The sequence below is a fragment of the Flavobacterium sp. genome (genome assembly GCF_032153895.1).
Taxonomy (GTDB): Bacteria; Bacteroidota; Bacteroidia; order Flavobacteriales; family Flavobacteriaceae; genus Flavobacterium.
Genome location: NZ_JALDYN010000001.1, coordinates 57672 through 115116, shown reverse-complemented (window position 1 = coordinate 115116; position 57445 = coordinate 57672). Strand labels below are relative to the sequence as shown.

The following is a 57445-nucleotide window of genomic DNA, read 5'->3' as shown; positions in this document are numbered from 1 at the left end:
CCATTAAACAAGGCATTCTGATAGGCCAAATCACGCTTTTTAATCTCTAAGGCAGACTTTAACCTGTCCATACTGGACTTAATGTTCATGCGTAATGACTCAATCTTCTTGTCAATCGTTAAAATTACAGCGTTTTTAGAAGTTCCGTTTTTAAGCAAACGGTTGCGCTCCAAAACAAGTTGGTTATATTGATCAATTAACCCTGAAGCACTTGCATCTGCTGTTAAAACATTAGCCGGTATCAACTCATAGTGATTACTATTGTTTACATAATCACTCATGGTTGCAATTACCTTAAGCTGAGTTTCAGTTTCAATTTCTTTCTTCTCAAACTCACTGGCATTATTTAGATACAAACCAGCTTCCGAAGCTATGTCCGTTACATGATGTTTAATCTTAAAATCTTCGGTGCTACGTTCTACATCATCCAATTCATCTGCAATAATTTTCAATCGCTCGTTGATAAAACGTGACGTATTTTCAAACACTAGATTTTTATCGTTGACTACATCTTGATTATAAACTCTGACTAACGCATCGAGAAAGTTTTCTGCTTTTTCACGAACCGGATCCACTATAGACAACTCTACAACACTGGTTCTGTCTCCAACTTTCCTTACCCCTAACCTACCTTTAAAACTGCTGGTAACCGCATCAACTGGACGAACCACAACTGATGTGGTACCGTTTAAACCATTACGTTTGAGTCCTATTGGCGTTAAGAGTACTACTGCACTTCCTTCACGCAACTTTACAGATTGTCCATACTGAAAATCCCCCACCTTACTTTCGGAACGGTCATAAAGCGAAAAAGTGGTTTTGCTTTCACTAACAATCTTATAACCAACAGTCTTATCTTCAAATCCTTCATTCAATCGGGAAAAATAAAACTGTATAGGTGTCTTTTTATATAATTCTTCAGATTTTACTCGCCCTTCATTAATATAGGCTACATTTAACCCTAAATCTTTTACGGTACTTTTAATTAATGTTCTTGATTTAATTACCTCCAGTTCATTATCAATATTATTTTTCACACTGGAAAGTACCCCTAAATCAGAAAAAGCAGTTAACTCAGAATCGACACCACCTTTTTTATCATCCTTAAGCATTAAAATAGTACTGGCACTATATTGCGGAACGGTATAACGCAAGTACACATAGCCTCCAATCAGGAAAATAAAAACACTGATAAGTACCCAATACCAATTTCCCAGATAATAAGCTACCTGCTCGCGAAAGTTAAAAGAGTTCTCAAAAGGATTTTGCTGAATATTATTTTCGGATTCCATACAATTACTTATTGATTAACAATATGATACCGATTGCAAATGACAGCACCGAAAGACCAACCGTGATGTTAGGCCCAATAATTGACGCATTACGACGTGCTCCATTAGGTTCTACATAAACCACGTCATTTTGCTTTAAATAGTAGTATTCCGAATTTAAAAAATCAGCGTTGGTAATATCAACTTTAGCTACCGTTTTAGCTCCTTCTTGCTCACGAATAACCATTACATTTTGGCGTTTCCCGAAAATGGTTAAATCACCGGACAAGCTCAATGCCTCCAAAAGAGTGATCCTTTCACTCGAAATAGTATGCATTCCCGGATTACTCACTTCTCCGATAACCGAAATCTTGAAATTGACAATTCGCATATGAACCGTAGGATTGGTGATATATTCTGATAAAATCTCTTTCAATTTCTCAACAGCTTCATTTCGTGTTAATCCCTCCAATTTAATTTTTCCAATTTGCGGAAATTCAATCTCTCCGTTTTTATCAATGATATAATTTTCAAGATTACCGGCATGAGTAGCTGTTGTACCCGTTGTGTTACTAATAGAAACTGCTTTTAAATTATAAGGTGCTGCAACTTCAGGATTTTCAGCTGAAATGATAATAGAAAGCACGTCATCTCTTTGTAAAACTGACTCATACTCTATTTTTGCAGCTTCTTTTCCTTCTTCCTTTTTAGTGGCTTGATTAGTATTATATAAGTATACCATCTCCCTTCTGGAAACACAGGACATTAAAGTAAAAACAACTAAAAAAGGAAGTATTTTTTTAAAGCTAAACTGTTGCTGCATAAATTGTTTTTTGCAAAGATAAAATTAATCCCCAATTATTCTAAAATCGGTTTTTTGAAGACATCAAGGGTTTCAAATTCAGAATTCATGCTTTTATATTCTGGCACTATGACTTTCATTTTGGCAACAATTGCATCAGAATTCAAGTTTTGTGATAAGATTAAAAGCTCTTCTATTTGAAGATTAACAGTTTCAAAATTATCAATCAGCTCCTGAGCAATCATTATCTTTTCGTGGTGCGTTGGTAATGTTTTGGAGCCGTCATTTAATAGTTCTTCATATAATTTTTCTCCCGGTCGCAAACCAACAATCTGAATTTTGATATCTTTTTCAGGTCGCAAGCCTGCCAAACGTATCATTTTATAGGCCAGATCAATAATCTTGACCGGTTTACCCATATCAAAAATAAAAATTTCACCACCGCTACCCATGGCACCAGCCTCTAGGACTAACTGACAAGCCTCAGGTATTGTCATAAAATAACGAATAATCTCCGGATGGGTAATCGTAAGCGGTCCTCCATTGGCAATTTGTTGCGTAAACAAAGGCACTACAGAACCGTTAGAACCTAAAACATTCCCAAAACGAGTGGTAATAAACTTAGTTTTAGCGGACTTGTTTTTAGCTGAGAAATACAATGACTGTACATACTTTTCCGCAATTCGTTTACTGGCACCCATTACATTACTCGGATTCACGGCTTTATCAGTAGACACCATTACAAAACTTTCCACCTTATATTCTAATGCCAAATCTGCTAAATTTTTAGTCCCGGAAATATTAGTAAATACCGCTTGCGATGGATTTTCTTCCATTAACGGCACATGTTTATAAGCTGCTGCATGGTACACTACATCGGGTTGCCATTTGTCAAAAACAGCTTTCATCATACTCATGTTACGGATGTCTGCAATAATGGTTTCAACCGCTACTTCAACTTCCTGTTTTCCGATTTCTAACGATAAATGGTGTAATGGTGTTTCTGCCTGATCAACCAAAATAACACGCTTGGGCTGAAAAGCGCAAACCTGCCAGACTATTTCACTTCCGATAGAACCTGCCGCTCCGGTAATCAGAATCGTTTTCCCTTTAATCTGATTGGAAATTGATTTGTTATCCAACTGAATTGGGCTTCGTTCCAACAAATCCTGAATCTGGAAATTTTTAATTTTTTTGGAGATGTCTTCTTGTTTTTCCCAATCTCTGATGTCAGGAACAGAAAGTACCTTAAAATTGTATTCTAAACATTCATCAACTAACGATAGTTTTTCATCTTTAGTCAGGGTTCGGTCTGCAATAATCAAGGCTTGTGCACCTTGCGATTTCAATAAAACAGGAATTCTTCTTTCGTGATTTAAAATTGGTAAATCCAGCAAGCGCTTCGAAGTATTCTTTCCGTGTTTATCAACAAAACCTATAATTTTAAAACGGGATTGCGCCTCAAATCTTAAGGCATTCGCTGCCGATATTGCATTAGAATCTGTACCGTAAATCAGTGCTTTGGTTACTCCCTTTTGTTTTGACGAATCTATATAATGTTCAAACACCTGCTTTACAATGATGCGATATAGCAACAACAACATGAAAGACAGGACAATACTTATAAACAGTCTCGTATTCAAGAATAGCTTTCCTCCTTTGATTACTTCAAAAAAAGTATTGACAAAAAGTAAAAACAAAAAGGTGGAAGACTGTGCCATGAAAAGTTTCACCGCATCAATAAAACTGGAGTGTCTGATAATTCCGGAGTAGGTTCTGAAAACCCAAAAGAAAAAAACAGTAACCGAAAGATATAGTGTTAAAAGCAGAAACAGATTTCGGTTTAATTCAAAGTTTAACCCGATTCCTTTCAACAATAAATGTCCAAGGAAACCGGAAATCAAAACCATAAAAATATCTAGAGACAATATAATCCAGCGGGGCAAATAACTTAAATTTTTAATAGCAAAATTAAAGCTGCTGCCTCTTAGCACCATATTGAATGCTGACTTTATTGTAAAACCCGATTTCTTTCTCACCACCATAACACTACAAGGCTTTATGAAAAAATAGCTTTAGCACCGTAAATATACGTTTAATTTCTTCGTCAGACAGATTAGATCCTGAAGGCAAGCATAATCCATCTTCAAAAAGCTTTTCAGAAACTCCATTTCCGTAAAAAGGAGCGTCAGAAAAAACAGGTTGCAAGTGCATAGGTTTCCATAACGGACGGCTTTCAATATTTGCTTCTTCCAAAGCCAAACGCAAATCTTCTCTTGATTTCCCCACAACTTTCTCATCAATGGTAATCACTGTTAACCAATGGTTTGAAAAAAAACGCTGATCTGGTTCGTGCAAAACTTTCACTCCTGAAATAGTTGCAAAAAAATCATAATAACGCTGATGCATTGCTCTTCGCAGGGTCACATGTTTATTCAGAACTTCCATCTGACCACGCCCGATTCCTGCACATATATTACTCAGTCGGTAATTATACCCAATTTCAGAATGCTGGTAGTGTGGCGCATTATCGCGAGCCTGAGTTGCTAAAAAAACCGTTTTATCTTTTACTTCTTTTTGGCGACAAACTAAAGCACCACCTCCTGAAGTCGTAATAATTTTATTTCCGTTGAAAGACAGAATTCCCAATTTTCCAAAAGTTCCGCAACTTTGATTGTTGTACAAACTACCTAATGATTCGGCACTGTCTTCCAGAATCGGGATTTCGTATTTTGAAGCAACCGAAAGAATTTCATCCATTTTACATGGCATTCCATATAAATGAACCGGAATGATTGCCTTTGGTTTTACCCCTTTATTGATTCGGTCTTTAATAGCTTCTTCTAATGCAACCGGACACATATTCCAGGTCTCTATTTCACTATCAACAAAAACTGGTTTGGCTCCTAAATATGTAATTGGATTTGCTGAAGCAGAAAAAGTCATGCTTTGGCACAAGACTTCATCACCAGCTTTAACACCTAACAATATCAATCCTAAATGGAGTGCTGCTGTACCCGAACTTAAGGCTGCCACATATGAATTTTGCTGAAGATAAATCTCAAGATCTTGTTCAAATCCTGTAACATTAGGTCCTAATGGGGCGACCCAATTCGTATCGAAGGCTTCTTTTACGAACTTTTGTTCGCTTCCTCCCATATGAGGTGAAGACAACCATATTTTTTCTTTATTCATTTTCAATAAGTTAGGCATAGTTTTGGGGAACTATCGCGCAAATTTACAGAAAGTTTTGAAAGTTAAGAGGTTATCAAAATATTTTTTGAAATAAAGTAGCTAAGACAATTTTCACATCTCCCCAAAATGTACGGGTGTGATAATACTGTAGATTCATCCGAACTTTATCCGGAAAAATTACTGTATCGTTGAAATGTAATGGGTTTTCCTGCTTTTCCAACAGGTATTCTTCATTGAAATATTTAAGTGATGCTAGGCTGGTTAATCCGGGTTTCAATTCCAAAATTTTCCGGGATTCTCCTTCAAGTAAATCATAATAGCCCGGAATATCTGGACGTGGCCCTACAACACTCATATCCCCAATTAGAACATTAATAAATTGTGGCAACTCATCCAGTTTCGTTTTTCTAAAAAAAGCACCTAACCAAGTTACTTTACCATCTTTCATGGTACGAATTTTTAAAATTGTAAAATACCTAGCATGTTGTCCTACTCTTTTTTGAAGAAAAAAACCGTTTTCACGAGTATCTATCGTCGCGACAAGCCAACATAAAAAAATTATCCAGCCAACAAAGACTAATGCAGTTGCAGAAAAAACAATATCAAATAGTCTTTTTAACAGCATTATTTTTGGTCTTGATATTTTATAATTTTACCTGGATTACCCACAACAACCGCATAATCGGGAACATCATTTAAAACTACGGCTCCTGCTCCGATTACGGCCCATTTTCCAATCTTAACTTTTGGCAAAACAACCGCACCAATTCCAATATGCGCCCCTTCATCAACAAAAACACCACCTGCCAATGATGCATTCGGGGAAAGGTGTGCGAAATCTTTTAATATACAATCATGCTCAACCACAGCACCTGAATTTACAATACAATGTTTTCCAATTACGGATTCGGCGTTAACTATTGCCAATGGCATGACTACCGTTCCAACTCCAAGAGTTGCACTTTTACTTACTATTGCTGATGGATGGATTACCGTAAAATATTTTGCCTGCAAACTTTCAACTATTTCCATGCGGGCTGCATTATCTCCTACAGCAACGACGAAATCTTTGTCATGAAAGCTGGTAATTTCAGACGTTCGTATAATCGGCACCTCCAAAACAATATTAGAAACAGGATCATCAACTACAAATCTTAAATCTTGATTTTCATCGACAATTTGCAAAGCAGTAGCAATCACTTTCCCATGTCCACCGGCTCCAAAAATATATTTCATAATTCGTTTCCTTTAAAGGGTTCGGCAGTTGCAACGGCTTCGCCACTTATGCCCTCACTTTTTACAACTTTCTGTATCGTTTTAAACAAAATGATAACATCCAATTTTAACGAAATATTTTCGGTGTACCAAACATCATACTCAAATTTTTGCGACCAACTGATAGCATTTCTTCCATTAACCTGAGCCCAACCTGTAATTCCTGGGCGAACATTGTGACGTTTTTTCTGATGTTCATTATATAACGGAAGGTACTGCACTAATAAAGGCCTTGGTCCAATTAAACTCATATCGCCTTTGATTACATTAAAGAGTTGCGGCAGTTCGTCTAACGATGTTTTTCGGACAAAATTTCCGACAACAGTCAATCGTTCGGCATCTGACAACAAATTTCCTGCATCATCTTTTTTATCGTTCATGGTTTTAAACTTGGCGATTGTGAAGATTTTACCATCTTTCCCCGGTCGCTGCTGAAAAAAGAAAGGATTTCCCTGATTTGCAAAAAACAAAGCACCAATCACCAATACCAAAATTGGTAAAAACAGCAGTAACAGCATTATTGCCGAAAACAAATCGATACATCTTTTAAAAAAGCTACGATACATGTTCCAAACTTTGATATTCGTTTAAAAGGGCTTTCCAAATCACTTGTTGCTCAAATCGAGAGGTGATGGCGTTTCTGGCGTTTAGCTGAAGATGTTTATACAATTGCTTGTCATTCAACATTCTTCGCATCGCTTCACATACTGCTACTTCTGACTTTACCGCTACAATCAGTCCGTTTTCTTCGTGTGAAATAATCTCATTACAACCGTTAATATCGGAAACAATTGCCGGTAATCCCATGGCGCCGGCCTGCATCACAACATTAGGAAACCCTTCTCTGTAACTAGGAAAAACCAAACTATTGCTAATTGCCAAAAAAGGTCGAACATCCTGCTGATAACCAACGGCAATGATTTGCTTATGTTCTGATAGTATCTTTTTCGTTTCTGAATTCAACGGATCTAAATCATCTTCAAATGGCCCTACCAAAAGTAATTTAGTCGCTACATTTTCTTTCGCAATAGCATAGAAACTATTGATTAACTCATTAATTCCTTTATCGCCAACCAATCGCCCTACAAACACAAAAACGAAATCATTTTTCTCAATCCCTAACTTTTCCCTATGTTCTGAAAGCATTTCATTTGAAAAGTGATTAACATTGAAATACGTTGTATTGATACCATTGGAACTTCCGTTTCCGAGTACTTTAATTTTAGTTGCAGAACAGAATTTTTCTTCTAAAATAATAGTTTTCAACCCTTTGGAGTTGGGGTAAATTTTCGTAGCACAAGCATAGGTTAATTGTTCCACTTTCTCTAAAATAGTCCTCTTAAAGCCTTTTGCTTCCAGCAATGGCAATCCAGCAACCGTATGCAAACGATGTGGAACTCCTGCCAATTTTGCCGCCAACATCCCTACAATGCCTGCTTTTGGCGTATGAGAATGCACAATAAACGGCTGCTCCTTTTTCAAAAATCGGTACAGCTTCCAAACGGCTTTAATATCTTGCCACGGCGTTATTTTTCGAGTTAATCCGAGTTCAAAAGTTTTCACTCCTTCCTGAATACCGAATTTATGCAACCGCTCCCCTTCAGATGAAACTGCGGTTACTTGATAAAAATTATTCATAAACTGTAACTGATGCTCTAAAAGCTTTTCCAGAGACAACGGAACAGTTGTAATGCGAACAATTTTCTTCATATTGTTTTTCTACTTGATGATTCCACAAAAATCCACAATAAAACTACACCAACAAAAGGCTGCATCATGATTTTTGTTCTTGCAAAAATACCAAACCCGGAATAACGTTCCACAATTATCAGAGTAGAAATTAAGGCAAAAATCAGAATTACCTTGAACACAGCCGGAAAATGCAACTTTTTGTAGTTTTTCAGTAACAAATAAACGGCAACCGAATGAAGCAGAAGCCATATCAGATTTTCCATTCCCAAAACCCAACCGTAAAGCGTGTTCACTTCGCCTGGAAATGGTCGGAACCAAAATGTAAATAGTCTAAATGGATACGAATACTCAACCATCGGAACGTAGGTATTTGAATGTTGAAATGACAATAAAGAATATTCGTTATAGCGCTGAATTCGTTTCCAATCAAAGTAATTAATTTCCGAAAGTTGTAAAACCATGTAAAAAAACACAACAAACACAACGATAAAAAGAAAGGTTAACCCTAATTTATATTTAACCGGAATAGTTTTTTTAAAAAAGAGCACAAGAAAAATAGCTGAAATCAAAAAAATCGCCACATGAGGACGAATGCATGCTAAAACCACAAAACTAAGCAACATCATTAAACGATATCTCTCATGTGCTAATTCATAAAAAAAAGTGGCTAAACACAAAAAACATAGCGATTCCTTTCCTAATCCGGCTGTCCAAAAATGCAAATTAGGAAGTAACAACATCAAATAAAACAATGCTTTTTTTAAAAACGTAGATTCACAAAAACCAAGTAACTTTCCAAGTCTGTAATATTGCCAAATACCCAAAAAACCAATAAAACTGTAGATAACAAAACCCCATTCGATACCCAAATGCAATAGTTTTGCGAAAAAGAAATTTACCCTCAGCACAAAATCTGAACCATAAAACTGTAATTCTGAAAAAACAGTATTCTTTGAGGCTTCTGAAGAAAACCAATAAAATGAAGCATCTCCACCGTTTTTCTTAAAATATTCAAAAGCAAAAAAGGCAAAAAGAAAGTGGTAGCACAACAACGCACTTAAAAATATATTTTCTGCTTTTTTTCCAGAAATACTTATCATTTTACTTCTTTAGTGACGCCTTTCGATATGAAAAAGACCATAGAATAAAAATTAACAATCCTGGCAAAAACATATTCCGCATACGAATCATAATTCCAAGATTTCCTAATGATTGTGAGAAAGCCAAAGTTCCTACGATTAAAAAAATCACCAATCCTTTTATTACAAATGGTGCAGATTTGAACGTTTGTACCGGATTATTTCTAAAAATTGAAACCGTTATGATGAGCAAAAGTAAATTCTCTACAGATGCTATGGCTGCAGGTATACCATTAATATCAAAAAAGAGTGGTCGGAATAAAAACGTAAACACCTTAAGCGGAAAAGGATAAGACGAGATGTCAATTCTAGAACCTGAACTGGCTCTACTCAACAGTCCTGCTTTTTTCTCCGAAAATTGTTCAAAACTATCAATCGTCGTTTCTTCAATTTTTGCAAACTCCATAACTGACGGTAAAATTGCAATACCAATACCAATCAAAACCATTGATAGTACAACACGTTTTGCTCCCGAAACTTTTGAACTAAAAACATACGACAAGCCAAATGCTACCAAAAGAAAAAGCGTGATATGTGGTCTGATATAATAAGAAATTCCTAATGCAACCAACAACAAACCAATCCTTTTTACGGGTTGTAATAATCCGTATGCAAACATTCCGATACTAAAAAAAAGCAAGGTGTCTTTTCCCACTCCACAACTCCAAAAATGCAAGTTGGGCATAAAAAACACCCAAGGGAACAAATCGTAGTTTTTAAATTTTGAATTGTAAGGAACGGTTTGATAGGCAATAACATAAAAATAACACAACCCCATAAAACCAAGAAGCGAATAAAGCAACGTCCCAGAAAGATAGGATAAACCAAGAATTTTTGCAGGAAAGTAATTTAATGCAAATAAAAAATAAGTTCCCTTTTGTTCGTTAATGAAGGTATAAAAATCTTCTGAAGTCATAGCACCGGCAACCCGCCAATACCCTACCGCATCACCTTGAACGAAAAAACAATAATAGAGCCCGAAAACGATATGAAAAAACCACAGCTGTTTTAGACGCTTTAAATCCTCAGATTTTACGTCATTCTTGAAAAGATTGGTAAATCCTAAGCCAGTTACAACAATAAGTAATATTGCAATTATGTCCAACTTTTATCATTTTTCCTTTTATCCTCAATCCACTTTTTAACTGTGTTCATAACTTTTTGTTCGAATATCTGAGAATAGATATAACCGGCTGTACAACTTACTATAAACACTAAAAGCAAAGCAAATATAAGACTATTTCCTATTGAAACTGTTGGAAATAAACGTATTATCATCATTTGCAAAGGATTATGCAACAAATAAATTGAAAAAGTAGCATTACCAATAATCATAAATAAATTTTTCCTGTCTATCTTAAATTTCAATTTTGTTACTGAAATATAAAGCATAGAAAAAATAAAAACTGTAAACACCATATTAGGCACAAATCGAGTAGTAATGAACTTTAGTTTGAAGTTTGCCAAGAAAATCATCAGTGCAACCGCAGAAATATAAAATACATACTCGGTCTTCATTCTTGCTCTCCCTAAGTAGAGCACCGCCAAAAGATATCCTGCTATAAATTCAAGATTGTACAATGACATAAAAACGCGCAAAAAAGGATGCGAATCGTGTAAAATAGGTTTTAACGCAGTATAATTAACCACAAGAAGCACTACTGCCCAACCTGTAATGAAATAATGCCAGACTTTTTTTGAAAAGAAAGTTATTCCAAAAATAAAATAAAACATAACCTCAAAAAGCAATGTCCAAGCGACAGACAACGCCGGCTTTCCAAAAGGAATCAAGGTTACAGAAGTAAAAACACTAATTTGTCGGTCTACATTTGAAAAATCAGGAAAAAGTGTATACAAAAAAACCATAGCGATCCCAATCGGAAGATATGGAATATAAACCCTCAATATCCTGTTAGTTATATATTCCTTAAAGGCTCCAGGGTTTTCATAACGAAAGGAAGCTGAATAAGAAATAATAAATCCTGAAAGAATAAAGAAAAAGTCAACCCCGTATTTACCTAAATTTCCTAAATAATTAAGCGAGTGAATATTAACATGATGGTAATATCGTAATGAACCGACAGTGTGATGTACAACTACCATGAGTGCCGCAATTCCACGGTATATTTGGAGAATATCAAGATAGTTTGATTTTGAGTTCTGAGGCATTCTAATTTTGGGACTTATTACTTCTTTTCGTCACGATATTCTAAAATTGCAACTAATTCCGCTATTCTATTTTGTATCGTAAACTTTTCATCGACCAGTTGCTTTCCGGCGAGGCCAAAGGTACAACTTTTTGATTTGTCCGAAATTAAAATTTCCAAATCCTTAGCCCATTGCTCTGGAGTTTCAGGCAAATATCCGTTAATACCACTTTTAACAACCTCGACATTCATACCTACTGGTGATGCCACAACCGGAATTCCGCATCCCATATACTGAATCAGCTTATAAGCACATTTACCCTTTTCCCAATTAGAATCCTCAAGAGGCATAATACCAACATCAAAATTTTTAATAGATTCAACTTCTGTAGCTTCACTCCAAGGAATATAAACAATTGGAAACGTTACTTCTTCTGAATAGTTAGCACCAATAATATGCAATTCAAAATCTATTTTTTTGTAAAGTTCCTCAAACATCGGGAACAGAGCTTTTACATACTTAAAAGTTGATGGAGAACCAATCCAGCCAATTATTGATCTTCCTGACCTCACTTTTTTCACAACTGTATAACGCTCAACATCAATAACCGTTGGCAAAACAACTATATGTTTAGCACCAGATTTACGTGCTCTTTCTGCCAGATAATCGTTTCCTGCCAGTACTGATTTAGCAGATTTCATAACCTTATCAATTTTATCACCCAAATACTGTCGGATAAATTTATTAGGATGATTGTCGTAATTATGAAAAACCGCATCATCATAATCAGCTATATAAGAAACACCAAACCAACTGAAAATTTGCTCAAACCAAGCTGGAAAATACGGAAATAGTTCTTTTTCAATAACAATTTTCTGAAAACGAAAAACCGAAAACAACACAAAAAACCTTCGGATATAACATCGAATCGCCTCAAAAAAAGTTGATTCTCCTGCATAAAGCCGATCAAGGTATGCATCCGAAAATAACGGTCGTACCACAATCTCAAAACCTTTTTCTTCAAGGAAAGGAAAATACTGATAACTCCGCAATCTGCTACTGGCTCCTTTTCGAGTGTATTTTGTCAGATAAAGAACTTTCATAATTGTTTTAAGGCTTTTATATAAGTTACTGCGCTCTCCTGTAGTGAAAAATAGGTAATTCCGACTTGTCGAAGATTTTCAGAAGAATATGACTTATAATTTTCAACAAAAGAAACCGCTTTAGAAGCCGCATCATCTTCATCGTGGTCAAACAAAAAACAACCTTCAACTTTGTCCAATAGCTGTTCGGTATCGCCAATTCCTTTAGAAGCAATAGTTGGCAATCCCATCAAAAGATATTCGCCTAACTTAATAGGTGCAACGCCTTGCATACTGAATGTAGGTTTACGGATAGCAAAAGCCACATCTGCAACACTTAAATATTTAGGAACTTCTTCAAAAGGCACACTGAGTATCCGAACTGAATTCCTTAATTCAGAAGTGATTCGTGATTCGGCAAATGCAGTGTTTCCGGTAAGAATGAGCCATTTACTTTTCGGATATCTCTGCAAGTAATCCTTAAAAATCAAAATCATTTCTTCCCAACCGTATTGCAAGCCCAAAGATCCGCAGTACACAAACACCAAATCATCCTGAGAAAAGGACAATACGTTTCGCATCATTTCTTTTTGAGTTATATTAAGCTGGAAAAAATCGATATTTCTGCCATTAAAAACAACTGAAAACTTTGATTTAAAGGCCTCTCCTATGGTTTGAAGATGAATCTCGATGGCTTTTTCAGATCGGGTAATAACACCATTAGCTATTTGTAGTAGTTTGGTTTCTTCGCTTTTCAGCCATCGATATTGTTTGCTTGTTTTGGAAAGACCTGAAAAATCTACACGTTCCTCCAAAGGCAATCCGTCGGCATCAAAAAGAATCTTAGAATTTGGCAGTTTCAATCTGTTTACCATTACTGCCGGCATGGTACTCCTTGGCATAACAACATCTATCTTGTGTTTGTCGATATATTTCTGAAGAAATTTCACTCCTTGAAACAAAGTAAAAATACTACCTAAAATCGCCACTGGTCTTCTGGTAATGGAATATACCGAATAATGAATCCCGTAAGACTTCGCTATTTGTGCTATACAATCTGTCTTTTCCTTAGCAGCCCAAGTAAACTGCACGACGTGAAAATCGACCGATTCTGTCTTTTTTATCTGATTGAAAATTGGCAAAAACAACCCTTCCATATAACTGGTTTGCGGACCGTCCCAAGTAATGAATAATATTTTTGCCATCTTATTTTTGATAAACTTGCATAAGCAAACCTGCGTGCTTTTCTAATGAATAATTTTCTGTTATAGTTTGCTTTCCAATTTGCCCTATCTGATTTCTTTCTTCTTTGCCTATGCCAATTATCGTTTTTATTTTTTGCTTTAAATCTGAATCATCATCCGGCTGAACCAACCAACCGTTTTTTGAGTCGGAAATAATTTCTTCAGCGGCACCAACTTTGGTAGATAAAGATGGCGTTCCACTGTACATTGCCTCAGCCAGAGAATTCGAAAACCCTTCTGTAAAGGAAGTGAGCACATACAAATCTGCAGCCTGAAGATAAGGGAGTGGATTATTCTGATAGCCAGCAAAAACAACCTTTTCTTCCAATCCTAATGATGAAGCCAGAGCTTTTAATTCCGAGATATGACTTCCGTCGCCCACAATGGTGTATTGAATGGTAAATCCTTCAGAAATTAACTGCGCTACAACTCTAAGTACCGATTCAAGATTCTTTACCGGCTCCAAACGCGAAACCGATACAATCCTAAAAACATCATCCTCATTTTCAATTCGAAGCGATACCGGTTTAAAAAGCATCGGATTGGGAATACGCACCGTTTTTTTAGAAGTCACTCCATTTTCCTTTTGCAAATACTTGATTACCGGCTCAGAATTACCTACAACATAATCTGAAAGAGCATAAATGAAGCTAAAAATGCGCTTAGCCATCCTGCCTTGCGAGGGAATCCCAATCTCTTCGGAAACCACAACCGGAACACCAGCCAATTTTGCTGCAAGAACTCCGTGGAAATTTGCTTCCGCACCTGATGTATGCACTACATCTGGTTTTTCTTTTTTATAGAATTTGTACAATTTATAAAGTGTCAAAATACTCGGAATTTTATACGAAAGCCGAAAACAAACCACTCTTTTGCCTTGCTTCCGAATATAATCTTCGGCAGTTCCACCTTTATTGATGGCACAAAACACCCATTCATGCTCATCACAAATATGTGAGATGATTTCCAAACGACGCTCAACACCTCCAAAATCAAGAAAAGTAGCCAGGCGAATTATTTTCATGGTTTGTAATGTGTTAATCCAAAATGGATGGCTTGCGCGTAAGATTCTTCTAAGTTAGAGGATTCAAGCGTTTTCTGCCAACCACTTCCGACCTTTCGAAAATAACTATCCGAGCCAATTAAAGTTAACGGCCCAAAACCAATTCCCTGATATTCCACCAAAGCGCAAAACGTCGCGGTTTCGACGATATCCAACGAATTAAACCAAACTCCCATTTTCGTTGTTACCTCATGAGCATAAGCCAATAACTTTTCGGAAGGCTCTGTCCATTCGAATTTCCCACTACCACTGGCTTTAAAATCGTTGTCGCGAACCTTTCGTTTCAATACATAATATTTTTCCCCAAACACCAAAACTTTGTAATCACAGCTTAAATTCGGAATAAATTCCTGTGTCACAAAAGCACTGCGTTTCGAGAAAAATTTACTAAAATTGACTTCGCTGTATTTCCTAATCGGCTGCAACGATTTGTCTTTATGTTGATTTTTGGCTTTCTTATACAACCGAAGACGCTCCAGCAGCGTTAATTTCTTATTCGATTTAGCAATACTCTCGAATTCTTCTTTACTTTTTATTAACCGAACACCACTGGACATAGCACCTTTAAGACTCTTGTAAACAAAAGGGAAAATTGTAGTTTCAATCGGAAAATCATCTGCATCTCCGTAATAAATTCCGTGTACTTTTTCAATACCAATGCGCTTTTTGTACAATTCCTGATAACCTTTATTTTCAAACGAATACAACTGATTGATATCCGGCAACAAAACCACATCAGGACGACATTGACTTAAATCGTATACCACATCTTTTATATACTGCTGGTAATTATCATTATAACTCGCTGTATAAAACAAAACACAATCCTTTGGCAACAAACTGTAATCGGCAGCGATTTCAGAAAAATCAAACCTTTGAACTGAATAACCAAAATCCTGTTGCAAAATCGCCTGAATACGATCCAAATCCAAACCCATCCAGATACGGCCGGAAAAAAAAGTTTCGTGTATGGGAGCAATAATAATCTGCATACTATTGGTAAGATTTAATAAGTTTTGCAGGATTTCCTCCATAAATAGACATCGGTGGAATATCGCCTTTGACAACACTTCCGGCAGAAATAACCGTTCCTTTACCTATTCGTGTTCCTCCTAAAATGATACAGTTCGCCCCTATCCATACATTATCTTCGATAACAATAGGAATTCCGTAATCTGTGGTTCGAATACGATTTTCGACTTCCGGAAAAGACAAAGCATGACCGTTACCATCCATAATTTGGGTATTAGCGGCTATAAGACAATTATCTCCTATGGTTATAGATTTATAAGCATGAATACAAGTTCCGTGAATTCGACTGTGATTACCAATTATGATACTGGCTCCTTCCCGATCTGCCATTAACTTACACGGACTATGCATATTGATGTGATAATTTGAATTATCAGAGTTGATTAAAGTATGCTCGCCAATTTGTATCGAAGCACCTTTAACCTTTACTATTATCGGTTTTCTATAGAACAAAGTAGTATAGGACAATGTAATTCCTTTATTTTTATATAAAGCAACCCGTAATGCATTCTGTATTTTGAAAAACACATACCGTATTTTTGCAATCATCCTTCTTTATTTTTTGGTCATTAATTCTAGATACAGTTGCTCAATTTTGTTGACATAGACCGTTTCTGAAAATTCTTTAACTACTCTGGAATAGCCATTTTCTCCGAAAGCTGTTCGCAGTTCTTGATTTTTATATATGGTTTCCAATGCATCGGCTATGGCCATAACATTAAATTTTTCGACCAAAAAACCAGTTATATTTTCATCTACAATATATTGCATTCCACCAACTCTAGTAGCCACTATCGGCAAACGACAATACATGGCTTCAGCTAAAACCAAACCGAAAGATTCATTGGCAGACACCAGTGAAAAAACATCCATAATACTATAATACTTGGCTACATCATTTTGATATTTGGCAAAAATCACTTGACTCGAAATACCTAAATCTTCAGCCAGCTTCTCATATTTAGGCCGTTCCTTCCCTTCCCCTACCAATAACAATTTAACCGGCAAGCCTTTTTCAAAAAGTAAAGATACGGCTTTAATTAAATCCGAAAAACGTTTGTTATTGTCATCTATCATTCTACCTACAGAACCAATAACAAAATCGTTTTCAGCAATATGCAATTCTTTTTTTAATGCTATTTTTTCGGTTTCAAGAACCGCTCTTGGTTCTTTTACACCGTTATTGATGAGTTTGATTTTCTTAGGATTGATTTTAGCCTTATATGTAAGATAATCGCAAGTTGCCTGTGAAACCCCTACTACTTTATCAGAAACAAACGAAAAAATTCGCAGCAGAAAATTTGCTTTCCAATTTCGATGAATCGGATCAGAAGTTTCTTCAATAACGATATGAGGAACCTTTTTCAGGAAACCATTAACTGCCGCCATGGAGACTCCTTCAAAAACAGCACCGTGAATAATATCCGGACGAAAATCTGCAATTACTTTCTGAACTTTTTGATGAATAGTAAAATCAAACGGATGCTTAAGTTTTCCAACGACAATTATTTCAATTCCTAATTTTTCAAATTCCTCATGAAGTATACTTTGCAGTTGCGTACATACGATTTTTACTTCAAAACGGTCTTTGGGCAGAAGTTTTACAATAGACAACCTTCTGCGCTCAACTCCTCCTGCGCCTAAGGTTTCCAGACAATGTAAAACTTTTATTTTCTTCATTATTTCAGTAAAATCACGTTATTGGTGTTTTTCATATTTTGTTGCTTTCCCCAAATAGTTATAAGTTTGCTTCGGTGAGACAATACAATTTCCGGATCCAATTTCACATCTAACAACTCAGGTTTTTGGGCTAATTCTTCCAACGTAAAAACAATAAAACCCTGATTTTTGAAAAAAGCGTACGTTATACTATCCTCATAAAAAAAAAGTTTGGCTCCAACATACAACATAGCAATTATATTACCTAAAGCCTGCTGACGAACATGTCCCATCACAACATTGCCACAACTTTGCAATAACTTCATATAATCGGCGTAAGGCATAAAATCGGACAGAACGTTTGCTTGCTGCGGAAAAAACCGCACAGCCTCTATCCCGATAATTTTACCATAATTCAAATCACCGTAATTTAATGGCATAATTATTTTACGACTTCCCAAATTATTTTTGCCTAACACTTTAAAAACATCCAAATGATTATTGGTTGGTGTCGCACTATTTCCTAAAAGAATATCATTAGCTGTAACTGTAAAATCCTCATAACCTTTAACATAGTTCTCTTCCAGATTACCGTAATTCCATTGAATGAATTTTGGCTTAAAATCAGCATGACTTTTTTTTATCAACTGATAATCATCTGGTAGAACTGGTGCAAAATAGCTAATACTTTTATTAATCAGAGCAAGTCGTTTCTTTCTTCTAATCCGATTGACTTTCTTGGCGAAAAAATACAGCAATCGATTGCCTAAAATTTTCGAAACCAATTTCCTTGTCAACGGTTTGTACATGTGAAAATCCGATAAAGTATCTGCCAGCCAGTAATAATCTCCTCCCCAGCCTATCCAAAGGATTTTAGGTTTTAGAGCAGTATTTTGCAGAAGCTGATCGTATTTTACATCTAAAAAATGGATGACAACTAAATCATACGAATTAACAATCGCTGTTGTTTCTTCGGTGTAAAACTCACTTAAAGTAAGAAGCCTGCAAGAAAATGTGATATGTTTTAACGATTCTGCGGAAGACAATACCCAAAAATCATTTTGCACATTTTCCTGTCTTGTAAAAGACTGATGTGCAAAACCAATAAACTTTTCATCATTTACTAAATGTAGAATCTTCTTCATAACTTCAAACAAAGTAACCCTTAAAACAATCTTTAAAACACATTTCCAGCATCTAGATTAGATTTACAATGCTTCATTAACAATAGCACATATACTCTGAATATCGGTTGTTTCTAAACCTACAAATAATGGCAAACATAAAATTCTTGAGGCGATGCTTTCCGAAATCGGCATTGATTTCCCTTTTGTATATTCAATTGTATTTAAAGATGGATAAAAATAACGCCTTGGAATAATATCGGCTTCATTCAACTTATTTTGAACTTGAAGCAAAACTTCTTCGGTTTCAAAAATGACCGGGTAGTAACTATAGTTCCACTGCGTATTTTCTCGTATTTTAATCTTTTTCAAGCGGTCAAAATCGAGAAAGGCATCATACGAATCACAAATTCTTTTGCGATCAGTCAATATTGAATTCATATAGGGCAAAACCGATAAGCCCATGGCGGCCTGCAATTCTGAAATTTTTCCGTTCACTCCTAAACCATGAAAAGCGAGTGGACCGTTGTGACCAAAATTATGATGATAAAACAACTGATGGAATAATTCCTGATTTTGCGTAAACATCGCACCGCCTTCACCTGTGTGAAATAATTTAGTGGCATGAAAACTACAAGTACTTACATCGCCGTATTCAAACAAAGATTTACCATTATAAGTAACTCCAAAAGCATGAGCAGCATCATAAATAACTTTCAGATTATATTTTACTGCAATACGCTCAATCTCTTCAACATTACAGGGATTTCCAAAAACGTGCGTCACCAGAATTGCTTTCGTTTTTGCAGTGATAGCTTGTTCAATTTTGGTTTCATCAATAGTCAAATAATCCGGATGAATATCTACAAATACCGGCGTACAATTCTCCCAAACTATTGCGGCAGTCGTTGCCACATAACTGAAAGGCGTTGTAATTACTTCTCCTCCGTTGGCCAATAACTTAATAGCAATCTGCAAAGGAACGGTTCCGTTATTGGTAATAATGATGTTATCAGTTTTCAGATAATTTTTCAGCTTTTCTTCCAACTCCAAAACCAACTCACCACGATTGGTAAGCCATTCGTTTTTAAAAGCACGGTTTACCTGTTGGGAATATTCCTCAATAGGTGGCAAAAAGCATTTGGTAACATTAATCATCGTGAAAACCTGTTTTTAAGTAATTGTTCGGTGTAGATATAGGGTGGGTTTGAAAATAGTTTATTCAGTACAAAGTAAACAATTATTCCGGTTAATGCTGCCAGAAATAACTTTAAAAGAATGGAATAATCGTCCAGAAAATGGATTACTGCAGCAATTGTAATCCCAGATAGTAGCGCATACACCAAAGTTGGCAACATATCTCTCAACTGATGAAACGTTTTGTAATGAATCATGTCGCTACTATAATAGGTGTTAATCAATAATGCTACAAAAGAAGTCACTACACTTGCCCATAACAAAGCATAGATTCCGAATGAAAATGAAACAATAACTCCAAGTACAATTATTACTTTTTTAATAATTTCCAGTTTAAGAAACAAATCACTTCTTCCGTACACTTTGAGTATATTAATATTAAATGCATGAATAGGATATAACATGCTTGAAAAACAAAGAATTTTAAAAAAGAACGCCGAAGTAAGCCATTCTTTTCCTAACAACAATTCCACCAAAGGTTCAGAAGCTGCTGCCAACCCAATCATTAAAGGTGCTGTAATAAAAAAAGTAAATTGAAGGATTTGCTTATACGTTCGGGCAATGCGCTCTTTCTCTTCCTGAATGTTCGACAATAAAGGATAAGTTACCTTTGAAATAATCGTGGTCAGAATTGTGACGGGATAATTATTAAAAACCTTAGCCCTGTCATAAAAACCCAACTGCCTCACCGAAAAAAACTTCCCGATTAGGACACTATAAATATTATCAAAAAAAGTATTCAAAAGACTTGACAACATTAACTTGTTACCAAAATCAAAATGCTTTTTGAGTTTTGCCTTAGAAAAGTAAAGATGTGGTTTCCAGTCAGAAAAAATCCAAAGCAATATCGAGTTAATTATTTGAGTCGTCAAGTACATCCCAATTATACTCCAAACCCCAAATCCCTTATTTGCCATAAAGATTCCAGTGGCCACTCCAATGATGTTGGCAGGAAGACTATAACGCATAAGTTTTTTAAACTGCATGTTCTTAGTATGAATAGCCAATTGTACTGCAGACAAGGCTGACACAACAAAACTCAATCCATAAACCCGAACCACGGAAACAAGTATTTCCTGATTATAAAATTTCGCAATAAATGGCGCGGATAAAAATAGTATCAGATAAATAACGAGACTAATTCCAACATTTGTAAAAAACACGGTTGAATAATCTTTCTCATCAGCTTCTTGCGAACGAATTAATGAAGAAGCCAAACCACTATCCGTTAATGTAGTTCCGATAGCAATAAAAATTGTAATCATTCCAATGATTCCAAAATCTTCCGGACCAAGCGTACGTGCCAAAACAACCGAAGCAAAAAGAGTAATTCCTTTTGTGAAAACCGTATCCAAAAAGGTCCAAATTATGGCCGAAAATGTTTGCTTTTTCAGTGACACGGTAAAAAAAATTAGCTCTGATTATAATTTTCCGTCAGCCAAACTACCTAAAATTCCTTTTACATCGTACAATAAACTGCTCTCTTTTTGTAATAATGACAAATCTAAATTCAAGAATTCTTTGTGAGCAACTCCTAAAATAACTGCATCAAATTTTTCCGTTGGCAATTCTTGCGTAGTTTTAAGACCATACTCATGTGTAACTTCGGACGGATTTGCCCATGGATCATATACCGTTACATCGGTTTCATAATCTTTTAAAGCATTCACAACATCCACAACTTTGGTGTTGCGGACATCAGGACAATTTTCTTTAAAAGTAATTCCTAACATCAGAATTTTTGAACCGTTTACTTTGATGCTTTTTTTAATCATCAGTTTTACAACTTGTGACGCAACATATTCGCCCATACTGTCGTTTAGACGACGGCCTGCCAAAATAATTTCCGGATGATAACCGTGTTCCTGAGCTTTTTGAGCCAAATAATACGGATCAACACCAATACAGTGCCCACCAACCAAACCTGGTTTAAAAGGTAAAAAGTTCCACTTCGTTCCGGCTGCTGCTAAAACATCATGGGTATTGATATCTAATATGTTGAAGATTTTTGCCAACTCGTTTACAAAAGCAATATTGATATCTCTTTGTGAGTTTTCAATCACTTTTGCAGCTTCTGCCACTCGAATGGTTGGTGCCAAATGGGTTCCGGCTGTGATTACGCTTCTGTATAAAGCATCTACTTTCTCACCAATTTCCGGAGTTGATCCTGAAGTTACTTTTAAAATTTTCTCAACTGTGTGTTCTTTATCGCCTGGATTGATACGCTCTGGTGAATATCCCGCGTAAAAATCTACATTGAATTTCAATCCTGATATTTTCTCTAAAACTGGAATACATTCTTCTTCGGTAACACCCGGATATACCGTTGATTCGTAAATAACGATATCCCCTTTTTTTAGCACTTTCCCAACGGTTTCGCTGGCTTTGTACAAAGGTGTCAAATCAGGTCGGTTATTTTTATCTACTGGTGTTGGCACTGTAACCACGAAGTAATTACAAGTTGCTATATCTGCAAGCTGGTTTGAACAATATAATCCTACAGCATCTGAGGGCTTATCTACTAAAACGGCCTGTAAAATCTCATCTTCAACTTCTAAAGTAGAATCGGTTCCGCTATTCAATTCGGTTATTCTACTTTGATTGATATCAAATCCTACGACAGAAAATTTCGTAGCAAACAAACGTGCCAATGGCAAACCAACATAACCTAAACCAATAACCGCAATTTTAGTACTCATACTCTAATATCATTAAGAACCAATGGATTGATAAACAAATCCAATAGTTTCCAATTGTTTTTTATCTAATAAATTTCTTCCGTCAAACACAAAAGCAGGCTTTAACATATTGTCGTAGACTTTTTGCCAATCTAATTGTTTGAACTCATCCCATTCTGTTAAAACAGCTATCGCATGGGAATTATGACATGCTGTATAGGCATCGGAAAACACAGCAACACCTTCTTTATTTTCTCTTTCTGTTCTGGTTTCAAGATAGTTAAGGTCAAAATAAATTTGTTCTTCCTCTACTTTAGGATCATAAACAGCCACTTTAGCCTGTTCGCTTACCAAATCGTCAGCAACATAAATTGCAGCCGATTCACGGGTATCATTGGTATCCTTCTTGAAAGCCCAACCCAAAAACGTTATTTTTTTACCTGAAACGGTATTGTACAAAGTACTGATGATATTTTTTGCAAAACGACGCTTTTGGTGGTCGTTCATGATAATCACTTGTTCCCAATAATCGGCTACTTCGTTTAATCCGTAAGACTTAGCGATGTAAACTAAATTCAGAATATCCTTCTGAAAACATGAACCTCCAAAACCTACAGAAGATTTTAAAAATTTAGAACCGATACGGCTGTCCATCCCGATCGCTTTAGCTACTTCGTTTACATCAGCTCCCGTTTTTTCACAAAGCTCTGACATCGCATTTATGGAAGAAACACGTTGTGCTAAAAAAGCATTCGCTGTCAGTTTTGACAATTCCGAAGACCAAACATTGGTTGTTAAGATACGGTCTTTAGACACCCAATTCGCATAAATATCTACCAATGCCTGAATCGCAATTTGCCCTTCCGTTGTAGTATCGCCACCTATTAAAACTCTGTCCGGATTGTGTAAATCTGTTACAGCTGTTCCTTCGGCTAAAAATTCTGGATTCGAGAGAATTTGAAAATTCACTCCGTTTCCAGTATGATCCAAAATATCTTTGATGGCGCTAGCTGTTCGTACCGGTAAAGTCGATTTTTCAACAACAATTTTATCGGTTTTCGCCACACGGGCAATCTGACGGGCACACAATTCAATATATTTCAAATCGGCAGCCATTCCTTTACCAACTCCATAGGTTTTTGTTGGTGTATTTACAGAAATAAAAATCATATCCGCCTCATCAATGGCTTTATCAACTTCAGTGGAAAAGAAAAGATTTCTACCTCTTGCCTTCTTTACAACTTCGTCCAATCCTGGCTCGTAAACCGGAAGGTTTTCAAGGTTTTCATCATTCCATGCGGCGATTCTTTTTTCATTCAAATCGACAACCATCACCTTTATATTTGGGCATTTTTCTGCAATAACCGCCATAGTTGGCCCCCCAACATAACCGGCTCCGATACAACAAATAGACTTTATTTCCATCTTATTTTAAATTTTCCCAATACCATTTCACGGCTTCTTTCAAACCACTGGAAATAGAATATTGCGGATTATAGTGTAATAATTTTTTTGCCTTCTCAACACTTGCCAACGAATGTGGTATATCACCCTGTCTGTTAGGTCCGTGAATGATAGGAACTTCTTTTATTTTTGAATCAAATTCTGACAAATATTCTTTCAGATAAGCAACCAATTCGTTTAAAGTTGTTCTGTCCCCAAAAGCAGTATTGTATACCGTATTCACAGCTTCCGAATTTTGAGTTGTCAATGCCATCTCATTCATATGAATCACATTGTCGATATACGTAAAATCGCGGGAATAATTCCCATCTCCGTTAATTATCGGACTTTCGTGATTCATTAATTGCATTACAAACTTCGGAATCACTGCTGCATAAGCTCCGTTTGGATTTTGCTTGCGACCGAAAACATTAAAGTAACGCAATCCGATGGTTTCAATACTATACGTTTTACTGAAGACATCGGCGTACAATTCATTCACGTATTTGGTAACTGCGTAAGGCGACAGTGGCTTTCCTATGACATCTTCAATTTTTGGAAGACTTTCGGAATCGCCGTAGGTAGAAGAACTTGCTGCATAGATAAAACGCTTTATTCCTGCTTCTTTACTAGCATGTAGCATATTCAAAAAACCAGAGATATTAACCTCATTCGAAGTAATCGGATCGTTTATAGACCTTGGTACAGAACCCAATGCCGCTTGATGCATTACATAGTCAACACCGTCTAAAGCTTTCAAACAAGTTGTGTAATCACGAATATCACCCTCTATCAACTGAAAATTAGGATTCCCAATTAAATGCTCAATATTATGACGAAAACCTGTTGAAAAATTATCAAGACAAATCACTCGATTCCCTTTTGAAATAAAGTATTCGCAAAGGTTCGACCCTATAAAGCCAGCGCCGCCGGTAATTAATAATGTGTGTTTGTTTTGAGACATTTCAAAAGATTTGGGTGCAAAGATAGTTCAATTTTCAAGAACTGCAGTTTATTATACTACAGAAACATTTGAACCTATTTCTTACCAAATTTAGATTTTAATTTATCAAAACGTGATTTAGGTTTTTCCTCTTCCAGATAACCACTGCCGTAAGCACCATAACCATATCCGTAACCATAACCATATCCGTAGCCATATCCGTATTTAGCCCTGTTTTCAAAACCATTAAGAACAATACTAATATTATGCAACTCACCACGCTTATGTTTTTCGTTCACAATAGAAAGCATTCCTTTTTTAGTGAAATTTTGTCGGGTTACATACAGAATCGCATCACAGTAAGTCGCTAGTTCCAAAGCATCTGCAACTAATCCAACCGGCGGCGTATCCAAAACAATGAAGTCATATTGCTCTTTCAGCTCTTCAATCATCTCCTTCATACTTTCTCCTAAGATAAGTTCTGAAGGATTTGGAGGAATTGGTCCTGAAGTAATTACATCCAAATACGGAATATGTGTCGCCTGAATCACTTCATTCAAAGTCTTCTGACCAATAAGATAATTAACGGCTCCGATATTATTTTCGATGTTGAAATCACCAAAAATTCTTGGCTTACGCAAGTCTAAACCAACAATAACTGTTTTTTTCTCGCTCAGAGCAAATACCGTAGCCATATTGATGGAACAGAACGTTTTTCCTTCCCCACCCACCGATGACGTTAACATTAATATTTTAGTTCCGTCTGCTTTTTGCTTCTTGTACATATACTGCAGTGAAGAACGAATGGCTCGGAACGATTCTGCTAATGGTGATTTCGGCTTTTCAAACACAGAAAGATTGTTTTCCGTATTTTTCTTCCCTACAACACCAATAATTGGAATTTTGGTTAATTTCTCAATGTCGTCAGAATTATGAATCGTATTATCCAACAATGTCAATGCAAACACAATTAACAATGGCACAAAGATTCCGAACAACAAAGCTAGAATATAGTTTACGCTGGTTTTAGGACCTAAAAGCCCTCCCCCAACATCTTTAGCAGTATCGATGAAAGCGATATCTGAAACGTTTGCCGCTTTGACAATATCTGCCTCACTTCTTTTTTGCATGAACGTATTGAAAATATTGTCTTTCAAATCGTATTTACGAGTTATCTTAAGCAATTCCTGCTTGTCTTGTGGCATTTGCTTAATCTCTGATTCTGCTGAACCTATTTTTTGATTGATTAAAGCCAAATCGTACTGCAAAGCCTGTTTAGCCGAATTAATATTTTCAAGCAAGACCTTTTTATACGCCTCCATTTCTTTATCGAACTCATCGAACATTTTTTTGTTCTTTACCGCATACGCCATTTCAGAACGTTCTGCAGAAAGCTGAATCAATTTGGACACGTTTCCAATTACGTTAGGATCGTCAATACCGGCAACAGTTGGCGCAGGCAATTTTGAAAAATCTGTACTGCTAACCAAATAGTTGCGCAAAGAATTGTAATAAGCGATTTTTCGGGTTACTGCATCTTTTTCCAGATCAAGAGTCGATAATTTTTCAGATAATTTTACACCACCCGCTTCTAATTCCAGAATATTCTTGTCTTTACGAAAATCTTTCAGCTCGTCTTCTGTCTTCTTCAATTCGCCTTCCATGGCAATTAAAGTACTGTCGATAAAGGAAATAGTATTATTTGCAAACTGGTTTTTACTGTCTAATTGACGCTTTTTCAAAACCTCAACTGTAGCATTTAAATAGTCTACTAAACGACTTTTGTTAGTTCCTTGTAAAGCTATTCTAATAATGGAGGGCGCTTTAGTATCGGTCTCCACATTTATCGATTTAAAATGCGAAACAGTAGCATCGAAACTTTTGAAACGAATGTAAAAATCTTCAGAAAAATTCTTACCTCCTTTTGGATTTAATAAAATAACCCCATTAAAATAAGGCAACTCGATTTTATCTCCAATGCGATAGCGCTTTTTAATTTCATTTGATTGCAGACTAACCGGTTCAACTTCGTTTGTTTCGTAAATATAATTTTTAACCGTAGTATCTTCTGAACTCACCGAAAGTTCAAACTCTGTTGCATTCAGAAAATGGATTTTTATCGGAATATTGGCTAACTGTCCTTTAGATTCGTCAATTTCAACATAAAACGGAACTTCACCGTATGCATCCTGATAATTGTATTTCCCTAAACGCAAGTAATCAATATAATAATTAAGCCTATCAACTACATACTCATTATGTGTCCTAGACTTTAGCATATTCATGATGGTCTGAACCTTATCCGAAGTACCACCCCAGTTAAAAACCAAACTGGTATTTGAGGTAAAGAAAGGATTGTTTTCATCCTTTACCACAATAGAGGCTTCCATCCCGTAAATTTTCTCTTTACGGATATTCACCTGATAAGCGATAAAAAAAGTAAGTATCAAACTGGCAACAAACCATTTCCAATAACTGGCAACTTTTATCAGAAACCCTTTAAAATCAAAACTGTTCTGATTTTCAAAAAACGAAAAGTCTTTGGTATCAAGCATCTTATCTTATAGGTTTCTAAGTAATAAAAAAGTTGTTGTCACTAACGACAAAGCCGAAATAATCGTGGCTACAGATTGTGTTCCAGTAGTTCCGGTTCCCCACGACTTTTGCTTCAGCGGTTTCACATAAATATAGTCGTTAGGCTGCAAATAGTAATACGGAGACTGCATTGCTTTAACATCGGTCAAATCAATACTATGTATTTCAGAACCATGTGGGTATTGTCTTATTATCATTACCTCTTTACGGTTACCTGTAATTGTAATATCTCCAGAATTGGCAACAGCATCCAACACAGTAGCTCTGTCTTGGTAAAGCATTTTAGTTCCGGGAGAACCTACTTCTCCATTTACCGTATAGCGCAATCCGGAAAGTTTTACGGTAACAAAAATATTGGCTTCTTTTCTGAAATATTCTTCTAGAAAACGTTTTTCAATCTTTAGACGGACTTCTTCTGTGGTAAATCCTAACACATTAACTTCACCCAAAACCGGAATACGGATATTCCCATGATCATCTACGGTAAACCCATTAAAATAGATACCTTGCTCTGACTGCATTTGTGCCCCTTGAACCTCAGACGGATTGAACATATCCACCAATTTCTGATCCAAAGCTTTAACTTTAATCGTCAAGATATCATTGATTTGTAAACGATAAGGCTTGGAAGCAATCGCTTGAATGGCAACCATCGTGGAATCATTGTTTTTATTCTGAAGGTAAACCAACTCCTTATTCGGAATACAGGAAACACTGATTAAACCTAGCATTATTAGTAAAAGAAAAAAGATTTTTCTCATTCGTACTTTATTAAAAAAAACAAATATAGTTTTTCAATTGAACTTTTTAAACTTTTCGGTTAAATAAACCAATATTGTAACGATTACATAGCATTGAAAGAATTCTCAAACGGAATGCGCTGCATCAGACTTCTCCCCAAAGTTACCTCATCAGCATATTCCAATTCATCACCAATGGCAATGCCTCGGGCAATGGCTGAAGTAGTAACTTCACAATCTTTTATCTGCTTGTAAATATAGAAATTAGTCGTATCGCCTTCCATGGTGGAACTCAAAGCAAAAATCACTTCTTTAACTGAACCTGATTTTACTTTTTCAACCAATGATGCTATCATCAGCTGACTCGGACCAATCCCATCGATAGGCGAAATTTTCCCGCCTAAAACATGATAAATTCCTTTAAAAATACCGGTATTTTCAATCGCCATCACATCGCGAATATCTTCCACCACACAGATAACAGCCTTGTCTCGGTTAGGATTTGCGCAAATAGCGCAAACTGTGGTATCCGAAATATTATGACAACTTTGACAGTTATTGATTTCATTCCGCAAACGCAACAAAGCAGCAGTTAAGCCCTCCACCTGTTCTTTTGGCTGTTTGAGCAAATGCAATACTAAACGCAAAGCCGTCCGTTTACCGATGCCGGGCAACTGCGAGATTTCATTCACCGCATTCTCCAATAATTTCGACGAAAATTCCATAGTGCAAAAGTAGTTAATTTGAATTTGCAGACCTTTGAAAACATACAAATATTTGTGTAAATTGTCGCAGTAAAATCTTGAACATGACATCGGTAACCATTTTAACCATTATCATCATTTATTTCGGAGTTTTAATTCTGATTTCCAACTTGGTAAGTAAAAAAGACCAAAGCAACGATACATTTTTTAAAGCCAATAAAAATTCCAAATGGTATCTGGTAGCCTTTGGAATGATTGGGACTGCGCTTTCCGGAGTTACTTTTATTTCAGTTCCGGGTGAGGTTGGCAATCCGAATCTGCAGTTCAAATATTTTCAGTTCATCATCGGAAATGCCATCGGTTTTCTTATCATTGCCAAATTGCTGTTGCCGTTGTACTATCGCATGAATCTGACTTCCATTTACAGCTACATCGAGCAGCGATTGGGAACTATCAGTTACAAAACTTCGGCCATTATCTTTTTAATCAGCCGAACGATTGGTTCTGCCTTCCGCTTGTATTTAGTGGTTATTGTGTTACAGCGCTATGTTTTTGACGATTTCAACATTCCTTTTGCAGCAACAGTTCTAATTTCCTTAGGATTGATTTTCGCTTACACTTATCGCGGCGGTTTGAAAACCATCATTATTACTGACACACTGCAAACTTTCTTTTTAGTATCATCGGTTTTTTTAACCATCATCTTTGTTTGCCAGAGTTTGGATTTCGGTGCTATTCAAGCTTTTGAAGCAGTAAAAAACAGTCAGTACTCTAAAATTTTCTTTTACGAAGATTATCTGAAAGGCAATTACGTTATCAAACAGATTTTAGGTGGAATTTTCGTAACCATTGCCATGGTTGGTCTAGATCAGGATTTGATGCAGAAGAACCTTAGCTGTAAAAACATTGGCGAAGCGCAGAAAAACATGTTCACCTTTACGGGAATTTTCGTCATCATCAACATTTTCTTCCTAAGTGTTGGTGCTTTGTTGTATATGTATGCCGAGAAAAATGGAATTGCAATCCCGACAGTAGACGGTGTTCCGAGAACGGATTATCTGTTTCCCGAAATCGCTTTCAAACATTTAAGCATCATTCCCGCGATAATCTTTTTATTAGGATTGACTGCCGCTACATTCGCTACAACCGACAGTGCATTAACCGCTTTAACAACTTCGTTTTGCGTTGATTTCTTAGGCATGGATAAATCCGAAAATGTGAATAATCCGAAAACGGTTGCAACTCGCCATTTGGTGCATTTAGCGTTTTCTTTTTTGATGTTTTTAGTTATTCTAGTATTCAACTCTCTAAACGACAAGTCTGTTGTGACGATGATTTTTAAAGTTGCTTCTTATACTTATGGACCTCTTTTAGGGTTGTATGCATTTGGAATATTCTTAAAAAAGAAAACGGTTCATGATAAATTAGTACCTATTGTTTGTATTCTTGCGCCTGCAATTTGTTTCTTGATAAGCACAGATTTACAACAACAATTTGGTCCAATTGAAGGACAAAGTGTATTACATTTTTTAATTCTCGAACCTTGTTATTGGATTAATGAAAAAATCATAGAATTAAAGGGAGGATATGTAATAGACAACGAATTAATCATTGTTAACGGATTAATAACATTTATTGGATTGTTGCTAATCAGCAAGCCCACAACTGAACAAACGCGTTTCTAAAACTGATTAGTACTCAACAACACCAAAGTACAAGCTGCTTCGTAAGCGATATTGGCTTGGTCGAGGATTGCAAAAAAAGCTGGATTTTCAGTACCGGGATTAAAAATTACGCGTTGTGGTCTCAAATCGACGATGTAATTATAATAGTCCGCCTGTCGCATCGGGTTAAGATACAAAGAAACCGTATGAATGTCTGGAAACGGAAGTTTATCGGCTTCAATAACAATATCACCTACCATTTCATGCTGTGCGCCGATTGCCAGAACTTCATGATTGTGTTTTTGCAAACTTTTGATTGCCAGATACGAATACCGTTCCGGATTTGATGAAGCTCCAATTACTAATGTTTTCATCCGATTATTTTTTCTAAAGTTACGGCTTTTCTAGTTTTTTTCCTATATTGGCGTAAACAACGGATGAAACGGGATAACGTAATTTTTACTTAAATATACGTTTACCTTTCCTGCGAAAATCCGCTTTAATTTTGCAACAAAAACCATGGAATTATTTGTTTACATTTTTGCCGCTTTGTTTTCTGTATTGAATCCGTTAGGAGCTATCCCGATTTATGTTGGTTTAACCGAAAACGATTCAGCTTCTGAACGCTTGCGAATTTCTATTTGGACAGCTGTAAATGTATTTGTCATCTTAATCATCTCCTTTTTTGTTGGTGAACATGTGATCAATTTTTTCGGAATCAGTATTGATGCGCTTCGTATTGCCGGCGGAATTGTGATTGCCAGCTCCGGTTTTGCCTTGTTAAGCGGAAAATTCAGTAAAAAAAGAGGTATCAATAAAAAAGCAACCAGTGATGCTCAAAACCGAAACGATATTGCCTTAACACCTTTGGCTATGCCGATTTTAGCCGGTCCGGGCTCGATATCTCTCTTAATTGCTTTTTACCAAGATTATCCTGATTTTAAAGACAAAGCCATTATCTGTGTTTCGCTTTTAGCTGTTGCCATTGCCATTTTTATCATCTTGAGAAGCGGCCATTATTTATCAAAACTTCTAGGAGCTTCGGGGATTGTGGCAATTTCCAGAATCATCGGTTTTTTTGTAATTGCCATCGGAGTTCAATACATCAGTAGTGCGGTTGTCAATATTTTCAAAGCGATTTAAATAACAACAAAGGCCTCCAAACGGAGGCCTTTTATATTTTATTGATTTATTTTTTCTTCTAATCTTCTTCTTGCATTGGCAGAAAAATTTCCGCTATCATACAACGGGCGCTTCCACCACCATAGGTTTCGATTGTAGTCAAATCTGCAGTGACGATTGCACCATGTTTTTCCAAAACTTTTAATTGGGAAGGAGAAAAGCTTTTATGTGCCTGATCACTCATCACAATAATACGATTACCTTCTTTCCCTTTTAGCTGAAGAACATTTCCGGCAAACGCGTTCATTTGTCCTTCGGTTATCTGTATGATTTCTTTTCCGTCTGATTTTAAACAGTCCAAAACCATTTTGCGCTCTTTGGAATCTGCAATACAATCAGAACAAATCACGGCGAATTTTTCACCAACTGAAAGCATTACATTGGTATGATAAACCGGCTCATCTGTACCATCTACTTTATGTGTGGTATCAAAAATAACTGGATCCATTTCAAAATCTTCGCAGAATTCAATCATCAGTTCTTCATCCGAACGAGGCGAAATTCCGCAATAGGCTTTTCCATTTTCTCTGTCAAGCACCAAACTACCGGTTCCTTCCAAGAAAACACCATCATTTTCAGCAGCCGAATAATCGACAAGCTGTTCGATGAAAAACCCTTTTTCTTCCAATAAATCCAACAAATCATCTCGTCTTTCCAAGCGTCTGTTTTCAGCAAACATCGGATACAAGGTTACATCAGCACTTTCATGAAACGATATCCAGTTGTTGGGAAAAATACTGTCAGGTGTATCAGTCGATGTCGTATCATCTACAACAACAACCTGAACACCGGCTTCTTTTAATTTCAAAACCAAGGCATCAAATTCCTGTTGTGCTTTGGCATTAAGTGTTGCGGGCAAAATTCCGTTCTCGCGTTGCTGAAAAAAATTATTTATTGCAGTTTGCTCGTTTCTTCGGAATGCCACTGGACGAATCATTAAAACGGTATCGGTTATTTGTCGCATCGGTTATTTTTTTAATTCTTTGGTTATGGATTCGATAATGTCCAGCGTTACTTCTGCCATTACATTAACTTTTTCATCCAGACACGGATTCACTTCCACCACTTCCATACAAACCGTTTTAGGATTTTTAGCCAAATGCAGTAAAATTTCTTTGGCTTCCATCGGCGTTAAACCATTTGGCACCGGAGTTCCTGTGCCGTGAGATGTCAGTTCCGGATCCATAGAATCTACATCAAAAGAAACATAAATCATATCACAATGGCTCAGTTTCGTTTCAATTTCAGTCATCATTATTGAAATTCCTTTGGAACGTACTTCTGCAACTTCATAATTCTGAATGTTCAGACGCTGCATAACAGCTTCCTCTTGTTCTTCTGTATCGCGAACCGCAATGTACACCAAATCTTCAGGCAATACTTTTGGAGCTATTTCACCGATATTCTTCAGTTTATTCCAAAAAGCGACTGTTTCTTCATCAACTTCATTAATTCCACATTCCTGATTATCAATATCTAAAGCGGTAGCCAAGGGCATTCCGTGCATATTTCCGGAAGGTGTCGTGAATGGCGTATGTATATCTGCATGAGCATCAATCCAAATTACACCTAAACGTTTATGCGGATTCGCCGATTTGATTCCAGCAATTGTTCCTCCTGCCGAACCGTGATCAGCTGCTAACACAATTGGAAAATCTCCATTATTCAATAACGTAGAAACTTTTTTATCGAGAACGGTGTAAACTTCTGTCAATCCGTCAATTCGTTTGGCGTAGCGATGCGGAGTCGGTTTATCAAGCAAATCATTGACACTGCGCAATTTTTCAACCTGATTTTCTCCAAAAATATAACTTCCTTTATTTCTGGCAGCAGTCATAATTGCCGCAGGTCCTAAAGAAGAACCCCGTGTTCCAGCAGTGATTTCAGATTTATTTACTAAAAAAACAATATTCTTACTCATAATCTTATTTCTTGCATTCCAAAGCCCAAACATCTTGTTTGTTCATGCCTTTCGACAAAGATAGAAAAAGGGCTCAGATAAAAGCAAAGTTGACAACAAATATGCCAAAAATCAACTAAAGCAAAGTAAAAGAAGTACTTACGTAATTGATTAAACGTTTTTTTAAATCATTTCAAATAATTTAGTATTGGTTTTTTTATTAAATTTGAGAAAAATCGTAACAATATGGGATTATCTAATTTTTTTAGTTCACTTTTCGGAAAAGCTAAAAAAAGCACCGAAAATTTAGGAGAAAACGTTTCCAGCATGGCTGATTCTGCTGTAGACAAAGTGGAATCTTTTGCCAAAGAAGCTGGTGAAAAAGTTTCAGAGATCGCGGATCAAGCAGAACAAAAATTTGAGGAATTGGGAGTAAAAGATTCTTTGAATAATTTAGTGGATTCTGCTAAAGAAACCGCATCCAAAGCTGCTGATTGGGTTGAAGACAAAGCTGCTGATGCCAAAGAAGCGGTATCAAATGTAGTAGATAATGTTGAAAATAAAGTAGAAGATTTGACCGGAAATTCTGAAGAGGAAGAAAAACCGGCGGAATAATTTCTTTTAAAAATAAAAAATCCCGAGTAAATCGGGATTTTTTATTTTATATTTCTGAAAGTGATTATCTCTCATTCATATTTTTAAACGGGCGCAACGGTGCTCCAACATAAACCTGACGCGGACGTCCGATTGGTTCTTTGTTAACACGCATTTCTTTCCATTGTGCAATCCATCCTGGTAAACGTCCGATAGCGAATAATACTGTAAACATATCGGTAGGAATTCCTAATGCGCGGTAAATGATACCAGAATAGAAATCTACGTTTGGATATAAGTTTCTTGATTTAAAATACTCATCTTGCAATGCAGCTTCTTCTAACTTCTTAGCAATGTTTAAAATTGGGTCGTTAACGCCTAATTCTGCTAATACTTCATCAGCTGCTTTTTTGATGATTTTTGCTCTTGGGTCAAAGTTTTTGTATACACGGTGACCGAAGCCCATCAAACGGAACGGATCGTTTTTATCTTTAGCTTTTGCCAAGTATTTATCGGCATCGCCTCCGTCTTTCTGAATTTCTTCCAACATTTCCAATACTGCCTGGTTAGCACCTCCGTGAAGTGGTCCCCAAAGTGCAGAAACTCCTGCTGAAATTGACGCAAAAAGACCCGCATGAGATGAACCAACCATTCTTACTGTTGAAGTAGAACAGTTTTGCTCATGATCTGCGTGAAGGATAAACAACTTATCTAAAGCATTTACGACTACCGGATTAATAGTATAAGGTCCTGTTGGCAATTCAAACATTAAGCGCATGAAATTTTCAACATAGCCTTTTGTATTATCGTAATAGTTTAATGGATAACCTGAACTTTTACGGAATGTCCATGTTGCTAACACCAAGAATTTACCCATGGTCTTGCAAATAGCATCATACATTTCTTTTTCATTTTCAACATTTACCACTTTTGGGTTAAATGCTGTTAATGCACTAGTTAATGAAGACAAAACGCCCATCGGATGTGCGGTTCTCGGAAAACCGTCGATGATGTTTTTCATCTCTTCATTTACCAACGTATATTTACGGATATCATTCTCAAATTGCTCCAATTGTTTTTTGGTTGGCAACTCTCCGAAAATAACCAAATAAGATACTTCTAAAAAGTCTGCTTTTTCTGCTAAGTCCTCGATAGAATACCCTCTGTAACGAAGAATTCCTTCTTCTCCGTCTAAGAAAGTGATTTCACTTTGACAAGATCCTGAATTTTTGTAACCTGGGTCTAACGTAATTGCTCCAGTTGCAGCACGCAACTTCTCTATATCGATAGCAACCTCATTCTCACTTCCCACGATTACTGGAAACTCATATTTGTTGCCGTCGATTTCTAATATTGCAGTTTTCGACATGTTTTTATTAAGAATTAAATGTAATTATTTTTTGTTCTACGCGAATTTATGAAATTCAATCCTAATTAAAAAAGAAAATGAATAGGCATTTCGTTAATTATTTCAAAAAACTAACTTCTGTAACACAAAAAACAAAAAGCCTAAAGAAATGAATCCTCAGGCCTTTTCATTCAAATTAAAAAACAAAAAATTTATCTTTTCACAACACGCTCTGTCACAACGCCTTTATTAGTAGTGATTTTCACAAAATAAACCCCTGATTCCTGTGTTGTCATCTCTAAAACTTCACGGAATCCTTCAGAACGCTTGGTTTGCAATATTCTTCCCTGAATATCTAAAAGCTGTACTGACTGAATGGTTTCAAGAGATTCAATTTTCAATATATTGCTTGTAGGATTAGGATACACTTTTACTACATTCCTTGCAATATTATCATTAAGACCCAATGTCTGAAATGCTGTGCTTGCCAAGTTCGTTTCGATCGGTAAATTATAATCGAAGAAAATATCCGCTTTATTGGTCACCACATCGCCAACCTGTAAATGATCTCTGGTTTTAATTTTCAACAGTATATTTCCATGTCCACCGTGTTGCAGATTGATCGTCTGAAAAATAAACTCAGCCACATTCCCGTTAATTTTAGCTTCTACCAGATGAGAGCTATCCAAAACCTGAAGTGATTTTTCATCAAACATCGTCGTATCAATGACATCTTTAACTACTACATTGATGGCATCAGCCGTTCCTATGTTTTCAAAATTGATGATGTAATGCAAATACTCTCCTATCTGAGTAGGCGATTCTATTTCCCCTTCCAAACACACTTTATCATTCGGATCATACGAATTCACTACGGTTTGATTGTATTGAAAGGTATTATCGGCCACTACTTCATCTCCAGTCATTGGCATAATAGTAACTGTAAAAGGCAGTATATCACCTGCGATTACAGGATTTGTACCAGTTGGCTGATTGATACTCATGGTCACTTCAATGCTTCGGGATTCAAAAGGCATTAAGTTTGCGTAACTCCAGTTCATCATTCCGGGAACTTGTGAATCCGGCAAAATAGAAGCCGCTTCATAGCTCATTAAATTCTGATTGTATGCAAAATTGATTCCGTAGGGTTGAGACAATATTTGATTCCCTTTATTCTTATATACAATTTTATAAACTGCTGCAAACCCTGGACGAGCTGGAATAACCGGCGCTACCACAATTTCTAAATCCGGATGAACTCCGTTGGCACTTAAACAGAAGTTTTGTGTTGCAATATTGTTATTGGCATCCGGAAAAACAATTGTAGCATTACTTGGCGTAACGTTAAAAAAAGTACTGTTTTCTATATCTGGTTCAACCGTAAAAGTTCCGGCATCCGTATAGAAAAAATAATTCCCATCTTCGTTTAAAAAGGAAGCTCCTTCGGTTGTTCCATCGTTAATTTTAACTTTGATGAACGATTGTGGAATATCTGAGGCATCACACCCATTGTTATTGGCATCAAAAAGCACCTGACCGGTTATCGTATTAAAATCTCCGCCTGGTGTAAAATTACAATATTGAGAAAACAACGAACCATCATTGTAAAATGCAAAACCAAGAACATCATTTTCATCCATACAAATATATTGCACCTCGTTATCCAGATTGGAAGAAGACAGATCTAAACTGGTATTAGGGAATCCGTTCTTCAAATTGATGTTAACCAAATCTAAATTATTATTGCAATCAACTTCATACACCGAAGCATTTGGAATATTATTGATATACGGCTCATAGGCTATTTGAGACAAATCCAGACTCGTAAGCAAATTATTCTGAACGTTTATTTTGTATAAATGCGGAAGATTATCCAATTGGATACTTGTCAATTGATTATAACCCAAATATAAAGTCGTTAAAGCTGTTTTGTTTGAAAGTGCGAATGTGGTAAGATTGTTTTGACCCGCTCTCAATATCCACAAATCCTGAAGGCTATTAACATCTAATGAAGTCAGATCATTATTCGTCAAAATAATGGTCTGTAGTAATGGAGTGTTGCTAAAATCTACACTTGTTAACAAGTTATTCGACGCCGAAAAGGTTTTTAAATTGGAACATCCAACCGTACTGATTGAAGCAATTTGATTGCTTTCAAAATTAAAAAACTCCAATTGAGTCAATCCGTTCAAATTAACTGTAGACAGGTTATTTGTCATACAGTAAATGTATTTTAAATTGACAAACGCTTCAATACCCTGTAAACTTGAAATTTTATTAATCGCAGTTGGCGTAGAATTAAGTTTTAAAAAAACAATCGCTTCGGCCTCTGAAACCTGAATTTCACCATCTCCATTAGTATCAACAGAGGTATAAATCCCCCAAGTTGCGGTGCTGTTAGGATTTACTGTTGAGGCTATTTCATTAGACGAACTCGCCGACAACAACCTTGCCTTAAAATTCGCATCCGGTATGTTAACAATCTGAGCTTGAAGCATTCCGGTTACAAACAAAAAAAGCAGATAGATCTTTTTCATATTGTAGTTTTTTTTCATTTTTAGTTGGTTTTGTATCCTTTAAAAGTAAAAACTCTTTACTTGTTTAATAATGTTAATTGAGCAAACTGCTCATACTGATTAGAATTTGCTAAAGGCTTTTCAAGACCTCTTGCAAGCGTTCTTTTTTTCGTTGGGAAATCGGCAAGTGTGAATTATCAGCCATCACCACGTAACCTCCGTCTTTTTTAATATATGATTTTAAATACGTCAAATTAATCAAATGCGACTGATGAATCCGCTCAAAACCATGTTCGCTTAACAACTCCTCATATTCTTTCAGTGTTTTGGAAATCATTATCGGTTTGTTGTTTTTGATGTAAAACTTGGTATAATTGTCTTCACTCTCACATCGAATAATATCACTCACATCGAACAAATGAATTCCGTCTGAAGTGGAAAGTGCTATTCGTTTAAAATTGTCCACTTTTTTTCGAATATTCTCCAACAGTAAATCGATGTGTGCATAACCATCACTCTTGGTCAAAACATTTTTTATTTTGACGATGACTTTTTCCAGTTCTTCAGGGTCAACTGGTTTTAAAAGAAAATCCAAAGCACTGAAGCGAAATGCTTTTACAGCATACTGTTCATGTGCCGTAATAAATACTATATGAGACGTCGATTTCCCTTGCTTCTTTGCAATTTCCTCCAGTATATCAAAACCAGTTCCGTCGCCCAATTGAATATCCAGAAAAACAACTTGCGGTTGCAAAGCACTCATTGCTTCAATACCTGACTTCACGTTATCGGCTTCGCCTACAATGTGTACTTCAGGCGCATATCGCTCCAGAAGACTTTTCATCCCGTTACGCAAATTAGCGTCGTCATCTATCAATAAAGCCGTTATTGCACTCATTACTTTGAAATATATTGAATTGGTAAATTTAGGGTCACTTTGGTTCCGGATATTTTTCCGTTCTCTGAAAGTTCATCAATCTCTACTTTGGCTTTTTTGGAAGTGTATGCCTCCATCATTTCCAAACGCTTTCGGGTAATATCCAAAGCCATAGATTTATGAACGGTCACGGAATTTTCTTTTAATTCTTTTGAGGCGTTAAAACCGATACCGTCATCCGTAACGGTACAAATCAAATTGTCGCCCTGCAAAGTAAAATCTACTGCAATGGTCCCCGATTCTTTTTTAGGAATCAAACCGTGAATGATTGCATTTTCGACGAACGGTTGCAACAATAATGGCGGCAAAGCCATATCATCTTCTATATCCTTACTTTTGGTTATCGAAAACTCAAATTTTTTATTAAAACGCAATTGTTCCAATTCCAGATAATTCTGCAAACTCTCAATTTCTTTGTCTATCGGAATTAAAGATTCTTTAGAATATTCTAATGTCAAGCGCATCAATTTGGAAAATTTAGACAAATATTTAATTGCCGAATCCGTTCCGTTCTGTACAATAAAACTCGAAATCGACCCTAAACAGTTGAATACAAAATGTGGATTCATTTGCAAGTGCAACGCTTTCTGTTCATATTCGGCTAGCTCTTTTTGTAAAGTTAGGTTCTTTTTCAACTGTAATCTGTTGTAAATCAAAAAACCTATCCCACACAGAGAAAATATCAAAAGTGTTGTAAACAGAATTTGCTGTTGGTGTCTTTTAGTTTGTTCAGTGTAAACGATTTCTTTTTTTTCCTGCTCTTTTTTCTGAAGTGCTTCTTTTTTATCAAACTCAAAATTCATTTCAGCCCGAACCACATTTCTTATATTCTCATGATTGCTTACACTGTCTTTAGCAATACTGTAAAGTTTATAATGTTCCAATGCTTCCGCAGATTGACCTAGCTTTTCGTAAATCTCACTCAACCTTTTTTCGGCGTTTTGCACTTGTTCTGTAATGTCAAGCTCTTTGGCCAACTGTAAAGATTTCGTTGTATTTTGAAGTGCTTCTGGATAGTTACCTTTCTCAAAATTGATTTCTCCTATGTAAAAATAGGTGTCCGACTTTCCGAATTTATCATCGATTGACGTGAATGCGTTCAACGCATCTGCATAACTTTCAAGTGCTTTCGCATCATTTTTAGTATTCTTATAGTATAAACCAAGGTTGTTGTACAATTCTCCTAAACCTCTTTCGTTTGGAAATTTCTGAAACAATCGTTGTGCTTCGGAATAATATTCAAAAGCCTTAGGATAATTTTTCTGATTCAGGTAGATATTTCCAATATTAGTAGTCGTAATCCCAACGGTATTATCCCCTATTTTTTGTTGAATTTTAAGGCATTTCACAAAATAATCCAGCGCCTTAAAATCTTCTCCTTGAGATTTATATACAATTCCGACATTATTATAAACTCGGGCTAATTTCTCTGGATTGTTTCCCGATTCATAGATTTTCAGAGCTTTCAGATGATATTGCAACGCTTTGGCATAATTGCTTTGTTCCGAAAAAACGATACCGATACTCCCGTAAGCTCGGGCGAGTCCGTTATTGATTTCATCTTTATCTAAAGCATTCTTTTTATCAACCTCGCCTTCAAAAACTGATTGAGCAGCTGAAAAATTACGCAACGCCTCCGGATAATTTCCAAGGATTATATTGGAGTTACCTAAATTCAGAAAAGCATCACCCTCTTCAATTTTATATTTGATTTTTTGAGACAATTTAAGTGCTTCACCAGCATAATATTGCATCTGCTTGGGATTGTCAACCCTGTACGCACTTGAGATATCGTTCAATAATTTAGCCCTATCGATGTCATTAGTAGTTTTCTGCAAGACAGTTTTAAGACTATCCGCAACAGGATTTTGCGCTGTCAGTTTAGCAAAAACCAACAAAAAGACTACATAAAAAATACGGGCTATCATCATATTCTACAAATAGTGAATGTTTGCAAAACAAAAATAGCCGTTATAGTGTCTTCCAAACAGAATAATGAGAATTTCACAGATTTGAACTAGAATTTGATAAAACAAAAAAGCCTGATAGAAAACTATCAGGCTTTACTTATTTATCACAAAAATTTATTTCACTTTAAAAGCACGCTCTCTAGGGAAATAAGCCACTTCTGCTAATTCTTCCTCGATTCTTAAGAGTTGGTTGTATTTTGCCATACGATCCGAACGGGAAGCTGAACCAGTTTTGATTTGACCACAGTTTAACGCTACCGCTAAATCAGCAATCGTATTATCTTCTGTTTCGCCTGAACGGTGTGACATAACTGAAGTATATCCTGCGTTATGCGCCATGTTTACTGCAGCAATCGTTTCCGTTAAGGTACCGATTTGGTTTACTTTGATTAGAATTGAATTTGCAATATTTTCAGAAATTCCACGAGACAAACGCTGAACATTGGTCACAAACAAATCATCTCCGACCAACTGTACTTTATCTCCTATTTTTTCTGTCAATAATTTCCACCCATTCCAATCGTCTTCGTACATACCGTCTTCGATAGAAATAATTGGATATTTTGCAGCTAAATCCGCTAAATACTGCGCTTGCTCTTCCGAAGTACGGATTTTTCCACCTGCGCCTTCAAATTTAGTATAATCGTATTTTCCGTTTACGTAGAATTCCGAAGCGGCACAATCTAAGGCAATCATGATATCATCACCGAAAGTATATCCTGCATTCTCAACCGCCAATTTGATAGAATCCAAAGCATCTTCCGTTCCACCTGCTAAGTTTGGAGCAAAACCTCCTTCGTCACCTACCGCAGTTGAAAGATTTCTGTCGTGCAATACTTTTTTAAGGTTGTGGAAGATTTCCGTCCCCATTTGCATCGCCTGAGTAAAATTTTGAGCTTTTACCGGCATAATCATAAATTCCTGGAATGCAATTGGCGCATCAGAGTGCGAACCTCCGTTGATAATGTTCATCATCGGAACCGGAAGCGTATTGGCTGAAACCCCACCAACGTAACGATATAACGGCAATCCTAATTCATTAGCAGCTGCTTTTGCAACAGCCAAAGAAACACCTAAAATAGCGTTTGCTCCTAAATTAGATTTATTTACTGTTCCGTCAAGTTCAATCATCATTTTATCGATAGCATTTTGCTCGAAAACAGACATCCCAACCAATTCTGAAGCGATTGTAGTGTTTACGTTTTCAACTGCTTTCAAAACGCCTTTACCCATGAAAGCTTTTCCGCCGTCACGCAATTCTACAGCTTCGTGTTCGCCGGTTGAAGCTCCGGATGGTACAGCAGCTCTTCCAAGAATACCGTTTTCTGTGATTACATCTACTTCAACAGTTGGGTTTCCTCTGGAATCTAATATTTGTCTCGCGTGAACTTTAATAATCATGCTCATATTCTATAGTAATTAGTCGTTAATAACTAGTTTTAGTTGTTTTTCATATTGGTGACAAAGTCATCGAAAAGGTAACGGGCATCGTGCGGACCAGGACTTGCTTCCGGGTGATACTGCACGGAGAAAACTGCTTTATTCTTCATGCGCATTCCGGCTACGGTTCCGTCATTTAAGTGTAAATGGGTGATTTCGAAATCTGGGTGTTTTTCCAACTCTTCACGAACTACAGCAAAACCATGATTTTGAGATGTAATTTCTCCTCTGTTGGTAATGACATTCATCACCGGATGGTTTATCCCGCGATGACCGTTGAACATTTTATAGGTTGAAATCCCGTTCGCTAAGGCCAACATTTGATGTCCTAAACAGATTCCGAAAACTGGTTTATCTTCTGCAATGATTTGCCTTGCTACTTCCTGTACTCCTTTTAACGGTTCCGGATCACCAGGGCCGTTAGACAAGAAATATCCGTCTGGATTGAATGCTTTTAAATCTTCAAAAGTTGCGTTGTATGGAAAAACTTTTACATAACAATCTCTTTCAGCTAAACAACGAAGAATGTTTGTTTTAATTCCTAAATCTAAGGCCGCTACTTTGTAGGTTGCGTTTTCATTTCCGAAGAAATAAGGCTCTTTAGTGGATACGGTGGAAGCCAATTCCAAACCTTTCATATTAGGCACATCAGCAAGCTGCTTCTTTAACTCTTCTAATGGAGTTCCATCTGTACAGATTACGGCATTTTGGGCTCCGTTATCACGGATATAGCTTACCAAAGCACGTGTATCGACATCAGAAATCGCTACTAGATTCACTTTTTCGAAATACTCCAATAAACTTCCTTCAGCGTCGGGTCTTGAATAATTGAAACTGAAATTTTTACAAACTAATCCAGCAATTTTGATGCTGTCGGAATCGGTTTCGTCTGCATGTACTCCATAGTTTCCGATGTGTGCGTTGGTCGCCACCATAATTTGCCCGAAGTAAGAAGGGTCAGTAAAAATCTCTTGGTATCCTGTCATTCCGGTGTTAAAGCAAACTTCACCAAAGGTTTTCCCTTCAATTCCGATGGATTTACCATAGAATACCGTTCCGTCGTTTAACAATAAAATGGCCTGATTACGATTTGAATATTTCATTGTGTTGTTGTGTTGTAAAAAGTTGTGCAAATTTAGGTTAAAAAATTGCTATTAAAAAATTTCGTTTAAAAGAAGCCCTTAGTTTTCCTTTAGCCCCGATGGAAGCGACACCTTGTAAAGCGGACAGCGGGAACACGGCTTAAACAAATCCTAATGTTTTGCTCACGAAAAACCAAAAAAAAAGGACAAACTTAAAAAGTTCATCCTTAATTTTATTGAAAATCAGTGTTTCATGATTATTCAGTAGCTTCTGTATTTTCTGTTGCATCAGCCGCAGGTGCTTCAGGAGTTGCAGCAGGAGCCTCAGTAGCCTCCGCTTTTTTAGCTTTACCACGACGAGTAGTTGCTTTTTTAACTTCTTTTTTACCTCCGTTGTACAATTCGTTGAAATCTACCAATTCGATCATTGCCATATCAGCGTTATCCCCAAGACGGTTTCCTAACTTAATGATACGCGTATAACCTCCCGGACGATCACCAACTTTTGCAGCAACTTCTCTGAACAACTCAGTTACCGCATATTTGTTTCTCAAGTAAGAGAAAACGATACGACGGTTGTGAGTAGTATCTTCTTTTGATTTGGTTACCAATGGCTCAACAAATTGCTTCAATGCTTTCGCTTTAGCAACTGTAGTGTTGATGCGTTTGTGCTCGATTAACGAACAAGCCATATTAGCCAACATAGCTTTTCTATGTCCAGCCTGACGACTTAAATGGTTTACTTTTTTTCCGTGTCTCATGACGCTTTTGTTTAAACTTCATCTTGCTCAATCCGCTTTGGAGAGCAAATTATGAAGTAATTATTCTTTATCTAATTTGTATTTAGCCAAATCCATTCCGAAAGTAAGCCCTTTTACCGCTACTAGTTCATCTAGCTCAGTTAAAGATTTCTTACCGAAGTTACGGAACTTCATCAAATCATTCTTGTTGAACGATACTAAATCGCCAAGTGTTTCAACTTCAGCCGCTTTCAAACAGTTCAATGCTCTTACAGACAAGTCCATATCTACAAGCTTAGTTTTAAGCAATTGTCTCATGTGTAATGACTCCTCATCGTAAGATTCGGTTTGAGCAATTTCATCAGCCTCCAGTGTAATTCTTTCATCAGAAAACAACATAAAGTGATGAATCAACGTTTTAGCTGCTTCTGTTAACGCATCTTTTGGATGAATTGAACCGTCAGTGATGATTTCGAAAACCAATTTTTCATAATCGGTTTTTTGCTCCACACGGAAGTTTTCAATTGCATACTTCACGTTCTTTACTGGTGTGTAAATTGAATCTGTGAAGATCGTTCCAATTGGTGCGTTTTGTTTTTTGTTTTCTTCAGCCGGAACATAACCACGACCTTTCTCGATAGTCAATTCCATGTTAATAGTAACTTTATTATCTAAGTTACAGATTACCAAATCCGGATTTAACACTTGGAAACCAGAAATGAATTTTTGGAAATCCCCAGCCGTTAATTGATCTTTTCCAGAGAAAGAGATAGATACAGATTCGTTATCGATATCCTCAATCTGACGTTTAAAACGTACTTGTTTAAGGTTAAGGATAATTTCTGTAACATCTTCAACCACCCCAGCGATTGTAGAGAATTCGTGTTCTACTCCTTCAATACGTACCGAAGTGATTGCGTATCCTTCTAAAGAAGAAAGCAATACACGTCTTAAAGCGTTACCAACTGTCAATCCGTATCCCGGTTCTAAAGGTCTGAATTCAAACTTACCTTCAAAATCGGTTGAATCGATCATGATAACTTTATCGGGCTTTTGAAAATTGAATAATGCCATATTTGTTTTTCGACTGCTGTCAGTTATTATTTGTTGTACAACTCTACGATTAACTGTTCTTTGATGTTTTCAGGAATCTGAAGTCTTTGAGGAACTGAAACAAATGTTCCTTCTTTAGTATCATTATTCCAAGTAATCCACTCGTAAACAGCGCTAGAATTTGATAACGAACGATCGATAGCTTCTACAGATTTCGATTTTTCACGAACCGCAATTTTATCACCTGCACGTAAGTGGTAAGAAGGAATGTTCACTACTTCACCATTTACCGTGATATGACGGTGAGAAACGATTTGACGAGCTGCACGACGAGAAGGTGCAATACCCATTCTGTATACTACGTTGTCTAAACGAGCTTCACAAAGTTGTAATAAAATTTCACCAGTTACCCCTTTAGAAGCAGCTGCTTTTTCGTATAATCCTCTGAATTGACGCTCTAAAATACCGTAAGTATATTTCGCTTTTTGCTTCTCCATTAACTGGATTGCATATTCAGATTTTTTACCTCTTTTTTTAGCCAAACCGTGTTGACCAGGAGGGTAATTTCTTTTTTCGAAGGCTTTGTCATCTCCGAAGATCGCTTCACCGAATTTACGGGCGATTTTTGTTTTTGGACCAGTATATCTTGCCATTGCTAAAATAAATAAAAAGGTAGGGATTATGAATTCAGGTCTTATCCTCCGATAATCGTATTCCTACCTTTAGTTATACTATAAATTAAACTCTACGTCTTTTTGGAGGACGACATCCGTTGTGCGGCATTGGAGTTACGTCTATGATTTCAGTAACTTCAATTCCTCCGTTGTGAATAGATCTGATTGCAGACTCTCTTCCGTTTCCTGGACCTTTAACGTAAACTTTTACTTTTTTAAGTCCAGCTTCTAACGCTACTTTGCTACAATCTTCTGCTGCCATCTGAGCTGCATACGGAGTGTTCTTTTTAGAACCTCTGAAGCCCATTTTACCAGCTGAAGACCAAGAAATAACTTCACCTTTCTTGTTCGTTAACGAGATGATGATGTTGTTAAAAGTTGCATTAATATGAGCCTCGCCTGTTGATTCAACGATCACTTTACGTTTTTTTGTACTTGCCTTAGCCATACTACTACTTATTATTTAGTTGCTTTTTTCTTGTTAGCAACAGTTTTTCTTTTACCTTTTCTTGTTCTAGAGTTGTTCTTAGTTCTCTGACCTCTCAACGGAAGACCAGCTCTGTGACGGATACCTCTGTAGCATCCGATGTCCATTAAACGTTTGATGTTTAATGAAATCTCAGAACGTAATTCTCCTTCGATTTTGAAGTAAGATACAGCCTCACGGATTGCTCCGATTTCGTCGTCATTCCAATCTTGAACTTTTTTATCTTCGCTAACGTTAGCTTTTGCTAAAATTTCTTGCGCTCTGCTTCTTCCGATTCCGAAGATATAGGTTAAAGCAATAACTCCTCTTTTGTTTTTTGGGATATCAACCCCTGCTATTCTTGCCATAATTATCCTTGTCTTTGTTTAAATCTAGGATTCTTTTTGTTAATAACGTACAATCTTCCTTTTCTACGTACAATAATGCACTCGGCACTTCTTTTTTTAACTGATGCTCTTACTTTCATTTTATAATAGCTTTAGTATCTATAAGTAATTCTTGCTTTTGACAAATCATAAGGGCTCATTTCCAGTTTCACTTTGTCACCAGGTAACAATTTGATGTAATGCATACGCATCTTTCCGGAAATATGAGCAATTACAACATGCCCGTTCTCTAATTCTACACGGAACATCGCATTTGATAATGCTTCAATGATTGAACCGTCTTGTTCTATTGCTGATTGTTTTGCCATAAAAATTAAGCTACCGCTTTTCTATTTTTACCACTTTTCATCAACCCATCGTAATGCTTATTCAATAGGTATGAATTTACCTGCTGAATAGTATCAATTGCAACTCCCACCATAATTAACAATGATGTTCCGCCATAAAACATGGCCCATCCTTGTTGCACTCCTATTAAACTAACGGCAATTGCTGGGAACACAGCAATTAATGCTAAGAATAACGAACCAGGAAAGGTTAGTAATGACATTATTTTATCAAGATAATCACCTGTTTCTACACCAGGACGAATCCCCGGAATAAAACCACCACTACGCTTTAAATCGTCGGCCATTTTATTGGTAGGTACCGTAATTGCGGTGTAAAAGTAAGTAAAAATTATGATTAACAAAGCAAAAACTACATTATACTGCCATCCAAAGATATTTTGGAAGCTAGTCGTAATGGTTTGCGCAGCATCAGATGAAGATAATCCCGCAACTGCTGCAGGTATAAACATAATCGCCTGAGCAAAGATAATCGGCATAACTCCAGAAGCATTAAGCTTTAACGGAATCCACTGACGGTTACCTCCCATCATGTCTTGTTCGAAATCCCCAGCTGTTGTACGACGAGCGTACTGTACCGGAATTTTACGAACTGCCATGGTTAAAAGGATACAGGCAATAATGATCAACAACCAGATAATTACTTCAAACACGATAAGCATTGGCCCACCATTGTTTTCTGTAACACGCGATGAAAACTCCTGAATGAACGCTTGTGGCAAACGTGCTAGGATACCAACCATAATCAACAAAGAGATACCGTTTCCAATTCCTTTATCAGTAATTTTTTCTCCCAACCACATCGCAAAAATTGTTCCTGTAGTTAAGATGATAACTGCTGAGAATAAGAATGAGAAAGAACTGAATCCTAATAAGAAGGCATCAGCCGGTAATTGTTTGTACAAGTTATAGATATAACCTGGCCCTTGTAACAAGGTAATACCAATGGTTAACCATCTTGTAATCTGGTTGATTTTCTTTCTTCCGCTTTCTCCGTCTTTTTGTAATTTCTGTAAATAAGGAATAGCAATTCCCATTAACTGAACTACAATCGAAGCAGAGATATACGGCATGATTCCCAATGCAAATACAGATGCCTGCGAAAACGCGCCACCTGTAAATACATTGATTAACCATCCTATACCTTGATCAGTTTGAGTCGATAAATTTTGCAATTTTGTTGCATCAATACCCGGAAGCGTTACCTGAGCACCGAAACGGTACACCACCAACAATCCAAGAGTGAAAAGAATTTTATTTCTCAACTCATCGATTTTCCAAGCATTAACTAACGATTCTATAAACTTCTTCATTTGGTATATAAGGGATTATAAAGTTACCGCTTCCCCACCAGCAGCCTCGATAGCCGCTTTTGCAGTTGCAGTAAATTTGTGAGCAGTTACTTTTAATTTTGCTTTAAGCTCTCCTCCACCTAAAATCTTCACAAGCTCATTTTTAGTTGCTAAACGGTTTTCTACCAAAGTAGCAAAATCAACTGAATCAGTTGCATATCCATTATCAACTAACGCTTGTAAAGCAGAAAGGTTGATTCCTTGGTATTCAACACGGTTGATGTTTTTGAAACCAAACTTAGGAACACGTCTTTGAAGTGGCATCTGACCTCCTTCGAAACCAATTTTCTTAGAATAACCAGAACGAGATTTAGCTCCTTTGTGTCCACGTGCAGCAGTACCACCTTTTCCAGAACCTTCTCCTCTACCTACTCTTTTATTTTGGTTATGTGTTGAACCTTCAGCTGGTTGTAAGTTACTTAAATTCATAACGATATGTTATTATTTAGTTTCTTCTACAGAAACTAAGTGTTTAACTTTATTTACCATTCCAAGGATAGCAGAATTTGCATCATGCTCCACAGTTTGTCCTAATCTTTTAAGACCCAAAGCCACCAATGTTCTCTTTTGAGTAAGAGGGCAGTTGATTTGACTTTTTACTTGTTTTACTAATATTTTTGCCATAATTTCCTTGAATTAACCTTTGAATACTTTTTCTAAAGAAATACCTCTCTGTTTAGCAACAGTATAAGCACTTCTCATTTGCAATAAAGCATCGAAAGTAGCTTTAACAACATTGTGAGGGTTCGATGAACCTTGAGATTTCGACAATACATCGTGAACACCTACTGACTCCAACACCGCACGTACTGCACCACCGGCAATAACTCCTGTACCGTGAGAAGCAGGCATCAATAATACTCTTGCTCCACCAAATTTTCCTTTTTGCTCGTGAGGTACTGAATGTCCTGATAAAGGAATACGCACTAAATTCTTTTTCGCATCTTCTACTGCTTTAGCAATAGCTTCCGAAACGTCTTTAGATTTTCCTAAACCGTGACCTACCACACCGTGCTCATCTCCAACTACTACGATTGCAGAGAAACCAAATGCTCTACCTCCTTTAGTAACTTTAGTTACACGGTTAACACTTACCAAACGGTCTTTCAATTCAAGACCACTAGGTTTAACTAGTTCTACGTTTTTATAGTTATGATACATAGTTCTTAGAATTTAAGTCCAGCTTCTCTGGCACCGTCTGCTAATGATTTAACTCTTCCGTGATATAAATAACCACCTCTGTCAAAAGAAACAGTACTGATTCCTGCTTTCTGCGCTTTGTCAGCAATTAGCTTACCTACTGCAGCAGCAACTTCAATTTTTGTTCCTTTTGCTCCGGCTTCTCTTGAGGAAGCAGCAGCTAGTGTCACACCGTTCACGTCATCTATGATTTGCGCATAGATTTCTTTATTACTTCTGAAAACAGAAAGTCTAGGATTTGAAGCAGTTCCGCTTACAATCTTTCTGATTCTGAACTTGATTCTTTGTCTTCTTTCAGATTTTGTTAATGACATAGTCTTAATTTTTAAGCTGATTTACCTGCTTTTCTTCTTAACTCTTCCCCTACGAATTTAACTCCTTTTCCTTTGTAAGGCTCTGGCTTACGGAAACCTCTAATTTTCGCAGCTACTTGTCCTAACAATTGCTTGTCATGAGAAGTTAATTTAATGATAGGGTTTTTACCTTTTTCAGATACAGTTTCTACTTTCACCTCAGGAACCACCTCAAGAACTATGTTATGAGAAAAACCTAAAGCAACATCCAATTTTTGTCCTTGGTTAGCCGCTCTATAACCTACTCCCACTAATTCTAATTCTTTAGTGAAACCTTCGGATACACCAACAATCATATTGTTGATCAAAGCTCTGTATAAACCGTGTTTCGAACGATCATTTTTATGATCAGAAGATCTTTCCACGATTACTTGTCCTTCCTCTACTTTTACAGATACATCTGAAAACTCTTGAGAAAGCTCACCTAATTTTCCTTTTACTGTAATTACAGCATCCTTAACCTCTACGGTTACACCAGCTGGAATTGCAATCGGACTTTTACCTATTCTTGACATTGTCTAAGTATTTTTAATTAGTATACGTAACAAATTACCTCTCCACCAACATTCAATTGTTTCGCTTGTTTTCCAGTCATAAGACCTTTAGAAGTTGAAACAATAGCAATACCTAATCCGTTCAAGATTCTTGGCAATTTGGCAGCACCTGCGTACTTACGTAAACCTGGTTTACTGATTCTTTGGATATCTTTAATCACAGACTCTTTAGTATCTTTATCATACTTAAGAGCGATTTTGATAGTACCTTGTACAGTACTGTCGTCGAATTTGTAACTTAAGATATATCCTTGATCGAATAAAATCTTAGTGATTTCTTTTTTCATGTTAGATGCAGGAATCTCAACCACTTTGTGGTTAGCACGAACCGCATTTCTAACCCTTGTCAAGAAATCTGCAATTGGGTCTGTATACATATTTATTAAATTGCGGCAACGGTTTTCAAAAAGACTATCTCCCTGAACCTGAAGCCATTAAACTCTATTTTTAAAGCAGATAACTGTACGTTACCGGCGAAAATCCGGCAAATGTACAACTATCTGCTAAAATAAACAAACTTTTTATTACCAGCTTGCTTTCTTTACTCCTGGAATTAAGCCGTTATTGGCCATCTCACGGAAAGTAACACGTGAAATACCGAACTGACGCATATACCCTCTTGGTCTTCCTGTTAATTTACAACGGTTGTGTAAACGTACCGGAGAAGCATTTTTTGGCAATTTTTGTAGACCTTCATAATCTCCAGCTTCTAATAAAGCTTTTCTTTTTTCAGCATACTTTTCTACCAACGCTTGTCTTTTCACCTCGCGGGCTTTCATTGATTCTTTAGCCATGTCTTAATTCTTTTTAAAAGGTAAACCTAATTCAGCCAATAATGATTTTGCTTCTTTGTCAGTTTTTGCAGAAGTTACAAAAGTAATATCGAAACCTGCAATCTTGTTTACTTTGTCAATATCAATTTCAGGGAAAATGATTTGCTCAAGTACACCTAAGTTGTAGTTTCCTCTTCCGTCAAAACCTGTAGCTTTGATTCCACCGAAGTCACGTACTCGTGGTAACGCAGAAGTGATCAAACGATCCAAGAACTCATACATTCTCTCTCCGCGTAAAGTAACTTTAGCTCCGATTGGCATCCCTTTTCTCAATTTGAAAGACGCAACGTCTTTTTTAGAGATAGTAGCAATCGCTTTCTGACCTGTAATTTTTGTTAACTCTTCAACAGCGTGATCTACCAATTTCTTGTCAGATACAGCTGCCCCAACACCACGGCTGATAACGATTTTTTCCAATTTAGGAACCATCATTACGTTTGCATAACCGTACTCTTGAGTAAGAGCAGCAATTACTCTGCTCTTATATTCTTCTTTAAGTCTAGGTATATAAGTCATGACTATAATACTTGATTAGATTTTTTAGAAATTCTCACTTTCTTATCTCCTTCTACTTTAATCCCTACTCTAGTCGCAGACTTAGTTTTAGGATCGATTAAAGCGATGTTTGAAATATGAATTGGAGCTTCTTTTTTCACGATACCACCTTGAGGGTTTTTAGCACTTGGCTTAGTGTGTTTAGACACCATGTTAACTCCTTCAACTACCGCTTTATTTGACTCGCGAAGTACACGTAAAACTTTACCTTCAGCACCTTTATGGTCACCTGCGATAACTTTTACAACGTCTCCTGATTTAATTTTTAGCTTTGTCATCATGTAAAGAATTAAAGCACTTCTGGTGCTAATGATACAATTTTCATGAATTGTTTTTCACGAAGCTCTCTGGCTACCGGACCAAAAACACGAGTTCCTCTCATTTCACCTGCAGCGTTCAACAATACACATGCGTTATCGTCGAAACGGATGTAAGATCCATCAGCTCTTCTCACTTCTTTTTTAGTACGAACCACAACAGCTGTAGATACTGCTCCTTTTTTCACGTTTCCGTTTGGAGTTGCATCTTTAATCGCTACTACAATTTTATCTCCAACAGAGGCATAACGACGTTTCGTTCCTCCTAAAACACGAATAGTCAAAACTTCTTTTGCACCCGTGTTATCTGCTACTTTTAATCTCGATTCCTGTTGTACCATAATTACTTAGCTCTTTCAATGATTTCAACTAATCTCCAACATTTTGATTTCGATAAAGGACGTGTTTCCATGATCTTTACCGTATCCCCGATGTTGCAATCGTTTGTTTCGTCGTGCGCAACGTATTTTTTCGTTTTCAACACGAACTTACCGTATAATGGGTGTTTTACTCTTCTTGTTTCAGAAACAACAATAGATTTTTCCATTTTGTTGCTAGTAACAACACCAATTCTCTCTTTTCTTAAATTTCTTTTTTCCATCTTTCAGCAGAATACAATTATTGTAACTCTCTTTTGCTTAACTCAGTAGCAACTCTTGCGATTGATCTTCTCACAGTTCTTAACTGTAAAGGATTCTCAATTGGAGAAATTGCGTGAGCATTTTTTAGGTCGGTATAAGTCTTCTTTAACTGACTAAGTTGTCCTTGTAACTCAGCTGCAGACAGATTTTTAATTTCAGATTGTTTCATAATGTCTTTTTATTATGCTTCGAAATCTCTAGCAACGATAAACTTAGTTTTTACTGGAAGTTTCTGTGCTGCAAGACGTAACGCCTCTTTAGCTACTGCGATTGGCACTCCACCAACCTCAAACATAATTCTTCCTGGTTTTACAACTGCAGCCCAGTATTCAACTGCACCTTTACCTTTACCCATACGTACTTCAAGAGGTTTTTTGGTAATCGGTTTATCTGGGAAAATTTTAATCCACAATTGTCCTTCACGTTTCATGTAACGAGTTGCAGCGATACGCGCAGCTTCGATTTGACGAGAAGTGATGAATGAATAATCTAAAGATTTGATACCAAACATTCCGTTAGAAAGCTCGTGACCTCTTTGAGATACGCCCTTCATCTTACCTTTCTGTACCTTACGGTATTTTGTTCTTTTAGGCTGTAACATTTTTCTTTAGTTTAAAAATTACTTTCTTTTACGAGCGTTTGGTTTACCATTTCCTTTTGGAGAAGATGATCCTGTAGATTTAGACTGTTTTTTGTCCATACCTACTAACGGAGAAAGATCTCTTTTCCCGTAAACTTCACCTTTCATGATCCACACTTTGATACCCATTCTACCATAAGCAGTATGCGCTTCACCAAGTGAGTAATCGATGTCAGCTCTGAAAGTCGATAGAGGAATACGTCCTTCTTTGAACATTTCAGAACGTGCCATTTCAGCACCGTTCAAACGACCAGAAATCATAACTTTGATTCCTTCAGCATTCATACGCATAGCAGCAGCGATAGCCATCTTGATTGCACGACGATATGAAATACGACTTTCAATCTGACGAGCAATACTTGTTGCTACTAAATACGCATCAAGCTCAGGTCTTTTAATTTCAAAGATGTTAATCTGAACCTCTTTGTCAGTAATTTTCTTAAGCTCTTCTTTCAACTTGTCTACCTCTTGGCCACCTTTTCCGATAATGATACCAGGTCTAGCAGTAGTGATAGTAACGGTTACAAGTTTCAAAGTTCTCTCGATGATTACTTTAGAAACACTAGCTTTAGATAAACGAGCATGGATATACTTACGGATTTTAGCATCTTCTGCCAATTTATCACCGTAGTCATTTCCACCGTACCAGTTTGAGTCCCATCCTCTGATGATCCCAAGGCGATTTCCGATTGGATTTGTCTTTTGTCCCATACTGCTTATTAATTGCTTTGTGTGTTATTAATATCTCCTAACACGATTGTTACGTGGTTAGAACGTTTTCTGATTCTGTGTGCGCGACCTTGCGGAGCCGGACGAAGTCTTTTCAACATCATACCGCCATCTACACGGATCTCTTTTACAAATAAGCCTGCATCCTCGATGTTAACGTCAGCATTTTTCTGCTGATAGTTGTTGATAGCTGACAACAACAATTTCTCTAACTTACGAGAAGCTTCTTTTGAACTAAATCTTAATATATTAAGAGCTTTTTCTACCTTCTGACCTCTTACTAAATCTGCCACTAAGCGCATTTTTCTAGGTGAAGTTGGGCAGTTATTAAGCTTAGCAACAGCAACCTGTTTCTTAGCTTCTTTAGTCTGCTCGGCTCTTTCTCTTTTACGAACTCCCATAGCTTCTTATTATTTTTTACCTTTATTTTTAGCTCCAGCATGACCTCTAAAAGATCTTGTTGGCGAAAACTCTCCTAATTTATGACCTACCATGTTTTCAGTAACGTAAACAGGTACAAATTGACGACCATTGTGTACTGCGATAGTCTGTCCAACGAAATCTGGAGTAATCATAGAAGCGCGAGACCAAGTCTTAACAACTCCTTTGTTACCTTTTTCGATATTCTCCTGAACTTTCTTCTCTAATTTAAAGTGTACGAAAGGTCCTTTTTTTAATGAACGTGCCATATCTTACTTATTATTTCTTTCTACGTTCTACGATATACTTATTACTCGGGTTAACTTTAGAACGAGTTCTATAACCTTTAGCAGGTAAACCTTTTCTTGAACGTGGGTGACCTCCTGAAGAGCGTCCTTCACCACCACCCATTGGGTGATCAACAGGGTTCATTGCTACCGGTCTAGTTCTTGGTCTTCTACCTAACCATCTAGATCTACCAGCTTTACCTGATACAACTAACTGGTGGTCTGAGTTAGAAACTGCTCCAATGGTTGCAGAACAAGTAAGCAAGATTAATCTTGTTTCACCTGAAGGCATTTTGATTGTAGCATATTTTCCGTCTCTTGCCATTAACTGAGCGAAAGTTCCAGCTGAACGAGCGATTACTGCTCCTTGCCCTGGTCTTAACTCGATACAAGAAATAACAGTTCCTAGAGGAATTTTGCTTAAAGGCAATGTGTTACCAATTTCTGGAGCCGCTTCAGGACCAGAAACTACAGTTTGTCCTACTTGTAAACCGTTTTGTGCGATGATGTAAGTTTTAGCTCCATCAGCATAAGCGATCAATGAAATGAAAGCCGAACGGTTTGGATCGTACTCGATTGTTTTCACTGTAGCAGGAATTCCAGCTTTAGTTCTTTTAAAATCAACAACACGGTACTTTTGTTTGTGACCACCACCTGTGTAGCGCATGGTCATCTTTCCTTGACTATTTCTACCTCCAGAGTTTTTTTTCGGAGCCAATAATGAACGCTCCGGCTTATCAGTTGTAATAGTGTCAAAGCTATTCACAACTCTAAAACGCTGACCCGGGGTAATAGGTTTTAATTTTCTAACTGACATGTCTTATTAGATATTAGTATAAAAATCTATTGTTTCTCCTTCTTGTACTTGTACAACTGCTTTTTTGTATGCAGTAGTCTTTCCACTGATTAAACCACTCTTAGTGTATTTAACCGATCTATCAGCTCTGTAATTCATAGTGTTAACCGCTACTACATTCACACCAAAAGTTGCTTCAACAGCATTTTTGATTTGAATTTTGTTTGCTTTTTTGTCAACAACAAAACCAAAGCGGTTGAAAGTTTCCCCCTCTTTAGTAATTTTTTCAGTAATGATAGGTTTAATTATGATACTCATAGCCTATTATTTGCTTAAATTTTCTACAATTCCTTCTACCGAACCTTCTAAAAGCACTAAACTGTTTGTGTTCAAAATTGCATAAGTGCTTAATTCTGAAGAAGTTATAACGCTAGAAGATTTCAAATTGCGCGACGACAAATATACATTTTTATTTGAATCACCCAACACGAACAATGATTTTTTGTTCTCTAACCCTAAAGCTTTCAATACGTTAATGAAATTTTTAGTGTTTGGTGTTTCGAAATTAAAATCTTCTAAAACTAAAATACTTGACTCTTTTGCTTTGATTGAGAAAGCCGATTTACGTGCTAATCTTTTCAAAGTTTTGTTCAATTTGAAAGAATAGTTTCTTGGTCTTGGACCAAAAATTCTACCTCCACCTACAAACACAGGAGATTTAACACTACCTGCACGAGCCGTACCAGTACCTTTTTGTTTTTTAATCTTACGTGTACTTCCCGCAACTTCAGCTCTTTCTTTAGCTTTGTGCGTTCCTTGTCTTTGATTTGCTAAGTATTGCTTAACATCAAGGTATACAGCGTGATTATTAGGCTCAATTGCGAATACTGAGTCAGCAAGTTGTACTTTTCTGCCAGTATCTTTTCCGTTGATATCTAATACTTTTACTTCCATTACTTCTGAATGATTACGTAAGAGTTTTTGTGTCCTGGAACCGCTCCTTTTACAACAAGCAAGTTCTTATCAGCCACAACTTTTAAAACTCTAAGGTTTTGAACTGTTACATTTTCTCCTCCTGTTCTTCCGGCCATTCTCATCCCTTTGAATACTCTTGAAGGATAAGATGATGCTCCAACAGAACCTGGCGCTCTCAAACGGTTGTGCTGACCATGAGTAGCCTGTCCAACACCACCAAAACCGTGACGTTTTACAACCCCTTGGAAACCTTTACCTTTTGATACACCCACCACGTCTACGAATTCACCTTCAGCGAAAACATCAACAGTGATTACATCACCTAATTTATACTCGTTTTCAAACTCCTGGAATTCAACGACTTTCTTTTTAGCAACAGTACCTGCTTTTTTAAAGTGACCTAACTCAGCTTTAGTAGCATGTTTTTCTGTTTTGTCATCGAAACCA

General features: G+C 36.7%; 66 protein-coding genes (2 of these 66 only partly in view). 3 read left to right on the top strand and 63 right to left on the bottom strand.

Features of this window, described 5'->3' with window-relative positions; all coding sequences use genetic code 11:
• The 26 genes from RUH60_RS00590 to recR all read right to left on the bottom strand — a co-directional run.
• Nucleotides 1-1292, bottom strand: partial view of a polysaccharide biosynthesis tyrosine autokinase gene (locus tag RUH60_RS00590; protein WP_313803826.1) — the 5' portion only. The gene continues 1102 nt to the left of window position 1, outside the view; 1292 of the gene's 2394 nt are visible here — the first part of the coding sequence; it begins with the start codon at nt 1290-1292; its stop codon lies beyond the left edge, outside the window.
• A gap of 4 nt (nt 1293-1296) precedes the next feature.
• On the bottom strand, nt 1297-2094 hold the full coding sequence (locus tag RUH60_RS00585) for a polysaccharide biosynthesis/export family protein (RefSeq protein ID WP_313803823.1): 798 nt from the start codon (nt 2092-2094) through the stop codon (nt 1297-1299).
• Nucleotides 2095-2129: 35 nt separating this feature from the next.
• Nucleotides 2130-3983: a nucleoside-diphosphate sugar epimerase/dehydratase gene (locus RUH60_RS00580; RefSeq protein ID WP_313803821.1), complete on the bottom strand. Its 1854-nt coding sequence runs from the start codon at nt 3981-3983 to the stop codon at nt 2130-2132.
• A gap of 139 nt (nt 3984-4122) precedes the next feature.
• On the bottom strand, nt 4123-5268 hold the full coding sequence (locus RUH60_RS00575; RefSeq protein WP_313803818.1) for an aminotransferase class I/II-fold pyridoxal phosphate-dependent enzyme: 1146 nt from the start codon (nt 5266-5268) through the stop codon (nt 4123-4125).
• A 73-nt stretch (nt 5269-5341) separates the two neighbouring features.
• Nucleotides 5342-5893, bottom strand: coding sequence for a sugar transferase (locus RUH60_RS00570; protein WP_313803815.1), 552 nt, complete (start codon nt 5891-5893; stop codon nt 5342-5344).
• Nucleotides 5893-6504, bottom strand: coding sequence for an acetyltransferase (locus RUH60_RS00565; RefSeq protein WP_313803812.1), 612 nt, complete (start codon nt 6502-6504; stop codon nt 5893-5895). Before RUH60_RS00565 ends, RUH60_RS00570 begins: the two co-directional genes overlap by 1 nt.
• Entirely contained in the window at nt 6501-7109 is a 609-nt protein-coding gene (locus RUH60_RS00560; protein ID WP_313803809.1) for a sugar transferase, read from the bottom strand. The genes RUH60_RS00565 and RUH60_RS00560 overlap by 4 nt, the downstream gene beginning before the upstream one ends.
• A complete protein-coding gene (locus tag RUH60_RS00555) occupies nt 7099-8253 on the bottom strand; it encodes a glycosyltransferase family 4 protein (RefSeq protein ID WP_313803808.1) in 1155 nt (384 codons plus the stop codon). Before RUH60_RS00555 ends, RUH60_RS00560 begins: the two co-directional genes overlap by 11 nt.
• On the bottom strand, nt 8250-9335 hold the full coding sequence (locus tag RUH60_RS00550; protein WP_313803805.1) for a hypothetical protein: 1086 nt from the start codon (nt 9333-9335) through the stop codon (nt 8250-8252). The genes RUH60_RS00555 and RUH60_RS00550 overlap by 4 nt, the downstream gene beginning before the upstream one ends.
• Before the next feature lies 1 nt (nt 9336).
• Nucleotides 9337-10479, bottom strand: a complete 1143-nt coding sequence (locus RUH60_RS00545; RefSeq protein WP_313803802.1) for a hypothetical protein — start codon at nt 10477-10479, stop codon at nt 9337-9339.
• Nucleotides 10470-11543 carry an acyltransferase gene (locus RUH60_RS00540; RefSeq protein WP_313803799.1) on the bottom strand — a complete coding sequence of 358 codons (1074 nt, stop codon included), beginning with the start codon at nt 11541-11543 and terminating at the stop codon, nt 10470-10472. Before RUH60_RS00540 ends, RUH60_RS00545 begins: the two co-directional genes overlap by 10 nt.
• A 17-nt stretch (nt 11544-11560) precedes the next feature.
• Nucleotides 11561-12625 (bottom strand): glycosyltransferase family 4 protein, encoded by a 1065-nt coding sequence (locus RUH60_RS00535; protein ID WP_313803796.1) that lies wholly within the window; start codon nt 12623-12625, stop codon nt 11561-11563.
• Complete coding sequence (locus tag RUH60_RS00530; RefSeq protein WP_313803793.1) at nt 12622-13809, bottom strand: glycosyltransferase; 1188 nt, start codon at nt 13807-13809, stop codon at nt 12622-12624. The genes RUH60_RS00535 and RUH60_RS00530 overlap by 4 nt, the downstream gene beginning before the upstream one ends.
• Before the next feature lies 1 nt (nt 13810).
• Nucleotides 13811-14872, bottom strand: a complete 1062-nt coding sequence (locus RUH60_RS00525; RefSeq protein ID WP_313803791.1) for a glycosyltransferase — start codon at nt 14870-14872, stop codon at nt 13811-13813.
• Complete coding sequence (locus tag RUH60_RS00520; RefSeq protein ID WP_313803789.1) at nt 14869-15903, bottom strand: hypothetical protein; 1035 nt, start codon at nt 15901-15903, stop codon at nt 14869-14871. Before RUH60_RS00520 ends, RUH60_RS00525 begins: the two co-directional genes overlap by 4 nt.
• Nucleotide 15904: 1 nt before the next feature.
• A complete protein-coding gene (locus tag RUH60_RS00515; protein WP_313803787.1) occupies nt 15905-16492 on the bottom strand; it encodes an acyltransferase in 588 nt (195 codons plus the stop codon).
• 6 nt (nt 16493-16498) lie between these two features.
• Nucleotides 16499-17623: a glycosyltransferase gene (locus tag RUH60_RS00510; protein ID WP_313803785.1), complete on the bottom strand. Its 1125-nt coding sequence runs from the start codon at nt 17621-17623 to the stop codon at nt 16499-16501.
• Nucleotides 17623-18747 carry a TDP-N-acetylfucosamine:lipid II N-acetylfucosaminyltransferase gene (locus RUH60_RS00505; RefSeq protein ID WP_313803783.1) on the bottom strand — a complete coding sequence of 375 codons (1125 nt, stop codon included), beginning with the start codon at nt 18745-18747 and terminating at the stop codon, nt 17623-17625. Before RUH60_RS00505 ends, RUH60_RS00510 begins: the two co-directional genes overlap by 1 nt.
• Nucleotides 18748-18810: 63 nt before the next feature.
• Nucleotides 18811-19884: a DegT/DnrJ/EryC1/StrS family aminotransferase gene (locus RUH60_RS00500; protein ID WP_313803781.1), complete on the bottom strand. Its 1074-nt coding sequence runs from the start codon at nt 19882-19884 to the stop codon at nt 18811-18813.
• The gene (locus RUH60_RS00495) at nt 19881-21323 is read right to left on the bottom strand and encodes a lipopolysaccharide biosynthesis protein (protein WP_313803778.1); all 1443 of its coding nucleotides are present in this window, start codon (nt 21321-21323) and stop codon (nt 19881-19883) included. Before RUH60_RS00495 ends, RUH60_RS00500 begins: the two co-directional genes overlap by 4 nt.
• A 21-nt stretch (nt 21324-21344) precedes the next feature.
• Nucleotides 21345-22622, bottom strand: coding sequence for a nucleotide sugar dehydrogenase (locus RUH60_RS00490; protein ID WP_313803775.1), 1278 nt, complete (start codon nt 22620-22622; stop codon nt 21345-21347).
• A gap of 12 nt (nt 22623-22634) precedes the next feature.
• Nucleotides 22635-24026: a UDP-glucose 6-dehydrogenase gene (locus tag RUH60_RS00485; RefSeq protein WP_313803772.1), complete on the bottom strand. Its 1392-nt coding sequence runs from the start codon at nt 24024-24026 to the stop codon at nt 22635-22637.
• A gap of 1 nt (nt 24027) precedes the next feature.
• Nucleotides 24028-25008: an SDR family oxidoreductase gene (locus tag RUH60_RS00480; RefSeq protein WP_313803769.1), complete on the bottom strand. Its 981-nt coding sequence runs from the start codon at nt 25006-25008 to the stop codon at nt 24028-24030.
• 74 nt (nt 25009-25082) lie between these two features.
• Nucleotides 25083-27542: a polysaccharide biosynthesis tyrosine autokinase gene (locus RUH60_RS00475; protein ID WP_313803766.1), complete on the bottom strand. Its 2460-nt coding sequence runs from the start codon at nt 27540-27542 to the stop codon at nt 25083-25085.
• Between the two features lie 6 nt (nt 27543-27548).
• Nucleotides 27549-28343 (bottom strand): polysaccharide biosynthesis/export family protein, encoded by a 795-nt coding sequence (locus tag RUH60_RS00470; RefSeq protein ID WP_313803763.1) that lies wholly within the window; start codon nt 28341-28343, stop codon nt 27549-27551.
• Between the two features lie 83 nt (nt 28344-28426).
• Nucleotides 28427-29047 (bottom strand): recombination mediator RecR, encoded by a 621-nt coding sequence (gene recR, locus RUH60_RS00465; RefSeq protein WP_313803760.1) that lies wholly within the window; start codon nt 29045-29047, stop codon nt 28427-28429.
• Between the two features lie 83 nt (nt 29048-29130).
• On the opposite strand from recR, the gene RUH60_RS00460 reads away from it, so the two are divergent.
• On the top strand, nt 29131-30711 hold the full coding sequence (locus RUH60_RS00460) for a sodium:solute symporter (RefSeq protein ID WP_313803757.1): 1581 nt from the start codon (nt 29131-29133) through the stop codon (nt 30709-30711).
• Here RUH60_RS00460 and RUH60_RS00455 read toward each other — a convergent pair.
• Nucleotides 30708-31064, bottom strand: a complete 357-nt coding sequence (locus tag RUH60_RS00455; protein WP_313803754.1) for a CoA-binding protein — start codon at nt 31062-31064, stop codon at nt 30708-30710. The two genes, RUH60_RS00460 and RUH60_RS00455, sit on opposite strands and share 4 nt — an antisense overlap.
• A gap of 145 nt (nt 31065-31209) precedes the next feature.
• On the opposite strand from RUH60_RS00455, the gene RUH60_RS00450 reads away from it, so the two are divergent.
• A complete protein-coding gene (locus RUH60_RS00450) occupies nt 31210-31833 on the top strand; it encodes a MarC family protein (protein WP_313803751.1) in 624 nt (207 codons plus the stop codon).
• Between the two features lie 58 nt (nt 31834-31891).
• Here RUH60_RS00450 and ctlX read toward each other — a convergent pair whose 3' ends face one another.
• Both ctlX and RUH60_RS00440 read right to left on the bottom strand, forming a co-directional pair.
• The gene (ctlX, locus tag RUH60_RS00445) at nt 31892-32836 is read right to left on the bottom strand and encodes a citrulline utilization hydrolase CtlX (RefSeq protein WP_313803748.1); all 945 of its coding nucleotides are present in this window, start codon (nt 32834-32836) and stop codon (nt 31892-31894) included.
• 3 nt (nt 32837-32839) lie between these two features.
• Nucleotides 32840-33793, bottom strand: coding sequence for an arginase (locus RUH60_RS00440; RefSeq protein WP_313803746.1), 954 nt, complete (start codon nt 33791-33793; stop codon nt 32840-32842).
• Nucleotides 33794-34018: 225 nt separating this feature from the next.
• Between RUH60_RS00440 and RUH60_RS00435 the strand changes: the two genes are divergently transcribed.
• A complete protein-coding gene (locus RUH60_RS00435) occupies nt 34019-34387 on the top strand; it encodes a hypothetical protein (RefSeq protein ID WP_313803743.1) in 369 nt (122 codons plus the stop codon).
• A 64-nt stretch (nt 34388-34451) separates the two neighbouring features.
• Here RUH60_RS00435 and RUH60_RS00430 read toward each other — a convergent pair whose 3' ends face one another.
• From RUH60_RS00430 to rplC, 34 genes are all read right to left on the bottom strand, one after another.
• Nucleotides 34452-35735 carry a citrate synthase gene (locus RUH60_RS00430; protein WP_313803740.1) on the bottom strand — a complete coding sequence of 428 codons (1284 nt, stop codon included), beginning with the start codon at nt 35733-35735 and terminating at the stop codon, nt 34452-34454.
• A 191-nt stretch (nt 35736-35926) separates the two neighbouring features.
• Nucleotides 35927-38251 (bottom strand): T9SS type A sorting domain-containing protein, encoded by a 2325-nt coding sequence (locus tag RUH60_RS00425; protein WP_313803737.1) that lies wholly within the window; start codon nt 38249-38251, stop codon nt 35927-35929.
• Nucleotides 38252-38360: 109 nt separating this feature from the next.
• The gene (locus RUH60_RS00420; protein ID WP_313803734.1) at nt 38361-39128 is read right to left on the bottom strand and encodes a LytTR family DNA-binding domain-containing protein; all 768 of its coding nucleotides are present in this window, start codon (nt 39126-39128) and stop codon (nt 38361-38363) included.
• Nucleotides 39128-41098 carry a tetratricopeptide repeat protein gene (locus RUH60_RS00415; protein WP_313803731.1) on the bottom strand — a complete coding sequence of 657 codons (1971 nt, stop codon included), beginning with the start codon at nt 41096-41098 and terminating at the stop codon, nt 39128-39130. The genes RUH60_RS00420 and RUH60_RS00415 overlap by 1 nt, the downstream gene beginning before the upstream one ends.
• Before the next feature lie 153 nt (nt 41099-41251).
• Complete coding sequence (gene eno, locus RUH60_RS00410) at nt 41252-42544, bottom strand: phosphopyruvate hydratase (RefSeq protein ID WP_313803728.1); 1293 nt, start codon at nt 42542-42544, stop codon at nt 41252-41254.
• A gap of 32 nt (nt 42545-42576) precedes the next feature.
• Nucleotides 42577-43680, bottom strand: a complete 1104-nt coding sequence (gene carA, locus RUH60_RS00405) for a glutamine-hydrolyzing carbamoyl-phosphate synthase small subunit (RefSeq protein ID WP_313803725.1) — start codon at nt 43678-43680, stop codon at nt 42577-42579.
• A 236-nt stretch (nt 43681-43916) separates the two neighbouring features.
• The gene (rplQ, locus tag RUH60_RS00400; RefSeq protein ID WP_313803722.1) at nt 43917-44420 is read right to left on the bottom strand and encodes a 50S ribosomal protein L17; all 504 of its coding nucleotides are present in this window, start codon (nt 44418-44420) and stop codon (nt 43917-43919) included.
• Between the two features lie 60 nt (nt 44421-44480).
• Nucleotides 44481-45473 (bottom strand): DNA-directed RNA polymerase subunit alpha, encoded by a 993-nt coding sequence (locus tag RUH60_RS00395; RefSeq protein ID WP_313803718.1) that lies wholly within the window; start codon nt 45471-45473, stop codon nt 44481-44483.
• 26 nt (nt 45474-45499) lie between these two features.
• The gene (rpsD, locus tag RUH60_RS00390; protein WP_313803715.1) at nt 45500-46105 is read right to left on the bottom strand and encodes a 30S ribosomal protein S4; all 606 of its coding nucleotides are present in this window, start codon (nt 46103-46105) and stop codon (nt 45500-45502) included.
• Nucleotides 46106-46190: 85 nt separating this feature from the next.
• Nucleotides 46191-46574 carry a 30S ribosomal protein S11 gene (gene rpsK / locus RUH60_RS00385; protein WP_023574076.1) on the bottom strand — a complete coding sequence of 128 codons (384 nt, stop codon included), beginning with the start codon at nt 46572-46574 and terminating at the stop codon, nt 46191-46193.
• Between the two features lie 11 nt (nt 46575-46585).
• Nucleotides 46586-46960 carry a 30S ribosomal protein S13 gene (gene rpsM / locus RUH60_RS00380; protein WP_313803705.1) on the bottom strand — a complete coding sequence of 125 codons (375 nt, stop codon included), beginning with the start codon at nt 46958-46960 and terminating at the stop codon, nt 46586-46588.
• A 2-nt stretch (nt 46961-46962) separates the two neighbouring features.
• Nucleotides 46963-47079 carry a type B 50S ribosomal protein L36 gene (ykgO, locus tag RUH60_RS00375; RefSeq protein ID WP_002987490.1) on the bottom strand — a complete coding sequence of 39 codons (117 nt, stop codon included), beginning with the start codon at nt 47077-47079 and terminating at the stop codon, nt 46963-46965.
• Between the two features lie 12 nt (nt 47080-47091).
• The gene (gene infA, locus RUH60_RS00370) at nt 47092-47307 is read right to left on the bottom strand and encodes a translation initiation factor IF-1 (RefSeq protein ID WP_026714631.1); all 216 of its coding nucleotides are present in this window, start codon (nt 47305-47307) and stop codon (nt 47092-47094) included.
• A 5-nt stretch (nt 47308-47312) separates the two neighbouring features.
• Nucleotides 47313-48659, bottom strand: a complete 1347-nt coding sequence (gene secY, locus RUH60_RS00365; RefSeq protein WP_313803698.1) for a preprotein translocase subunit SecY — start codon at nt 48657-48659, stop codon at nt 47313-47315.
• A gap of 15 nt (nt 48660-48674) precedes the next feature.
• Nucleotides 48675-49127: a 50S ribosomal protein L15 gene (rplO, locus tag RUH60_RS00360; RefSeq protein WP_313803695.1), complete on the bottom strand. Its 453-nt coding sequence runs from the start codon at nt 49125-49127 to the stop codon at nt 48675-48677.
• Between the two features lie 12 nt (nt 49128-49139).
• Nucleotides 49140-49322: a 50S ribosomal protein L30 gene (rpmD, locus tag RUH60_RS00355; protein WP_313803692.1), complete on the bottom strand. Its 183-nt coding sequence runs from the start codon at nt 49320-49322 to the stop codon at nt 49140-49142.
• Between the two features lie 12 nt (nt 49323-49334).
• The gene (gene rpsE / locus RUH60_RS00350; RefSeq protein ID WP_313803689.1) at nt 49335-49859 is read right to left on the bottom strand and encodes a 30S ribosomal protein S5; all 525 of its coding nucleotides are present in this window, start codon (nt 49857-49859) and stop codon (nt 49335-49337) included.
• A gap of 5 nt (nt 49860-49864) precedes the next feature.
• A complete protein-coding gene (gene rplR, locus RUH60_RS00345) occupies nt 49865-50212 on the bottom strand; it encodes a 50S ribosomal protein L18 (RefSeq protein ID WP_313803686.1) in 348 nt (115 codons plus the stop codon).
• Nucleotides 50213-50223: 11 nt separating this feature from the next.
• Nucleotides 50224-50766: a 50S ribosomal protein L6 gene (gene rplF / locus RUH60_RS00340; protein WP_313803683.1), complete on the bottom strand. Its 543-nt coding sequence runs from the start codon at nt 50764-50766 to the stop codon at nt 50224-50226.
• A gap of 17 nt (nt 50767-50783) precedes the next feature.
• Nucleotides 50784-51182 carry a 30S ribosomal protein S8 gene (rpsH, locus tag RUH60_RS00335; RefSeq protein WP_313803680.1) on the bottom strand — a complete coding sequence of 133 codons (399 nt, stop codon included), beginning with the start codon at nt 51180-51182 and terminating at the stop codon, nt 50784-50786.
• 147 nt (nt 51183-51329) lie between these two features.
• Complete coding sequence (rpsN, locus tag RUH60_RS00330; RefSeq protein WP_026981378.1) at nt 51330-51599, bottom strand: 30S ribosomal protein S14; 270 nt, start codon at nt 51597-51599, stop codon at nt 51330-51332.
• A gap of 3 nt (nt 51600-51602) precedes the next feature.
• A complete protein-coding gene (rplE, locus tag RUH60_RS00325) occupies nt 51603-52154 on the bottom strand; it encodes a 50S ribosomal protein L5 (protein ID WP_313803675.1) in 552 nt (183 codons plus the stop codon).
• A 2-nt stretch (nt 52155-52156) separates the two neighbouring features.
• A complete protein-coding gene (gene rplX / locus RUH60_RS00320) occupies nt 52157-52471 on the bottom strand; it encodes a 50S ribosomal protein L24 (RefSeq protein ID WP_313804202.1) in 315 nt (104 codons plus the stop codon).
• Between the two features lie 11 nt (nt 52472-52482).
• Nucleotides 52483-52851, bottom strand: a complete 369-nt coding sequence (gene rplN, locus RUH60_RS00315) for a 50S ribosomal protein L14 (RefSeq protein ID WP_014166275.1) — start codon at nt 52849-52851, stop codon at nt 52483-52485.
• Between the two features lie 2 nt (nt 52852-52853).
• Nucleotides 52854-53111, bottom strand: coding sequence for a 30S ribosomal protein S17 (rpsQ, locus tag RUH60_RS00310; RefSeq protein WP_023570336.1), 258 nt, complete (start codon nt 53109-53111; stop codon nt 52854-52856).
• A gap of 17 nt (nt 53112-53128) precedes the next feature.
• Complete coding sequence (gene rpmC, locus RUH60_RS00305) at nt 53129-53320, bottom strand: 50S ribosomal protein L29 (RefSeq protein WP_313803659.1); 192 nt, start codon at nt 53318-53320, stop codon at nt 53129-53131.
• A gap of 12 nt (nt 53321-53332) precedes the next feature.
• On the bottom strand, nt 53333-53752 hold the full coding sequence (rplP, locus tag RUH60_RS00300; RefSeq protein WP_026981383.1) for a 50S ribosomal protein L16: 420 nt from the start codon (nt 53750-53752) through the stop codon (nt 53333-53335).
• Nucleotides 53753-53770: 18 nt separating this feature from the next.
• The gene (gene rpsC, locus RUH60_RS00295) at nt 53771-54502 is read right to left on the bottom strand and encodes a 30S ribosomal protein S3 (protein WP_313803656.1); all 732 of its coding nucleotides are present in this window, start codon (nt 54500-54502) and stop codon (nt 53771-53773) included.
• An 8-nt stretch (nt 54503-54510) separates the two neighbouring features.
• The gene (gene rplV, locus RUH60_RS00290; RefSeq protein WP_313803653.1) at nt 54511-54921 is read right to left on the bottom strand and encodes a 50S ribosomal protein L22; all 411 of its coding nucleotides are present in this window, start codon (nt 54919-54921) and stop codon (nt 54511-54513) included.
• Nucleotides 54922-54930: 9 nt separating this feature from the next.
• Nucleotides 54931-55209 carry a 30S ribosomal protein S19 gene (rpsS, locus tag RUH60_RS00285; protein WP_023570340.1) on the bottom strand — a complete coding sequence of 93 codons (279 nt, stop codon included), beginning with the start codon at nt 55207-55209 and terminating at the stop codon, nt 54931-54933.
• Nucleotides 55210-55219: 10 nt separating this feature from the next.
• The gene (rplB, locus tag RUH60_RS00280) at nt 55220-56044 is read right to left on the bottom strand and encodes a 50S ribosomal protein L2 (protein ID WP_313803646.1); all 825 of its coding nucleotides are present in this window, start codon (nt 56042-56044) and stop codon (nt 55220-55222) included.
• Between the two features lie 6 nt (nt 56045-56050).
• Nucleotides 56051-56341 (bottom strand): 50S ribosomal protein L23, encoded by a 291-nt coding sequence (gene rplW, locus RUH60_RS00275; RefSeq protein ID WP_313803643.1) that lies wholly within the window; start codon nt 56339-56341, stop codon nt 56051-56053.
• A gap of 6 nt (nt 56342-56347) precedes the next feature.
• A complete protein-coding gene (gene rplD / locus RUH60_RS00270; RefSeq protein WP_313803640.1) occupies nt 56348-56977 on the bottom strand; it encodes a 50S ribosomal protein L4 in 630 nt (209 codons plus the stop codon).
• Nucleotides 56977-57445, bottom strand: the 3' portion of a protein-coding gene (rplC, locus tag RUH60_RS00265; protein WP_313803637.1) for a 50S ribosomal protein L3. Its footprint extends 149 nt past the window's final position; only the last 469 of its 618 coding nucleotides appear in the window; its start codon lies beyond the right edge, outside the window; it ends in the stop codon at nt 56977-56979. Before rplC ends, rplD begins: the two co-directional genes overlap by 1 nt.

Excerpts from the sequence above, each read along its gene's own strand:
- RUH60_RS00585 (WP_313803823.1), bottom strand. The coding sequence starts at position 2,094 with ATGCAGCAACAGTTTAGCTTTAAAAAAATACTTCCTTTTTTAGTTGTT.
- RUH60_RS00580 (WP_313803821.1), bottom strand. The coding sequence starts at position 3,983 with ATGGTTTTGATTTCCGGTTTCCTTGGACATTTATTGTTGAAAGGAATC.
- RUH60_RS00575 (WP_313803818.1), bottom strand. The coding sequence starts at position 5,268 with ATGAATAAAGAAAAAATATGGTTGTCTTCACCTCATATGGGAGGAAGC.
- RUH60_RS00570 (WP_313803815.1), bottom strand. The coding sequence starts at position 5,893 with ATGCTGTTAAAAAGACTATTTGATATTGTTTTTTCTGCAACTGCATTA.
- RUH60_RS00565 (WP_313803812.1), bottom strand. The coding sequence starts at position 6,504 with ATGAAATATATTTTTGGAGCCGGTGGACATGGGAAAGTGATTGCTACT.
- RUH60_RS00560 (WP_313803809.1), bottom strand. The coding sequence starts at position 7,109 with ATGTATCGTAGCTTTTTTAAAAGATGTATCGATTTGTTTTCGGCAATA.
- RUH60_RS00555 (WP_313803808.1), bottom strand. The coding sequence starts at position 8,253 with ATGAAGAAAATTGTTCGCATTACAACTGTTCCGTTGTCTCTGGAAAAG.
- RUH60_RS00550 (WP_313803805.1), bottom strand. The coding sequence starts at position 9,335 with ATGATAAGTATTTCTGGAAAAAAAGCAGAAAATATATTTTTAAGTGCG.
- RUH60_RS00540 (WP_313803799.1), bottom strand. The coding sequence starts at position 11,543 with ATGCCTCAGAACTCAAAATCAAACTATCTTGATATTCTCCAAATATAC.
- RUH60_RS00535 (WP_313803796.1), bottom strand. The coding sequence starts at position 12,625 with ATGAAAGTTCTTTATCTGACAAAATACACTCGAAAAGGAGCCAGTAGC.
- RUH60_RS00530 (WP_313803793.1), bottom strand. The coding sequence starts at position 13,809 with ATGGCAAAAATATTATTCATTACTTGGGACGGTCCGCAAACCAGTTAT.
- RUH60_RS00525 (WP_313803791.1), bottom strand. The coding sequence starts at position 14,872 with ATGAAAATAATTCGCCTGGCTACTTTTCTTGATTTTGGAGGTGTTGAG.
- RUH60_RS00520 (WP_313803789.1), bottom strand. The coding sequence starts at position 15,903 with ATGCAGATTATTATTGCTCCCATACACGAAACTTTTTTTTCCGGCCGT.
- RUH60_RS00515 (WP_313803787.1), bottom strand. The coding sequence starts at position 16,492 with ATGATTGCAAAAATACGGTATGTGTTTTTCAAAATACAGAATGCATTA.
- RUH60_RS00510 (WP_313803785.1), bottom strand. The coding sequence starts at position 17,623 with ATGAAGAAAATAAAAGTTTTACATTGTCTGGAAACCTTAGGCGCAGGA.
- RUH60_RS00505 (WP_313803783.1), bottom strand. The coding sequence starts at position 18,747 with ATGAAGAAGATTCTACATTTAGTAAATGATGAAAAGTTTATTGGTTTT.
- RUH60_RS00500 (WP_313803781.1), bottom strand. The coding sequence starts at position 19,884 with ATGATTAATGTTACCAAATGCTTTTTGCCACCTATTGAGGAATATTCC.
- RUH60_RS00490 (WP_313803775.1), bottom strand. The coding sequence starts at position 22,622 with ATGAGTACTAAAATTGCGGTTATTGGTTTAGGTTATGTTGGTTTGCCA.
- RUH60_RS00485 (WP_313803772.1), bottom strand. The coding sequence starts at position 24,026 with ATGGAAATAAAGTCTATTTGTTGTATCGGAGCCGGTTATGTTGGGGGG.
- RUH60_RS00480 (WP_313803769.1), bottom strand. The coding sequence starts at position 25,008 with ATGTCTCAAAACAAACACACATTATTAATTACCGGCGGCGCTGGCTTT.
- RUH60_RS00475 (WP_313803766.1), bottom strand. The coding sequence starts at position 27,542 with ATGCTTGATACCAAAGACTTTTCGTTTTTTGAAAATCAGAACAGTTTT.
- RUH60_RS00470 (WP_313803763.1), bottom strand. The coding sequence starts at position 28,343 with ATGAGAAAAATCTTTTTTCTTTTACTAATAATGCTAGGTTTAATCAGT.
- recR (WP_313803760.1), bottom strand. The coding sequence starts at position 29,047 with ATGGAATTTTCGTCGAAATTATTGGAGAATGCGGTGAATGAAATCTCG.
- RUH60_RS00460 (WP_313803757.1), top strand. The coding sequence starts at position 29,131 with ATGACATCGGTAACCATTTTAACCATTATCATCATTTATTTCGGAGTT.
- RUH60_RS00455 (WP_313803754.1), bottom strand. The coding sequence starts at position 31,064 with ATGAAAACATTAGTAATTGGAGCTTCATCAAATCCGGAACGGTATTCG.
- RUH60_RS00450 (WP_313803751.1), top strand. The coding sequence starts at position 31,210 with ATGGAATTATTTGTTTACATTTTTGCCGCTTTGTTTTCTGTATTGAAT.
- ctlX (WP_313803748.1), bottom strand. The coding sequence starts at position 32,836 with ATGCGACAAATAACCGATACCGTTTTAATGATTCGTCCAGTGGCATTC.
- RUH60_RS00440 (WP_313803746.1), bottom strand. The coding sequence starts at position 33,793 with ATGAGTAAGAATATTGTTTTTTTAGTAAATAAATCTGAAATCACTGCT.
- RUH60_RS00435 (WP_313803743.1), top strand. The coding sequence starts at position 34,019 with ATGGGATTATCTAATTTTTTTAGTTCACTTTTCGGAAAAGCTAAAAAA.
- RUH60_RS00430 (WP_313803740.1), bottom strand. The coding sequence starts at position 35,735 with ATGTCGAAAACTGCAATATTAGAAATCGACGGCAACAAATATGAGTTT.
- RUH60_RS00425 (WP_313803737.1), bottom strand. The coding sequence starts at position 38,251 with ATGAAAAAGATCTATCTGCTTTTTTTGTTTGTAACCGGAATGCTTCAA.
- RUH60_RS00420 (WP_313803734.1), bottom strand. The coding sequence starts at position 39,128 with ATGAGTGCAATAACGGCTTTATTGATAGATGACGACGCTAATTTGCGT.
- RUH60_RS00415 (WP_313803731.1), bottom strand. The coding sequence starts at position 41,098 with ATGATGATAGCCCGTATTTTTTATGTAGTCTTTTTGTTGGTTTTTGCT.
- eno (WP_313803728.1), bottom strand. The coding sequence starts at position 42,544 with ATGAGCATGATTATTAAAGTTCACGCGAGACAAATATTAGATTCCAGA.
- carA (WP_313803725.1), bottom strand. The coding sequence starts at position 43,680 with ATGAAATATTCAAATCGTAATCAGGCCATTTTATTGTTAAACGACGGA.
- rplQ (WP_313803722.1), bottom strand. The coding sequence starts at position 44,420 with ATGAGACACGGAAAAAAAGTAAACCATTTAAGTCGTCAGGCTGGACAT.
- RUH60_RS00395 (WP_313803718.1), bottom strand. The coding sequence starts at position 45,473 with ATGGCATTATTCAATTTTCAAAAGCCCGATAAAGTTATCATGATCGAT.
- rpsD (WP_313803715.1), bottom strand. The coding sequence starts at position 46,105 with ATGGCAAGATATACTGGTCCAAAAACAAAAATCGCCCGTAAATTCGGT.
- rpsK (WP_023574076.1), bottom strand. The coding sequence starts at position 46,574 with ATGGCTAAGGCAAGTACAAAAAAACGTAAAGTGATCGTTGAATCAACA.
- rpsM (WP_313803705.1), bottom strand. The coding sequence starts at position 46,960 with ATGGCAAGAATAGCAGGGGTTGATATCCCAAAAAACAAAAGAGGAGTT.
- ykgO (WP_002987490.1), bottom strand. The coding sequence starts at position 47,079 with ATGAAAGTAAGAGCATCAGTTAAAAAAAGAAGTGCCGAGTGCATTATT.
- infA (WP_026714631.1), bottom strand. The coding sequence starts at position 47,307 with ATGGCAAAACAATCAGCAATAGAACAAGACGGTTCAATCATTGAAGCA.
- secY (WP_313803698.1), bottom strand. The coding sequence starts at position 48,659 with ATGAAGAAGTTTATAGAATCGTTAGTTAATGCTTGGAAAATCGATGAG.
- rplO (WP_313803695.1), bottom strand. The coding sequence starts at position 49,127 with ATGAATTTAAGTAACTTACAACCAGCTGAAGGTTCAACACATAACCAA.
- rpmD (WP_313803692.1), bottom strand. The coding sequence starts at position 49,322 with ATGGCAAAAATATTAGTAAAACAAGTAAAAAGTCAAATCAACTGCCCT.
- rpsE (WP_313803689.1), bottom strand. The coding sequence starts at position 49,859 with ATGTATCATAACTATAAAAACGTAGAACTAGTTAAACCTAGTGGTCTT.
- rplR (WP_313803686.1), bottom strand. The coding sequence starts at position 50,212 with ATGTCATTAACAAAATCTGAAAGAAGACAAAGAATCAAGTTCAGAATC.
- rplF (WP_313803683.1), bottom strand. The coding sequence starts at position 50,766 with ATGTCAAGAATAGGTAAAAGTCCGATTGCAATTCCAGCTGGTGTAACC.
- rpsH (WP_313803680.1), bottom strand. The coding sequence starts at position 51,182 with ATGTATACAGACCCAATTGCAGATTTCTTGACAAGGGTTAGAAATGCG.
- rpsN (WP_026981378.1), bottom strand. The coding sequence starts at position 51,599 with ATGGCTAAAGAATCAATGAAAGCCCGCGAGGTGAAAAGACAAGCGTTG.
- rplE (WP_313803675.1), bottom strand. The coding sequence starts at position 52,154 with ATGACTTATATACCTAGACTTAAAGAAGAATATAAGAGCAGAGTAATT.
- rplX (WP_313804202.1), bottom strand. The coding sequence starts at position 52,471 with ATGACAAAGCTAAAAATTAAATCAGGAGACGTTGTAAAAGTTATCGCA.
- rplN (WP_014166275.1), bottom strand. The coding sequence starts at position 52,851 with ATGGTACAACAGGAATCGAGATTAAAAGTAGCAGATAACACGGGTGCA.
- rpsQ (WP_023570336.1), bottom strand. The coding sequence starts at position 53,111 with ATGGAAAAAAGAAATTTAAGAAAAGAGAGAATTGGTGTTGTTACTAGC.
- rpmC (WP_313803659.1), bottom strand. The coding sequence starts at position 53,320 with ATGAAACAATCTGAAATTAAAAATCTGTCTGCAGCTGAGTTACAAGGA.
- rplP (WP_026981383.1), bottom strand. The coding sequence starts at position 53,752 with ATGTTACAGCCTAAAAGAACAAAATACCGTAAGGTACAGAAAGGTAAG.
- rpsC (WP_313803656.1), bottom strand. The coding sequence starts at position 54,502 with ATGGGACAAAAGACAAATCCAATCGGAAATCGCCTTGGGATCATCAGA.
- rplV (WP_313803653.1), bottom strand. The coding sequence starts at position 54,921 with ATGGGAGTTCGTAAAAGAGAAAGAGCCGAGCAGACTAAAGAAGCTAAG.
- rpsS (WP_023570340.1), bottom strand. The coding sequence starts at position 55,209 with ATGGCACGTTCATTAAAAAAAGGACCTTTCGTACACTTTAAATTAGAG.
- rplB (WP_313803646.1), bottom strand. The coding sequence starts at position 56,044 with ATGTCAGTTAGAAAATTAAAACCTATTACCCCGGGTCAGCGTTTTAGA.
- rplW (WP_313803643.1), bottom strand. The coding sequence starts at position 56,341 with ATGAGTATCATAATTAAACCTATCATTACTGAAAAAATTACTAAAGAG.
- rplD (WP_313803640.1), bottom strand. The coding sequence starts at position 56,977 with ATGGAAGTAAAAGTATTAGATATCAACGGAAAAGATACTGGCAGAAAA.